Origin of the sequence: Salinivibrio sp. IB872 (assembly GCF_001995345.1) — a bacterium.
Taxonomy (GTDB): domain Bacteria; phylum Pseudomonadota; class Gammaproteobacteria; order Enterobacterales; family Vibrionaceae; genus Salinivibrio; species Salinivibrio proteolyticus.
Genome location: NZ_MUFO01000009.1, coordinates 1 through 57,671, shown reverse-complemented (window position 1 = coordinate 57,671; position 57,671 = coordinate 1). Strand labels below are relative to the sequence as shown.

The following is a 57,671-nucleotide window of genomic DNA, read 5'->3' as shown; positions in this document are numbered from 1 at the left end:
GCGACGACATTGAAGTAGTAGCAATCAACGACCTGATTGACGTTGAGTATATGGCTTACATGCTGAAGTACGACTCAACTCACGGCCGCTTCAACGGCACTGTTGAAGTGAAAGACGGCAACCTGATCGTTAACGGTAAGAAAGTACGTGTAACGGCAGAGCGCAACCCAGCAGATCTTAAGTGGGATGAGGCTGGTGTTGACGTTGTTGCTGAAGCAACTGGTATCTTCCTGACTGACGAAACAGCGCGTCAGCACATCCAAGCGGGTGCGAAGAAAGTTGTTCTGACTGGTCCATCTAAAGACGCAACACCAATGTTCGTTATGGGTGTTAACCACAGCGAGTATGCGGGTCAAGATATCGTGTCTAACGCGTCTTGTACCACTAACTGCCTAGCGCCAATCGCGAAAGTACTGAACGACAAGTTCGGTATCGAGTCTGGCCTGATGACCACTGTTCACGCAACCACTGCAACTCAGAAAACTGTTGACGGTCCTTCTGCGAAAGACTGGCGCGGTGGCCGTGGTGCGTCTCAGAACATCATCCCATCTTCAACTGGTGCAGCAAAAGCAGTAGGTAAAGTACTTCCTGAGCTGAACGGTAAACTGACTGGTATGGCGTTCCGCGTTCCAACTGCCAACGTTTCTGTTGTTGACCTGACTGTCAACCTAGAGAAAGCAGCATCTTACGAGCAAATCTGTGCCGCGATGAAAGAAGCGTCTGAAGGTGAGCTGAAAGGTGTTCTTGGTTACACTGAAGATGCGGTTGTTTCTCAAGACTTCATCGGTGAAGTACAAACATCAGTATTCGATGCTAAAGCAGGTATCGCACTGACTGACAAATTCGTTAAAGTTGTATCTTGGTACGACAACGAAATCGGCTACTCAAACAAAGTACTTGACCTAGTTGCACACATCTCTAAGTAAGTTGCAATTAGCCTAGTATTGATTAAAGGCGGCCGTTGGCCGCCTTTTGTTTATGGGCTCTATGCCGTTTCTGCGCAATAAAGGACGCGATTATGACTTCTCATACTCTGCACTTCGAGCGCCGGCTGTCGGCGTCAGTTGATTTATGTTATCGCCAAGCCGTCCCCGTTCTTCGGATTCAACATCCAGCCTGTGATGCGATTATCAGTCAATTTGGGGCACACTTACTGTCATTTTCTCCACGCGATGCGAAACCGCTGATTTGGATGAGTGGCAATGCAGTCTACGATGCAAAAACGCCTCTACGAGGTGGCATTCCTGTTTGCTTTCCTTGGTTCGGCCAAACGGGTTCTCCCTCTCATGGCTTTGCACGCCGCGTGATGTGGGACATTCAACACATTGAAGAAGATGCACAAGGTGTGACGATTCAATTATCGCTGCTCCCCTCTGCGAAAACCCGTGCACTGTGGCCACACGATTTTGAAGCCGTTATGACATTTAGGCTCACCCACACACTCGATGTCGCTTTAACAGTAAAAAACACCGACTCACTGCCATTTAAGATCGGAGGCGCCCTGCACAGTTACCTTTCCGTTGCTGATAGTGAACAAGCAACCGTAGCGGGTGTGGGAAGCCATTATCTCGACAATTTCAGCCACGGACAGAGAAAGCCCGCCTCTGGCACCGTGACTTTTGAAGAGCCCGTCGACCGCATTTATACCGACTCAGCCTCGTCATTAACCCTGACTGATACGGCAGGATATCGACGTATTGTCGTCAATAATCAAGGCGAGACGAGCGCAGTCGTCTGGAATCCAGGCCAAGCGGCTTCGGTACAAATGTCTGATATGGACGATGACGGCTATCTACATTTTGTCTGTATTGAAGCCGCCATTGAGCAACCCAGTATTCTGCTGGCACCGGGAGAAAGCCACACACTGACTACCTGTATTCATGACGAAAAACATGGTGAGTTACTGCTCTAGATAATCCGTAAGCACGAAAAAGGCAGCCTACGCTGCCTGTTTGCATGTTGGTCGCGGCCAAGCGAACAGGCTGACCGCTCGTTGTGGGCTTGCATCAGTAAAAAATATAATTCACGCCAAGGTAGCCTGATGCGGCCGTTGATTGGTCTACCATCGGGCTATCTGCAATGCTGTCATTTAAATTGGTGTAACGCACTCCACCCAGCAGCTGGATTCGCTCTGTCAGCATCACATAACCACTCGCACCGATAAAATAGTGTCCCGCAGAGCCGGGCTCGTAGGCGGATAGTCCAGAGCGTGAGGCCTCCGCGGCGCTGATCCCATAAAGGTGTTGATTAAGGTCACTACTGTTGTAGGAATACCCCACCTCGGGTGAAATCCCCCATCGCTGGCGGTTCATCCCATATTTCCAGCTGACTTCCCCGTACAAACCATCTCTATCATGGGTCACACCCTCACCGACTAACGCTTGAAATCGGCCGATTGGCGAGTGGTATTGATACGCTAGAGCCAAAACAACCGACGTATCGCGCTTATCAAGTAAACTTAGCTGTGGGTCATCGGTATCTGCAGGATCAAAACGACGTGGATCATAGGTCGTCGATAGGACGAGGTTATGCGTAGCATCCTTGGGAGCCAAACGCGCGCCTGCGGTAAGTCCTCGGAAATAGAAATGGTCAGTATCGACATTAATGGTCGGTACAATCAGCGGGTCGGTATCAGTGTCCTTATAAGGTTGGGGAGAAAAGGCGGCGAGGACACCGGCAGACACACGTGTTTCTGCCGAAACACTTCCCGCGGCGAGTAGTAGGCATGATGCCACCGCCGCTTTAACAAGCTTTTCAGTCATTCTTCTTCCTTAATTTGCTGGTCAACGCACAATTTAGAATTAGGCCAGTAGCTGTCCATACACCACACTTATCGTGGACACCATCACTGATATTACCCTCTCAACGTGACAGCCTACTACAACAACTTGAATCTAAGCTGTCTTGCAAGTGGCTATTTGATTTACCTATCAATGGTAGGGGAAAAAATATCGAAAAAACAATCAATTCTTTCACGCAAAAACGTGGATTGGGGTCTAACATTATTATGAGGAAAAGGGAAATTCAGCCAAAGGACCACCTTTTCTTTATGAGTTATCAGACGATTTAGGGGGCAGGACCATGACTATTTTCGATCATTATCGTCAGCGTTACGAAGATGCAAAAGACGAAGAATTGAGCCTTCAGGAGTTCTTGGATCTGTGCCGAGACGATCGCAGCGCTTATGCCAATGCCGCCGAGCGCCTGTTGATGGCCATCGGTGAACCAGAGAAGATTGACACCTCCCTCGACCCACGGCTCAGTCGTATTTTCTCCAACCGTGTTATTTCACGCTATAAGACCTTTGAAGACTTTTATGGCATGGAAGAGTCGATTGAGCAAATCGTCTCCTACCTCAAACACGCCGCGCAAGGGCTGGAAGAACGAAAACAGATCCTTTATTTACTCGGCCCTGTCGGCGGCGGTAAATCCTCGCTTGCAGAAAAACTGAAAAGCTTGATGCAGCAAGTACCTATTTATGTGCTGACAGCAAACGGTGAACGCAGTCCGGTGAATGATCATCCTTTCTGTCTCTTTGATGTCGTAGAAGATGGCCACCTATTAGAAAAAGAGTACGGGATTCCACAACGTTATATTCGCAGCATTATGTCGCCTTGGGCAGCCAAACGACTCAAAGAATTTGGTGGCGATATCAGCCAATTCAAAGTCGTAAAAGTTCGCCCCTCAGTGCTCAACCAAGTGGCCGTGGCGAAAACCGAGCCCGGCGATGAAAACAACCAAGATATTTCCTCCTTGGTGGGTAAGGTCGATATCCGTCAGCTTGAGCACTTTTCGCAAGATGATCCCGACGCTTACTCATACTCTGGCGCACTATGTAAGGCCAACCAGGGGTTAATGGAGTTTGTCGAAATGTTTAAAGCGCCTATCAAGGTGCTACACCCCTTATTGACTGCGACGCAAGAGGGCAACTACAACGGGACCGAAGGTCTGTCTGCCCTGCCGTTTGATGGTATTATTCTCGCTCACTCCAACGAATCGGAATGGCAGTCATTCCGCAACAACAAAAACAATGAAGCATTCCTCGACCGTGTTTACATCGTCAAGGTGCCTTATTGCTTACGCGTCTCCGAAGAGATCCGTATTTACGACAAACTCTTGTCGCACAGTGAGCTAAAACAAGCGCCTTGTTCACCAAGTACGCTAGATATTCTCGCTCGCTTTACGGTGCTTTCTCGCTTGAAAGATCCTGAGAACTCGTCCATTTATTCGAAAATGCGCGTCTACGACGGTGAAACCCTCAAAGACACCGATCCCAAAGCGAAGTCGTACCAAGAGTACCGCGATTACGCAGGGGTCGATGAAGGCATGGATGGGCTCTCAACCCGCTTTGCGTTCAAGATCCTGTCTCGTGTGTTTAACTTTGACCACGCAGAAGTCGCCGCAAACCCGGTCCACCTCTTTTACGTCCTTGAGCAACAAATTGAACGTGAGCAATTCCCACAAGAAATTGCAGAGCGTTACCTCGAGCACCTAAAAGGCTATCTAATCCCGAAATATATCGAGTTTATCGGCAAAGAAATTCAAACGGCGTATCTCGAGTCTTACTCGGAGTATGGTCAGAATATCTTTGACCGCTACGTAACTTATGCAGACTTTTGGATTCAAGACCAAGAGTTCCGCGACCCAGACACCGGCCAACTGTTCGATCGCTCGGCACTCAATAGCGAGCTGGAGAAAATTGAGAAGCCTGCCGGGATCAGCAACCCGAAAGACTTCCGTAACGAGATCGTCAATTTCGTCCTACGTGCACGTGCCAATAATGAGGGAAAAAACCCTGCTTGGACCAGCTACGAGAAGCTGAAAACGGTCATCGAGAAGAAAATGTTCTCCAATACCGAAGACTTGCTACCGGTGATTTCATTCAACACCAAAACGTCTAGCGACGAGCAGAAAAAACACGACGACTTTGTCGCTCGTATGATGGAAAAAGGATATACCCGCAAGCAGGTTCGCTTGCTATCTGAATGGTATTTGCGCGTACGTAAATCGTCGTAGCACATCCCTTTCAGGGCGGACACACGTGACGGGAGAGAGTTATGGCGCATTTTATTGATCGTCGGCTCAATGGCAAAAATAAAAGCACCGTCAATCGACAGCGCTTTTTACGCCGCCACAAAAGGCAGATAAAAGAGTCAATCGCCGACGCCGTCAACAACCGGTCAATCACTGATGTCGAAAGTGGCGAGGATATTTCGATTCCATCACGCGACATCCGTGAACCGACCTTTCACCAAGGCAAAGGAGGACAGCGTGATGCTGTCCATCCTGGCAACGACCAATTTAGCCCCGGCGATCGTATTGCACGTCCCCCCGGTGGCGAAGGCGGTGGTGGCGCAGGTGACGGACAAGCGAGTCCAGACGGTGAAGGCCAAGACGATTTTGTCTTCCAAATTTCGAAAGATGAGTATCTCGATTTGTTGTTTGAAGATCTCGAGCTACCCAATCTGAAGAAAAATCAAATGCAAAAAATGGTGGAGTATAAGACCCACCGAGCGGGCTATACCTCTAATGGTGTGCCCTCGAATATCGCCATTGTGCGCTCATTGCAAAACTCGTTGGCGCGTCGCACCGCGATGTCTGCGAGCAAGCGCCGAGAGCTGGCAGAGCTAGAGGAAGCGCTGGAAAGCTTGCGTCACTCTGAGCCAGCACAGCCTTTGGAAATGAAGCGACTTGAAGAGGAAATTGCAGCACTGAAAAGCAAGATCGCCGCGGTACCTTTTATTGATACCTTCGATCTTCGCTATAAAAACTACGAAAAACGGCCACAGCCCAGTAGCCAAGCGGTGATGTTTTGTCTGATGGACGTGTCAGGGTCAATGGATCAGGCGACTAAAGATATCGCAAAACGCTTTTATATCTTGTTGTATCTGTTCCTAACCCGTACCTACAAAAATGTAGAGGTGGTCTTTATTCGCCATCATACCCAAGCAAAAGAAGTCGATGAGCACGAATTCTTTTACTCGCAAGAAACCGGCGGCACCATTGTCTCCAGTGCATTGCGTTTGATGGATGAGATCATCAAAGACAGGTACAACCCCACAGAGTGGAACGTGTATGCCGCCCAAGCGTCTGACGGCGACAACTGGGCAGACGATTCACCGGGTTGTCGTGAGCTACTGCAGAAAAGCTTACTGCCGGTCAGCCGCTATTACGCCTATATCGAGATTACGCGCCGCGCGCATCAAACGTTATGGCGTGAATATGAGGCACTAGCGGAAAGCCATGACAACTTTGCGATGCAGAATATTCGCTCGGCGGAAGATATTTTCCCCGTGTTCCGCGAATTGTTTAAGCGTCAGGTCGAAGCCTGACGCCATCTCTGCATCGGTATGTTTTTTCAGGGAGATTAGGTATGGCTGTCACTAAAGGCAAACGTAAGACGCCGCTCCATGATGGGCCGGATTGGACCTTTGACTTGCTTGAGCAGTATCACAAGGAAATTAAACGCGTTGCCGAGCACTACAGGCTCGATACCTACGCCAACCAGATTGAAATTATCGCTGCCGAGCAAATGATGGATGCTTACTCAAGCGTCGGCATGCCGATTAATTATAATCACTGGTCATTTGGCAAAAAGTTTATCGAGACCGAACGTCACTATAAGCACGGTTATATGGGGCTTGCCTATGAGATAGTGATCAACTCAGACCCCTGTATTGCCTATTTAATGGAAGAAAACACCATCACCATGCAAGCCTTGGTGATGGCACATGCTTGTTATGGCCACAACTCTTTTTTTAAGGGCAACTATCTATTCCAAACTTGGACCGACGCCGGTTCGATCATCGACTACCTGCTGTTTGCGAAAAATTACATCAGTGAATGCGAAGAGAAGTATGGCCTCGCCGAAGTCGAAAACTTGCTCGACTCTTGCCATGCGCTGATGAATTACGGGGTAGACAGATACAAACGTCCGCAGAAAATCTCTCTCGCTGAAGAAAAAGCGCGACAAAAAGCCCGCGAAGACTACTTACAAACCCAAGTGAATGAACTGTGGCGTACCATTCCGGGCGGCAAGAAAGAACAGGAGCAAGAGACACGACGCTTCCCCGCCGAGCCGCAGGAAAACCTGTTGTATTTCTTTGAGAAACACTCGCCATTGCTAGAGCCGTGGCAGCGTGAAATCGTGCGTATCGTGCGCAAGATTAGCCAGTATTTTTATCCACAAAAGCAAACTCAGGTGATGAATGAAGGCTGGGCAACCTTCTGGCACTACACCATTTTGAATCATCTCTACGATGAGGGCTTGGTGACGGATAGCTTTATCATGGAGTTTTTACACAGCCATACCAACGTGGTCGCACAGCCGCCTTACAACAGCCAGTATTACTCAGGGATCAATCCCTATGCCCTCGGGTTTGCCATGTTCCAAGACATTCGCCGAATGTGTGAAAACCCAACCGAAGAAGATAAGTACTGGTTCCCAGAGATTGCAGGCAATGATTGGCTCGATACGGTGCATTTTGCGATGGCGAACTTTAAAGACGAGAGCTTTATCAGCCAGTTTTTATCGCCCAAGGTCATGCGCGATATGAAGCTTTTCGCCGTCAATGATGACGATAAGCAAAGTTACATCGAAGTCACCAGTATTCACAATGAACAAGGTTACCGCCAGCTGAGAGAAAAACTCTCTGCTCAATATAACCTCAGTAATCGTGAACCCAACATCCAAGTCTATGATGTAGACTTACGCGGTAATCGGTCACTCACCCTGCGCTATGTGCCTCATAACCGCATCCCATTAGCCAATTCCTATGAGGAAGTGCTGAAACATGTCCATCGACTCTGGGGATTTGAAGTGATCCTCGAAGAGGAAACCAGTGAAGGGCGAGGGAAAATACTGAGTAGCTGTCCGAAACGGCCGCAGTTTGACCCAGACATGTTAGTCGGGAGCTAGTCTTGCCACCTGTCCCATCCTAAGATAGATAAAAAAGCCAGAGGCACAAGGCCTCTGGCTTTTCACTGTTTAAACCGATGAGGCGCAAAACAGTATTACACCTCGGTTGAAGCTATGCGTCGGTTAGGCCTCTTCTTCGGCCATATTGGCCGCAATCGTTTCACGATTGCCAAACCACAATGCACCACTTTCACGACCGTACTGCTTCACTCGATCGCTGATGGCATTATGTTGATTGTTTTCAATCAAACCGCGCAAGTCGCTGTAGAAGCGTAATGCAATCTCACACGCACGGCGATCCATAAAGTAGTAGCCACCCACTCGCGAATAAATCTGACGCATACCATTAATGGTCAATACATACACTTTATTGCCAGAATAATGTGCCATGCCTTGGAACAGCATGTAGTCGAAGTGGTTAAAGGCACGTCCCATTGAAATCCGCTCACACAGTGCGGGATCTTGTTTGCCGTATTTATCTTGAATCTTCTTGACGTCTTTAAGCACCTCGGCTTGCTCATCAATCAAGGCAATAAACTGCTCAAAGCTCTCACTTTCAAGCACTTGCTCACAGCGTTTAATCACATGATCGATAAGATTAATACACTCTTGCGGGCGATTTTTTGCCGCATAGCGCATGTAAACACCGCTAATATCGGTGCGTGCAGCCAGCAGGTCTTCCAGCACTCCGTGGACGTCTTGGCCTTCCAGCGTCACTAACGTATCGAGAATGCTCAGCCCAGAGGTGCGCATATAATCGTTTACACGGGTCGGTTTGCCATGTTGGATAGTTAACCAACCATCGCGCGCTAAGCGCTGCAAGACTTCACGTAATGTGGTTCGGGTCACACCGATAAGCTCTGATAATTCACGCTCAGCCGGTAGAATCGACCCTTTCGGGAAGTGATTATTCCAAATACTTTCAATTATATATTTTTCAGCAAACGTTGCTGGGCTATCCGCCTTTATAACCATTGAATCTTAATTCCAATTTGCTTCTTGCTCTGATTAATAACTCATCATACCACTAGTCTTTTCAGGCAGAAACCGCTACGTGTTTTCAGGGCCAATGAAGTGACATCCTGCATATTTTTGTACCAGATCAATGAAAATCTGGGCATGATTCGCAAAATTATGTCATACAAGATGTAACAAAGTATGTCTAAGGCAAAATAGCGCACATCCGTCATGCAGTTGCGACCAACCGCCTACGCTGCTCGCCATTGCCGAACACCGAATTTGTACAGTGACCCGCTCCTCGTACTGGATCCATCGCTCTCTCAAACGGGCTGCTATGGTTTCTGTGTACGTGTGTTTTCTCGCCATGCGCCGCCTGTACGATGCATACATAACCATGAGACTTTCACTATGGCTAAGACCATGACACTCAGAACCGCGTTTTTGAAGAACTTTCTCGGTAAAGCGCCAGATTGGTACAAACTGGCCATTGTCGCCTTTTTAATTATCAACCCGATTGTATTCTCGATTGACCCCTTCATTGCCGGCTGGCTACTGGTGGTCGAATTCATTTTCACCTTAGCCATGGCGCTAAAATGCTATCCTCTGCAACCGGGCGGTCTGCTTGCGATTGAGGCCGTCGCTATCGGTATGACAAGCCCCGCGCAAGTAAAGCATGAATTGGTTGCCAACGTTGAAGTCTTGCTGCTACTGGTCTTTATGGTGGCAGGGATTTACTTTATGAAGCAGCTGTTGCTGTATATTTTCACAAAAATCTTATTGGGGATCCGTTCCAAAATTGCACTCTCTCTCGCGTTTTGTGTCGCGGCGGCGACGCTATCCGCCTTCCTAGATGCACTAACCGTGATTGCCGTGGTGATTAGTGTCGCCGTGGGCTTTTACTCGATTTATCACCGCGTTGCCTCAGGGAAAGAGTTTGGCGCCGCGCATGACCACACCTCAGATGAAAGCCTGAGTGATGATCTCAGTCGCAACGATTTGGAAAACTATCGCGCCTTCTTGCGCAGCCTACTGATGCATGCGGGCGTGGGTACCGCGCTCGGTGGCGTGATGACCATGGTAGGTGAACCTCAGAACCTGATTATTGCCGATCAAGCTGGCTGGCATTTTGGTGAGTTTATTCTGCGGATGGCACCAGTGACTCTGCCGGTCTTTGTCGCAGGCCTCCTCACCTGTGTGTTGGTGGAAAAGTTACGTCTATTCGGATACGGCGCACAGCTTCCAGATAACGTTCTTAAAATTCTGGTGGAATACGATAAAGCACAACGCGCCAAACGCACGCCACAAGATGTGGCTAAACTGGTGGTTCAAGCGTTGATCGCCGTTTGGTTGATTGCCGCCCTTGCCCTTCACTTAGCCGCAGTCGGCTTGATTGGTCTCAGTATTATCATCTTGGCAACCGCATTTACCGGGGTAATCGATGAACACCACATCGGCAAAGCATTTGAAGAGGCGCTGCCCTTTACCGCGCTGTTGGCGGTGTTCTTCTCGGTAGTCGCCGTGATTATCGACCAACACTTATTTGCGCCTGTGATCGATCTCGTCCTGTCGCTGGAGGGCCATATGCAGCTCACCATGTTCTATATCGCGAACGGGTTGCTGTCCATGGTGTCTGATAATGTCTTCGTCGGCACTGTGTACATTAATGAAGTGAAATCCGCGCTTATCAACGGCGTTATCGACCGTGAACAATTCGACATGCTGGCCGTCGCCATTAATACTGGGACAAACCTGCCTTCGGTCGCCACTCCGAATGGTCAAGCCGCCTTCTTGTTTTTGCTCACCTCCACATTGGCACCGTTACTTCGCCTCTCCTACGGACGCATGGTCTATATGGCATTGCCTTACACCATCGTAATGGGCCTACTCGGCGTGGTGGGGATCGAGTTTTTCTTGGTGCCGGCCACTGAATGGATGCTACATCAAGGATGGATTTCTGAAACCATTCATATGACCCAACAAGCCTTACCGAGTGCGCACTAACGCACTTCTACCATTGACCTTAGGCTCAACAAACGATTGAATAGCAAGGCCCTGTTTAGGGCCTTCTTTTGTATCAGGAGTAATTTGAGTTATGTGGCGCGCCTTAAACCAGTTTTCTCGCAGTCGTTTTTCTTGGCTGCTGTTGCTCGTGAGTGTTGTCGGTCTTGAGGCTACAGCGCTGTATTTCCAATACCACCAGTCACTCGCGCCTTGTGTGATGTGTATTTATGAACGGGTTGCACTGTTTGGCGTGGGAGCAGCCGCACTGGTTGGCGTGATTGCGCCGCAAAATGCTGCATTACGCACCTTGGGGTTACTCGGCTATGGGGTGACCGCTGCCTGGGGGCTAAAACTGGCACTTGAGCATGTCAGTTACCAATTTCCGGATCCGAATCAACTGTTCGGCCCGACGTGTGATGTCGCGGTGAACTTCCCGACTTGGGCCCCACTCAATCAATGGCTTCCACAGGTATTTGAAGCTTATGGTGATTGCAGCAAGGTGGTATGGCAATGGCTTGGCTTTTCGATGCCACAATGGTTGGTAGGTATTTTCTCGGCCATGCTGGTGGTGTGGGGGTTGGTCGTCGTCGCCCAATTTATTGGCCGACCACCGCGCCGTATCTTTTCTTAGTAACCTTGACGCGCCGCCTCCAAATCGAGGGCGGCGCATCTGCAGCCACTTAGGCTTCGCAGACGATTTGCGTATCGGCTTGTAGCTTAGCTAGCAAAGGTCTATCCGCTGCACTAAATACCGCGGGATCGAGTCGGTTTGGTTCGCTCCAGTGAATGGCCTGATGACTCAGGGCTTCAGGCTCTCCCTTGGCGAGGGTGCACCAATAGCTACACAACAAAATGCGCTTATCTCCGTAGTCATATTCTGTTTCGACAATCGGCGCGCCGACGGCTACCGTCACTCCCAGCTCTTCTTTTAGCTCACGCGCGAGAGCTTGTTGATCGCTTTCATCCGCTTCTACTTTACCCCCCGGAAATTCCCACCAGCTAATGTAGGCCTTGTCTGGGTGGCGCTGAGCAACAAGCACTTGGTTTGCTTGCCCAATCACACCGGCGACCACACGAATCGCCGCTTGCGTGTTTACTTGCGTCATCGTTCTCTCCTGCAATCGCTTATCGCCCACAACACTTTTTAAACTTGGTGCCACTGCCACACGGACAAGGGTCGTTACGCCCTATCGACTTAAACGGGTTAATTTGATGGGCGCCATGGCTGCCTTGCTGCACTTCATCTGCTGCTTTGGCGACTTCTTGGATCATTAAGTCCAATTGGTCGATGTAGCGACCGGGCTCAATATCTAAGCCAACTTCTTTCATTTGCGCCAGCGTCCCCGCCTCGTCATGCAGCAACAGCATCGAGGTCACCAGTGCGGATAACATGCGGCGACTTCCATCGCCGACGGTCGCTTCTTGCCAATGCGGCTCAACATAAGGCCATACCGCAAGAAAACCTTCGGCAAACGCTTGAGCCGGTTCGCTACGTAACGACAGCATCAACGCGTCTGGCAACTCATAGTCGTTGCGCATGAGAGCGTGATACTGCGCGTCAAGATGCGCGAGGATCGTCTTTTTATCGGCGTCAGGTAAATGGACATCGTCTTCATCAAGGCCTGCCGTCATCAATACCGATAACCATGTGTCCGGTGATAGCGGTGCGGGACAGATATTGGCGGCCAGCAGGGCGCCTTCTACAAAGCTGGCTGGCATGCCTTCCCATTCAGAAGAAAGCGTGATTAGTGTTGACATTCTGTCTCCCGTATCTGTTGAGTCGCGTCAGCGAGGCGAGCGTTATCCAGCTCACGCACTATCTCATCGGCGCGATTGAGCACGCGAATCGCTTTAAAACAAGCGTCTGCTTGCGGATAGTACTGACGTAAATATTTGAACCACTGTTTTATTCGGTTCGGGAAATACTGGCCCTTATCACCTTGTAGCTCGAGTTCGGTATAGCGTACCAATAACGTAAGCACGTCTGTCCACGCCATTGGTGCAACATTGTCTCGAATGTGAGCGCCAAGGTTGGGCATGTTCAGGGCACCACGACAAACCATTAAGGTGTCGCACCCCGTGATGGCTTGGCAGCGTAGCGCATCCTCTCGGTGCCAAATATCGCCATTCGCGGTGACAGGAATAGGCAGTTGTTGATTTATCTCTGCGATCAAATCCCAACGAATGGTACCCGCTTTGTAGCCATCACGCTTAGTTCGCCCGTGGACAACAAGCTCAGAGGCACCGGCTTGGTATACCGCATCAGCAATCTCCGGGTAGTCATCCAAATCGTTGTAGCCAAGACGGATTTTGGCACTCACCACATGGGCTGAGTCCACCGCATCGCGCACCGCTTTCACCACATCAAACATATGCTCTGGGGTCTTGAGCAAGGCCGCACCACCTCGGTTGCCATTCACCGTTTTTGACGGACAGCCAAAATTAATATCTATCCCGTGGGAGCCAAGCTCAATGGCTCGGATGGCATTGCGCGCCATCGCCACCGGATCTTGCCCCAACAGCTGCACACGCACCGGCGTGCCGGCGGCGGTGACGCCTCCTTGATGCAATTCAGGGCACAAGCGATAAAAGACCTTCTCGGGTAAACGCTGATCGACCACACGCACAAATTCCGTCACACAGAGACTGTAATGATTAATCTCCGTGAGCAGGTTTCTCATTAAGGGATCGAGTACCCCTTCCATTGGGCCTAAAACCACGCGAGGGGCAGATGGATATGTTTGACTCATGCCATGACCTTTACCAGTAAGGCGCGCTATTTTGCCAGCTTTTGCCGCAAAGCGCAGCTAACAAAAAAAACCAGTCAAAATATGACTGGCTTTCATACTGTTAGCATTAGTGGTACAGACCTAGCCCTCTGCCTTCGCTGCCTCAACCATGGCCTCTAGCTGCGGATAAGGTAAATAGCCCGGCGCGACTTGATCGCCAATGATCATCGCTGGCGTGCCACGCAGCCCCAGCTCAACAAAGGCTCGGTAGTTATCCGCCACCGCTTTTCCTGTTTCTTCTGGCGTTTTTAGCCATTGCTCGGTCTTGGTTTTCTTGGCGATTTTCTCTAGCGAGCGCGCATCATGCATACCACGCTTTTTCATCAGCAACTCATGAACTTGTGCAAAAGCCTCTGGCTGTTCTAGCCATACATTCATGGCATATACCGCAGAGTTGGTGCCCAGCTCATCAATGGTTTGTTGTTTAAGTGGCACGGCAATATTGATGACTTTGACATCATCATGCGCAGCCACCAGCTTTTGCAGTTCATCTTCCAACTTTTTACAGTACGGGCAGTTGTAGTCCATAAAGTTCACCACAGTGACGGCTGGGTTTTCGGCACCAATCCAACTATGGGTCTTAGACTCAAACCAGTCGCGACGTTTGGCAAGGTTCTGCTTAAACGTCTGCTGCTGCTCAACAAACGTCTGCAAACTCTGATTAAGGTTGGCAATTAGCTTGGGGTTATCTTCCAACAAGCTAACAATTTCATCCAGTTGCGCTTGCTGTGTATCGCTTAAATTCTTGGCGCTAGCAGGCATGGCTAGCATCATGAGCGCAACACATGGCGCGATATAACGAGTGAAGGACATTGGGTTTCCTTTTTATTGATATAAATGCATTACAACAGTCTCAACCATAGGCCAAGGGGCGTGGTGAATCCGGTTGTAATTGAAGTAATTTTTCCTTGTTCGATCACCATCACGGTGGGCGTTACTTTCACTGAAAAGGCATTAGAAAGCGCCCCGCTTTGATCGTTCACCACAGGAAAATCATAACCATGATGAGCAAGGTATCCGGCCACATGTTTATCCGAGCCCGAGCGTAACGCGATCGAGACCACTTGCGCATGACCACTTAGCCAATCTACCGAGGGGGTCACAAAACGGCATACCCCACACCAACTTGCCCACACATAGACCAGCACCGGCTCTTGTTGCGACATGGCAACCAAATCTTGTTGGCGACCATCTAGTAAACGCATCGATGTCACCGGCACCTGACTGGTATCGATATCACGGCTTCGCCACCAATCGACGGCAGTGCTCGATATCAGTACAAATACGATCAGCCAGCACAGATCACGCGCACCACGTTTGACCCGTTGACGCCATGACAGTTTCGTTTGAGTGGCCGTCATGGTGTTTTCGCCCGCTCAATCGCGGCCATCACCGCGTTATCGGTCAAAATCACCGGCAACGCGATCCCATCAGGTGCACCCGGACCATAAACAATATTGAACGGCACGCCATAGCGCTGGTGCTTTTGCAAATACTGCGTCACTGTATCACTCGGACGGGTCCAATCACCTTGCATCGTCACTACATTCGGCGCGGTAATCGCATCATAGACGGGCGACTGTAACATCACCCCTACTTTGTTGGCGTGGCAGGTAATACACCAATCGGCGGTCACATCGACAAACACCACTTGTCCCTGTTCGACGGCGCGCGTGATTGCCGCTTCATCAAGGCTTACCCAATCTGGTTCAGGATTGAGGGGCGTTGCCCACTGCTGCGCGGTCAAGGACGCTCCTATCAGCCCAAGCACAATAATAACCAGCAACCCAGCCGAGCCTTTAATTGCTGCCAGCTTGCCAAGGGTCCGATATGTCAGCCACACAGTAGCAACTAGCAACAGTGTTCCCACTGCTATTGCACCTAAGACGCCAAGATAAGGCATCCATAACCAGAATAGCCACACTGTGGTGCCAGCCAGCAACAGCGCAAAGACCCGTTTGACATGGTTCATCCACGGGCCGGGTTTTGGCAATGCGCGAGTCAGCCCTGGGAAAGCGGCGACCAACAGCCACGGCAGCGCCATACCAATCGCCAGCGCGGTAAAAATCAGCCATAGTGCCGTCAAAGAGCCACCCAGTGCGTACGCCACAGCCGTGCCAAGGAAAGGGGCCGAACACGGTGTGGCCAGTAAGGTCGCAAACACACCTTGCACAAAATGACCACTGTGGGTGTGACCCCCGCGTGTTGCTAGCCACGTCTGCCAACTTGAGGGCAAATCAATACGCAGCACGTCGAATAAGCTCAGGGCAAAGAGCCAAATCACCAGCGTCATGACCCCGATAAAGATCGGACTTTGGAACTGGATGCCCCAACCGACGGCTTGCCCTGTCAGTTTGAGCGCCATCAGTAATCCAGCAATCGCCCAGAAGGAAACGAGTATCCCAGCTGCTGAGGCCAAAAACTGGCCACGAATGACACCACGAGTGGCGTTAGGGTTCGCAACAATACTGTTGAGTTTGAGTCCCAGAACGGGGAGTACACAAGGCATCACATTCAAGATCAAACCGCCCAAGAGCGCAATCCCGCCAATCACCCAAATAGAAAGTCCCGCGTGTGCAACCACATGGCCTGCTCGTACCGTGATGCTATGCTCGGCGAGTAGCTGTTTATCCATGACGGTAACCTGAATCGGCTTGTTGGTAAGATTGGGGGTTTCAATCCAATTGGTTACATCAAAGGTCGCGGTCAGCGTATTGCCATCACGGTGGATACTCGGCAACCCAAAGGTGTCATCAATCACCGCCTCACCATCCACTAGGAGGTCAGGTTGCTGCCAAGCTTGGTTGCCCGTCACGGTGACGGCGAGCTGCTGTTTACTGGCATCCCAAACCGCAGAATCAAGCGTCACATTTGGGAGTGGTTTGGGCACCTGACTCATCGCTTGGTTAAACTGATACATCCGCTCGCCATCGGCCTCTAGTGCACTAGGCGTAAAGTCGAGCGAAATAGGATAGTCAGTGATCACACACACACTGGTACACGATGACAAGCGCAGCGTCGCATCCAGTGAAACCGGCTGTTGCCAGTGTTCAACATCCAATGTCAGAGGGAAAGCAACCTGCCCTTTATAGCCGAGCATGGTCAACCCGAGCTGCTCATAGCGCTTCGGCGCCGGCCAGTGCCAAGTAATCTGGTTCAGGTTTTGGCTGTCATTGATAATCAATTCGGGAGCCACGCCCCCTTCGCCGGGCGAGCGCCAGTATGTTTTCCAATCACCTTGCAAGCGGATAGAAAGTAACCCATCGAGGCGCAGCGTGTCTGGACTCCCTTGCCCAGTTAACGCTAAACGTGCCGTCACCGGCGGATGATCAGAATTTCTGAGCCAGCCGGTATCCGGAGCATTGGCTCGTGCCGTTGGAGTGAGTAGCAGTAAGCACAAAGACAATAGCGGCAGCAAGACCCAAGCTTGCCAAGCGCGACCTTGTTTAACAGTGTGCCAATAGTCATTGATTCGATTCATAAGTCTGTTCCTTGTTAAGAATAAATACGCCATTTGAAAAGCAGGCGCTTTATTCTCGGAACACACAAAAACAAAGGTGCCGTCGCCGATAGGTGGGTGGGTCGTGAGTGGGTAAGGTAATCGATACGCTCACCGTCGCCATGACCGCAAGTAATACAATCAGCCACCAAAGTGGCGCGGGAAGCCAATCGAGCGTCAACGCGGTAGGCTGAACCAGCTGCTCAGACAGGGCACATTTTTTCCCGACCGCACTCGCATCATCACTTTGGTCTTGCATACTCAATGCTTGGCAAGCGGCTTGCACACCTGATTGCCAACTCAGTTGGTTTTGCAAGGCGCACACTGCCAGAACCCATATCGCTACCGCGAGGGCCCAGCCAGCTTTAGAACGACGTGCATACTCTTGCATTCCACCTCCTGTCGAGTTGGCGATCATTATGCCCAACAACAGAAAATAAACAATGGGTTATCCGCGAAGAACCATCGCCTTACGCCGTGGCTTGCATGTCGATACAGTGCCGTCTTAACAAAAAAGGCACCGCAAGTGTCGGTGCCTAGCTAAACAACGTCATAATATGTCTGCCGCCACTAACGCCCGGCAGGATGATTCAAAATATGATCTTCCCAATCAATCACATCGATTTCGTATACCACGCTGTCTTTGACCGAGATCCCAGCTTGGTGCATTGCCGCTTTTGAGCCAGTGATCAGAGGATGCCACTCAGGCAGAGGTTTATTCTCGGCCAACAAGCGGTATGCGCAAGTCTCTGGCAACCAATAGAATTCATCTATTTTATCGCGGGTAAGCTTGAGGCATGACTCTTCATAAGAAAAGCGATTGGGATAGTCTTTGCATGAGCACGTTTTATCATCGAGCAGACTACACGCCACGTTGGTGTAGTAGAGCTCGTCGGTCTCTTCGTCGATCAGCTTATGTAAACAGCAACGGCCACAACCGTCACATAAAGCTTCCCACTCCTCGTCGCTCATTTGCGCCAAGGTTTTTTGTTGCCAAAAAGGCGTGCTCATGATGTGTACTCTCTTATATTTTTCCGCTTTGTGGCGGTAACGACATTGCGCCGCTGTTATAACCATCATAGCGGTAAAGTGCAAGCGACCTTCCCTTCCCGACTTGGCGACAACCAACGTCAATGGTAGAGTGCCTGCCCGTTTTGCTCTGATACCGAGGTTTTATGCCCACTACGCCGACATTCTCGTGCCGTTTAGGCTGCGGCGCGTGTTGTATTGCCCCGAGTATTTCCTCTCCAATACCCGGTATGCCTGACGGTAAACCCGCAGGAACACGATGTGTCCAACTCGACGAGCATAATTTATGTAAACTGTTTGGTCGTCCTGAGCGACCTGCGGTGTGTAGTGCCTTTAGCGCTGACAAAGACGTGTGCGGTGAGAGTACCCAGCAAGCGTTAGATAATTTAATTTACCTCGAGGCGGCAACATAAAAAACGCCAGCCCAGTGATGAGCTAGCGTTATTGTAGCGAAACGCGAGTTCTCGCTTTAGCTTTGAATACCTACGATCAACCAAGGTGCATTGGACTGGGTCAAATCACGCTCCAAATGCCAAATATCCGAGATATCTTCTTCTACACCCTCGACACGATCACAGTAACGACCGGTGAATTTCAAACTCAGTTGGGCAGTGCGACTGTCGTAATCGGCACGCACAATCTCAGCATCCACATACATCACTTCGGTGTGTTGCTCCCCGCCTAATCGCGCACGTTCGGCGGCTAAGTCGTTATACAGCGCTGGCGTCACGTACTCTTGGATTTTCTCCAGCTCGTTATGGTTCCAAGCGCCTTGCAAAATACGGTAATGTTCGCGCGCACCACTCAAAAAGCTTTGCATGTCGAATTGTGGCGGGAAGTTAAAGGGGACATCGGTTTGTGTTTCCCCGAAACCACCCGACGTCGCGTTGGTATCTGTGGCATTGTTACGAAACGCTGAGGGCTGTTCGTGATAATAGCCTTTGTTTTGTCCCGCGTAAGCGGGCCCTTGCGCCTGAGCACTGGCTTTGGCCTGTGTCATGCCCCGCAAGAACTTCATAATCAGGTAGGCAATTAAACCAAGGATTAAGATATCCATAAATTGGATACCCTCAAAGGCACCACCAAAAAAGGCCGCCAACAAACCTCCGGCGAGTAAGCCGCCGAGTAAACCACCCATCAAGCCTTTTTTACTGCTGCTTTTGGTCGGGCTTTGTTTGATGGTGTTGGTATCGGTTGTTTTTTGCTTAGGGGCGGGGGCAGTTTTAAAGCTTTTGCCAAATGACTTACCGCCACCAAAGCGCTTGGCTTCTGCGTAAGGCGCTGAAACAACGAAGACAAACATCAACGCTGCGACAGAGAGTAATTTTTTCATGATTGCTTCATCTGTGGTTTATGACTGATGTCATGCTAGAGTGTCTGGAAGTGAAGTCAATCCTATGACTGACATTAATTGTTACCAAACGTCACCACCGGATTCGGGAACCATCGCGAAGTTTGGCGCACTCAAGGAACCATTTACGCTGTCACGACTCCAAGCTCACAACGCATTTATTTACATTGATAGGACTGGACCATGAATGATACCCACAGCAAGTTTATCGGTTATCTGCTTTGGATCTTTGGCTTTCTTGGCGCACACCGTTTTTACTATGGTAAACCTGTCACTGGGACGATTTGGTTTTTTACCCTCGGCCTGCTCGGGATTGGCTGGATTATCGATCTCTTCTTGATCCCGCTAATGGATAAGGAAGCGGATCTACGTTTTCGTAGCGGACAAACCAATTTCACCGTCGCTTGGCTGCTGCTGACATTTTTAGGTATCTTTGGGGTCCACCGTATGTACATGGGGAAATGGATCACTGGGGTCATTTACCTGTTTACGGGCGGTTTCTTCTTACTCGGCGTGCTATATGACTTTTGGACGTTGAATGATCAAGTCTCGATAAAAAACAGCCAAAAATTTGCCTAACGCCACTATCGACTGGCAGTAATCAATAACCGTTATTTGTCGCTGACACAGCCAATATCGGGTGTGCACACTGATTGCCAATCGCATAACCTAATGATGCGCAACCCGTTTAAAGGTTGCGCACTCGCCTCGCCTTGCTAGTATAAGTCGCTTATTGCACCGCTAAACGGACCGATGTACTCATGAGCCAACAGTTTCAGCTTCTACGCGAGCGACGCTTTCTGCCCTATTTCATCACACAGGCGTTAGGGGCCTTTAACGATAACGTTTATAAAAACGTGTTGGTGATCATGGTCGCATTTGCTTCCGCCGAGCAATTGCCAATGGATGCAACTCTGTTTATTAATGCCGCGGCGGGGCTATTTATTCTGCCTTTTTTCCTGTTTTCTGCCTTTGCCGGTGAACTTGCCGACAAATACGACAAAGCCCTTATCATGCAGCGCGTGAAATGGCTGGAAGTCGTAATTATGTCGAGCGCCGCGATTGCCTTGTATTACGAATCATGGACAGTGCTGCTAGGGTTATTGTTTATGATGGGCACCCAGTCCGCCTTTTTTGGCCCGGTAAAATACGCTCTGCTACCACAAACCTTGAGCGATAAAGAACTGGTCTCGGGCAATGCGCTCGTCGAAACCGGCACGTTTTTATCTATTCTACTCGGGACCTTACTCGCCGGATTTATCGCTCATCACCCACATGCCAATCTGGTTGCCGGCGCCGCGGTATTAGCCTTTGCACTGCTGGGCGTGCTATCGGCACATGCGATCCCCCCCGCGCCTGCCGGTAATCCAACCCTCAATCTGCGCTATAAACCCATCGCACTGATGAAACAAACCTTGCGTTTTGCACGCCAAGACAAAGTGACCTTACAGGCCATTTTAGGTATCAGCTGGTTTTGGTTTCTTGGTGCAAGCTACCTGACCCAGTTTCCTAAATACACCGCCTTGCTGGGCGGGAATGAAACCGGCGTTTCCTTCTTACTGACCCTATTTTCAATCGGTATCGCGGTGGGCGCGCTGCTGTGTGACAAGCTGTCCGGCCACCGTATCGAGCCCGGTATCGTGCCCTTGGGAAGCCTTGGGCTTACCGGCTTTGGGTTGCATTTATTTTTTGCCACGCCCGCCAGCACAACTGTGCACAGCGATTTAATCGCCTTTGTGACCGATCCGGCACTGACGTGGGTGTTTATCGATTTATTGATGATTGGCGTGTTCGGTGGGATCTTTATTGTTCCCTTGTATAGCTTGATGCAACAGCGCGCCGATAAAGCCGCGCGTGCACGCGTTATTGCCGCCAACAATATCTTCAATGCGTTGTTTATGGTGGCAAGTGCCATTCTTGGCATCACCCTCTTGGTGGTGATCAAAATCTCCATTGCCGAGTTTTTCCTGTTACTGACAGTGCTCAATTTATTGGTGGCTATCTATGTCAGTCAGTTGGTGCCGATTTTTGCACTGCGCTTTTTTACGTGGATGATCACGCACACCTTGTATCGGGTGAAGCATAAAGATTTACACCATATTCCCGAACAAGGGGGAGCCTTACTGATTTGTAATCATGTCAGCTACATGGACGCGCTTTTGCTGGCGGGTGCTTGTCATCGTCCGATTCGCTTTGTGATGTTTGAAGACTTGTACAAATTACCCGTGCTGCATTGGTTTTTCCGCACCTCAAAAGTGATCCCCATCAGTCACCGAGGACGCACCATTCGCGCCGCGATGAATGAGATCCAACGCGCGTTAGATAATGGCGAAGTGGTGTTGATTTTCCCAGAAGGTCACCTGACCTTTGATGGTGAAATAGACCAGTTCCGCCGTGGCATGGATATGATTCTGCAGCGTTCACCGGTCCCTGTCGTACCCATGGCACTGCAAGGCTTATGGGGCAGTTATTTTAGCCGACATGGCGGCAAGGCCATGTTAAAACTGCCAAAACGCTTTTGGTCAAAGGTAACTGTGGTGGCCGGCCCCGCCGTGGAGCCGGAAAAAGCCACCTCCGCGTATATGCGCGACGAGGTGATTCGCTTACGTGCCGACCGGCCTTAGTGTTCGATTTGCTGGCTTGCCCATTGGGCAAGCTGCAAACGTGACGGCTTGATACTGGCACCCTGCTCTAATATCGGCCACGGCAAAAAAGCAATGGGACGTTGATAAGGCGCTAGCGAATGACAATGCGCCGTTAATTGCGCCTGATCCAGTTGCGCTGTGCTTTGCACTATCGCCACTGGACGCGCGCCAAATTCATGGTCAATAACCGGGACAACCACGACTTGGTTGATCTCGTCTCGTTGGAGTAAGTGGCTTTCAATACGCTCAGGCTGAACATTTTCTCCACCGCAGATAAACTGATTATCCTTACGCCCGATAATACGCAACACAGGCCGCTGGCGGCGCGTCTCCCATCTCGCCAGATCCCGGGAGCCTAAGCCTTGCTCTGCCGAAAGCGCCTTTAACCGTCCCGCTTGCCAATATCCTAACGCGAGCGTGTCGCCACGATGAATCACTTCACCATCGCTCGCCAGCGCAACGGTACGATACGGCAAAGGCTCACCGACATCGTCATGGCCATCGGCGCGCTTTAACGTGACGGTCGATGCGGTTTCTGTCATGCCATAGCCACACCAACAAGCAATGCCCTGTTGCTCAGCTAGTTGTGTCAATCGTGCGGGAATCACTGCACCGCCCAGTAATACATGCTTAAGTCGAGAAGGCGCTTGCCGCGCGGCCAACCAAGGTAAGGCGCGATAGAGTTGTGTGGGCACCAATGAGGCGTGTGTCACCCGAGTCAGTGATTCGGGTAAAGCTTCTCCCTGACAAGGGAAAATGGTGAGGGTGGCACCTTTGAATAACCAGCGCCACACAATAGCCAGCCCCGACACATGAAAAAGCGGCAACGATAACAACCAACTATCGGTGCTACTGCTCGGCCTCTCCTCGTGCTCAGACAGCCCTTGATACGGCAGCATCTGGGTTAAACCTGCCGCACTGGCAAGGTGTTGATGCGCGGCATGTACCACGGCTTTGGGCTTTCCTGTTGATCCCGATGTAAGCGTCATGGTGAGCGGTTGCTGTGGTTGCCAAGGCGCTATCGATATCGCGTCGGCTCCCCTTGCCTCATTTTGAGCGCAGTCCAGCCATTGAAATTCGCCAAGTTCAGCCAACACGGCGGCTTTCACGTCGTCACTTAAAGCATGATTGAGCACTAAGGTGATCTTGCCCGCTTGCCATGCAGCAAGCAGGCCCACCACTAAGCGCTGGGGAGCAAGACGACTGTCGAACACCACCACTGGCGCGGCATTAAACTGCGTTTGCTGACGGTCCACATCCGCCACCAGCGCCTGCCATGTCAGTGAGGTGTCACTCTCGATGGCAAGCGAGTCTGGCGCACAGCCAGCCCAGTGCCGCCACGGCCACACCTTAAATCCGAACGCCGAGGCTGTCACAATGTATTCACCCAGATAAGGGGCTGGTCATGTAGAGGCGCTAATGGCTGCGGCGCACCCGGCCACGTACGGTCAAGTTGATGAGCAAAGATACTCAGGGTATCAAGCCCAGGAACCACATCAGGCGTTAACCAGGTGGCAAAGCGTGATAGCTGCGTGAGTCCAAGGCTTGATTCTAGCGCAGCACTGATCACAGCCTGCTTGCCAAGCGTTTTCGCGCTATCAATCCAGCTTGTCAGTGACGCAAGATCGCCCATCAAGGTGGGCTTGAGTACCCACACTGAAGCGTATTCACTTTCAATCAATTCACTGTCATCGTGATCGCGCAATGTCTCATCCCAAGCGAGAGGAAAGCCCAGCTGTTGCGCACAGCGCAGTGATTGCAAGGGGTCGGCACAGGGCTCTTCAATCCAGCTAATCCGCTGTTGATGTGCCTCACTCAAACCTTGCCAAAACTGGCTTAGCTGCTCTGGCCGCCAACGCCGATTGGCATCCAGTCGCAAGGTTAATGTCGGAATCGCCTCCAGTAAGGTCGTGACCATCAACCGATCGCGCGCCACCTCATATTCGCCTACTTTTACCTTGGCTTGCGGTGATGGCGTTTGACTTGGTCCACTCAAGGCTTGTAAGAGCGCATCAGGATCGCCCGTACAGACAGGCACAGTCGCAAACGTCGCCTCCGTCGGTAGCTTTTGGTCCAACTCCGCTTGCGCCACACTCACTCCCCATGCGACTGAGGGCAGTAATTGCGTCATCGCCACATGGCGGTGATCACACCATGCCGCGGTAGCGGCAATCAACGCATGGCGTGCTTGTGCAAAGCTCTCTTGGCTAAACCCCGGCAGAGGCGCCACTTCGCCCCAGCCGCGACGTGCGCCTTCGCTCAGCTCAACCACTAACCCTTCCCGCTCAGCCAGTCGCTGGTCGCGCACAAATACGCCCGACTGGATCGGTAACCTATAGTGGTAGATCCGTGCCTGCCTCATACTCACCTCATGGATTGCGTGGGAAACGATTGAACGCCGGACGGCGCTTCTCGTTGAACGCATTGCGCCCTTCTTGCCCTTCTTCAGTCATATAGAACATCATGGTTGCGTTCCCTGCCAACTCCTGCAACCCAGCTTGTCCGTCACAGTCAGCATTCAACGCGGCTTTTAAGCAACGCAGTGCCATCGGGCTGTGCTGCAGCACTTCACGACACCAGCGCACGGTTTCGCGCTCCAAGTCGGCAAGTGGCACCACAGTGTTTACTAGTCCCATATCCAACGCTTCTTGCGCGTTATAGAACCGACATAGGAACCAAATTTCACGCGCTTTCTTTTGACCCACAATGCGAGCCATGTACGAGGCGCCCCAGCCACCATCAAAGCTGCCCACTTTGGGCCCGGTTTGGCCGAATTGGGCGTTATCGGCCGCGATGGTCAGATCGCACATCATATGTAGCACGTGACCTCCACCTACAGCATAACCGGCCACGGCAGCAATCACAGGCTTTGGACAGGTACGGATCTGACGCTGAAAGTCCAGCACATTAAGATGATGGGTGCCTTCGTCGTCTTGATAGCCGCCGTAGTCACCACGGATGGATTGATCGCCTCCTGAACAAAAGGCTTTTTCGCCTAAACCGGTCAAGATGATCACTCCTACATCACTGTCGTAACGGGCATCAGCAAGCGCTTGCATCATCTCTTTGACAGTTTGGGGGCGAAAGGCATTGCGAACTTGGGGGCGATTAATCGTAATACGCGCAATACCGTCTGCCGATTTATGGTAAAGAATGTCGCTGAATGTCTGATCAGCCTCTACCCATTCAATGGGTGCATACAGTTCTTGTTCGGTTATACCCGGCGTAATAGCCATAGGATCTCCCCTTTATAGGTTGGTTGGGGCAACGCCCTGAAAAGCTGCACTTGCGAGTAATGCGTGTACAAAGCCTTGTGGATTTGATTGGTGACAGTTGTGACCCGCTTCAGGGATCACCGTGACACCAATCCCAGTGGTTTGATGCAAGTGTTTGGCAAGTGCATGGAATTTTTTATCGTGCTCACCACAAAGGTAGTCAATGACGAGCCCGTGTTGAAAACAGTGTTTAAGCGCACTGCGTAAGTCGGCTTGACGGCCTAACGACGTAGCCAATAAGGTATCCGCTACGGCCGAACCGTGATTCGATAAGCGCCGTTGGACCATCGCGCAACGGGCAGATTCATCAAGAGATTGAAAGACAGGCTGGCGATACCAATCGTCTAGCACCGCGTCTAACGGCTGATGACGAAAGCGTGTGGCCCATTGCTTATCATGTGCGAGTCGCTGCTGACGGGCCTCGTTATCAGCAAGTCCCGGATGACCGCCTTCTAACAACACGCCAGACCAGCGAGTGGGTGCATAAGTAGCGCAATGCATCGCTAAACGCGCACCGAGGGAGTAACCGACCAATAGCGCTGGCTGCCGCTCCCATACCTGCTCACAAGTTGTCAAAATGGCGTCACACGCATCGTCAAAATGCTGACATTGCTGTGTCCAGCTCTCGCCGTGTCCGGGTAAATCAAGGCATAACCAGTGACAATGGGAGAGTGCAGTAGTTACGGCTTGCCAATCGTCGCCGCAACCCAGTAACCCATGTAAGAATACCACCCGCGGCCCATTGGGATCTCCACCTTGACGATAGGTGAGTCGACTAGCCATGCGCAACCTCCGCCAATAAACGGTTCAGTACACTTCCTGCCTCGCCTGCAGGTGTATTGACTTCGATGACCTCTGCGCCGGGTGACTGTAACGCCCCTCGCAAGGTTTCGCTCAAACTCACTAAATCTTTGGGCTGGTGGTAAGGCAAGCCAAACATGGTTGCTGCCGGTTCAAAGCCCAAGCCATGCGGCATGCGGTAGTAAGCATCTCGCAGGGATGGCTCAACCGGTAACATATCGAAAATCCCACCGCCGTCGTTATTAAGGATCAAAATAACCGCTGGGGCAGGTGCATGACGCCACAGCGCCAAGCTGTTTAAATCATACAAGGCGCTGGTATCTCCCAACACCACCAGCATCGGGTGCTGATTCACTCGCTGCACGCCCGCGGCACTTGCGAGTAAGCCATCAATACCCGACGCCCCCCGATTGGCGTATACGCGATAATCACTCAGCTCACTCCAAATATCGGCTAAGCGAATCGTCAAACTATTGCCTAAAAACACATCACACTCTGAGGGCAGCCACTTAGGCAGAGACTGAAAAAGACGATGTTCGGATAGGCTGTCTTCCACCTTTGCGTACGCGTGTTGCCGTTGTATCTGTGCCGCTGTGGTCACCGCCTGCGCCCAGCCGCTTACTGGTCGTTGCAGCTGAGTGAGCGCATCCGATAACGCGTCTAGACCTTCCTCCCATTGCTGGGGCATAAACCGTATGTATTCACTGGGCCGATGAGCAGGATCGAGCGCTTGTTCCCGATCGGTGATCAGCCAGTACGGCACTTCTATGTTGGCCAGCCACTGCGTTAAGCGTTTGGACACCAAACGGCCACCGAGTTGAATAACCCACTCCGCCTCATCCAATAGCGCGCGAGTGCTAGGCGCGTTGAGCCACAAATCATGCCCCGGCGCCGTGCTTTTGACGCCGGATTGTGGGTCGGCCAGCACCACCGCATCGAGGACGTTTGCCAACCGCGCCACCTGAGCGCCTACGTTGGCCGGCAGCGCACCAGCAATCAATACCACCTTGCTGCTTTGCGACGCGAGATGTTGCCAAGAGGCAGGCATCTGCCACTGCGTTCTGGTTGGCATCATGCTCACATACGGCTTGTCATCAGTAAGCCATTGTCCCAATCCTGCCCGCAATGATTGCTCACTCGTTCGGTCACGCTCGCCATAGAAAGGTTCTCGAAACGGGCAGTTGATATGCACACTGCCACCATGCTGGGCCTGCTGAGCCATCAGATGATCAATCTTGCTCAGGAGTGCTGACAAGGGCATCGCGGTCTCAGGGGCTGGGAGCGAGAGCGTTTGCGTGACATGGGAAGAAAACAAGCGGGGTTGCTCAATGGCTTGATTGGCACCACAGTCAACCAATTCAAACGGTCGGTCGGCCGATAAGATCACCAAAGGTTCGCCGGTTAAGCGGCTTTCCGCCACCGCAGGGAGAAGATTCGCCACCGCGGTGCCAGAGGTGACAACCACCGCAACCGGACACGCATGCGCTTTTGCCAGCCCTAGCGCTAAGTAGCCTAACCCGCGCTCGTCAAAGTGACTGTGCAAAGTGACACCGCGTCGCGGATGCTGGCTTTGCTTTACAGCAGCGAGCGTGAGCGGTGTAGAGCGAGAACCCGGCGCAATACATATATGCTGCACGCCCAGTCGCGTAAGCTCGTCAATAATCACTTCAGCCCATGTGTGGGTGAGCGCCAGCGTCATCCGCACACTCCTGTCATTCTTTCGGCTGAGAGGGGCACTGGAGCATCCGGTAAACATTGGCGCAAGGTCGTGAGTTTATTATCCAGCTCCTGCCATTCGGTATCCGGATCTGAGCCTGGCACAATGCCTGCCCCTGCATAGAGATCAATGGTATGGCCTGAAAGCTGCGCACTGCGAATAGCAACGCAAAACTGGCTTTCACGCTGTGAGATATACCCCACCGCTCCACTGTAGCGTCCGCGAACAATGCCATGTTGAGAAAGAAATGCGCGCGCCAAATCACGCGGCAACCCCGCGACAGCGGCGGTAGGCTGAAGGGCGCTTAACAATACCGTATCGTCCACACCGGGGCCGACAATCGCACTGATGCGGCGGCGCAAATGTTGTAAATGACGCAATACCATTAAGTGCGGAGCAGGATCGGCAGTTACCGTGAGTGCATGACGGCGTATTCCCGCCAAGATATCGTCAACCACTAATTGGTTTTCGTGAATATTTTTATTGTCGTGTAGTAACCACTCACCTAATTGGTGATCATCGCTGAAGGTCGCGCCACGCTTGACGGTCCCCGCGACCGCTTCGGTACTGACACGACAATCGCGGCGCCGATACAAGCGTTCGGGCGTCGAGCCAAGAAATGCATCTTGCTCGCTAGTCGCAAATAAAAAGTGGAAGCTTTCTGCATTATGCTGCTGGCTGTGACTGAGTAACTGGCCGGCGCTAATGGGAGCATCCAACGTCAACCGTGTTTGTCGCGCTAACACCACTTTTTTAAGCGATGTCGATGCCATCTTCTCCAACGCCGTGGTCACCGATTGACACCACCCCTGATACATCGGGGTATGGTTTTCGTGTTTGACTTGACTCTGCATGGGGGCCAATGGCCGCCCCAACCAGATCACTTGGCTTAATATCGCTTGGCTATCCACACCCGCCTGCACATTAACAGAGAGCTGCCAATGCGCATCGCGGCGGATCAACTCGACGACCGGCAGGAAAAAATCACCATCCCCAACGCCATCATCAAACGCCACACATCCCCAAATTCGTTGCTGTGGCGTGAGTGAAGCTTGCGCTTCATGTAGCTGAGAAAAACGGTGGCACGCCCCTAACACCAATGCCTCTTCGCGGCCATCGCGCGACTGCCAATACATTTTCGGGAAGACAGGCTGGGCATCCAGCCAAGCAATCGGGGAAAGGTTACTCGGCCAGTCAAAATCTGCTTGTAACAGAGCGGAGGCTTGGCATATTGCCAACTGGCTCTGTAACTGATTGGCCGCTTGAATCAGGGTAGTCACGACATCCTCCAACCGCATCGGGCGGCAGTCCTATTCGCAAATCGTGTACGGCTTCATGTAGCACGTAATTAATGCTTGTCAGTCTACCTGTCCCCTGCGGGGATAAACATGCGCTAGATCAGTCTTCTGTCGAACTTGGTCGATTTTTTTGCCCGACAGCCACCGGTAAAACTTTATTCGTTTATCTCTTTCGAATCAGACCACGAATAGTGTAAGTTACCAAAAAAGCCTAATAACAATATTCACCTTTTACTAAACAGGAAAGTCAATGCAACACATCGGGATGTCCGCCAAGCTGGATGACGTCTGTTACGACATCCGTGGCCCAGTGATGAAAGAAGCCAAACGGCTTGAAGAAGAAGGCCACCGCATTTTAAAACTCAATATCGGCAACCCTGCGCCTTTTGGCTTTGATGCGCCAGATGAGATTTTGGTCGATGTGATCCGTAACCTTCCCACCTCACAAGGTTACTGCGATTCAAAAGGCCTTTATTCCGCGCGTAAGGCGGTGGTTCAGCACTATCAAAAACGCGGTTTGATGGACTTAGATGTTGAAGACGTGTATCTGGGTAACGGTGCCTCAGAGCTTATCGTGATGGCGATGCAAGCCTTGCTCAATAATGGCGATGAGTTATTGGTGCCGTCACCGGACTATCCGCTGTGGACCGCGGCGGTGTCACTGTCGGGTGGCAAGCCGGTGCACTACTTGTGTGATGAAGAATCGGACTGGTATCCAGATCTTGATGATATCAAGGCGAAGATCTCGGCTAAAACACGCGGCATCGTGCTCATTAACCCAAACAATCCAACGGGTGCGGTATACAGTCGCGACTTTTTGCTGCAGGTGGTTGAGATAGCCCGCCAGCACAATCTGATTATTTTTGCCGACGAAATCTACGACAAGATCCTTTATGACGGCGCGCAGCATCATTCTATCGCCACCTTGGCCCCTGATGTGTTGTGTTTAACTTTTAACGGCTTGTCAAAAGCCTATCGAGTTTGCGGCTTTCGCTCTGGCTGGATGCTGGTCACTGGCCCCAAACAGCACGCTCGGGGCTACATTGAAGGCTTGGAAATGCTGGCTTCGATGCGCCTTTGCGCCAATGTGCCGATGCAGCATGCCATCCAAACGGCATTGGGCGGTTATCAAAGTATTAACGAGTTAATTCTTCCCGGTGGCCGTTTATTAGAACAGCGCGATAAAGCGTACGAGCTGATTAATCAAATCCCTGGTGTGAGCTGCAAAAAGCCTAAAGGAGCGCTCTATCTGTTCCCGAAGATCGATACTAAGCGCTACAACATTCACAATGACGAAAAGATGATGCTCGACTTTTTATTGCAAGAAAAAGTCTTGATGGTACAAGGCACCGGCTTTAACTGGCCCAAACCGGATCATTTTCGGATTGTCACCTTGCCTCGCGTGGATGACTTAGAAATGGCTATTAGCCGCTTTGAACGCTTCCTCTCGGGCTACAGCCAGGTCACGACCGTGGCTACGTGATACTTGCGTTTTTCATCAAGCAGCGGTAAAACGCTGCTTGATTCCGTTCTCAACCAGCGATCATCATGTCTCGATACTGCGCGTCTTGTCATAAAGCGAAAGCGATTTGTGTGTGCGATGCCGTCACACCGCTGACCAATACCATTCCCGTGATTATTCTGCAGCATCCCGATGAGGTCTCACACCCTAAGAACAGCGCTTGTTTGCTCGCGCTTGCGCTAGATAATTGCCAGTGTTGGGTAGGCGAGGATTTCAGCCAACATGCCGCGCTTAACGATGCACTCGCGCAATCGGAGCGACGCTATGCCGTCTTGTATCCGGGCGAGCACGCTTGCTCACTTTCATCACTGACCGAGTCATTGGATGAGGACGACAAGCAGCTGCCATGGGGGATCATCTTACTCGACGGGACATGGAAAAAAGCCTACAAGATGTATCAGCTTTCAACCAACCTGCATGATTTACCCACCGCTACCATCAACACCATGCCATCAAGCCAATACAGGATACGTAAAAGCCGCAAGCCGGGCGCCTTGTCTACCCTAGAGGCAGGATTTGCCGCACTTAGCGAACTCAGTGGTGACAGTGAGTATTATCAGCCATTGCTCGCAAGCTTTGAGTCCATGATCGCGCGCCAACTGGCATTTATGCCGGCATCGCGCACGCCATCCGGCGGGCAGGACGACTAGCGAATCGCATAAAGCGGACCATTGCTGGCGGCGGTAAACATGGTGCTATGCAGCTTCTGGGCAAAACTGTCGGTCATCGACGACAAATAATCCGCAATGACACGCATTCCTGACTCACCCGCCTGTTGCGCTATCAGCCAATCTTGCCGGTAATCTTTGGGCAGGAGACGTTCCGGGTCGGAGGCAAACGCATCAAAAAGCTCCATCACCAATTGTTGCCCTTTGTACTCCACTACTTGAAGCTCTGGCTGTTTAACCACAAACTCACTGACAAAGCGTTTCAGTGTCTCCAGTACACCTGCCATCACATCCGGCAAGAACGCATTCCACGCCAGTAACGGTGATTGAAAGCACTGTGCACCATCTTGCACGGTGGGCGCAATCTCAACCGACGTGAGCAAGGTATTCACCAGCGCGCCAATCGCATCTTTGCGCTCATAAGGAGGGCCAAACATCTGCTCACTCAGCTCCCCAATATGGCTTTCTAACCATGGATCGCCACACTCGGCGAGCACACTGGCAACCGCTTCTTGCCACTGTTCTCGGTTCACTAAGCCCATCACTATCGCATCTTCAAGATCATGCACCCCGTAAGCGATGTCGTCCGCCAACTCCATAATGGAGCAATCTAAAGATTTAAAGCGGGTTTTGCGGTGTTCGCCATCAGGTTGGTTATCACGAAAGGTTAAAAAGAGGGCTTTATCCGCGTCACATAATGGTTCGAGGACCCAATCGCGCCGCGCACTATCATGATCATAAATGCCCTTAGCAGGTTGCCAATCGCGCGCCTTCAAGTGCCGAAAGTCCGTCACCGGCGTGGGCGATTGTCCGTTATGGGCAGCACTGATTAAGGCAGGGTACTTCATCACTCCCAATAAGGTTCGTCGCGCTAAGTTCATACCATGATGCTGAGTATAAGGCTCTAGCAAGGTGACAATACGGAACGTTTGGGCATTGCCTTCAAACCCACCCTCTTCACGCATCATGTAATTCAGTGCGATCTCGCCACCGTGGCCATAGGGCGGATGACCAATATCATGCGCTAGACACAAACTTTCCATCAGTCCAGTTGAAGGCAACAGCGCTCGAAAGGTCGGCTGCTTTTCTTTCAGTTGCGCGACAATCCCAGTACCAATTTGGGACACTTCCAATGAATGCGTGAGTCGAGTGCGATAAAAATCACTGTGTTCAGCCCCCAACACCTGCGTTTTCGCTTGTAGGCGGCGAAAGGCCGCCGAGTGTAAAATGCGCGCTCTATCGCGCTGATAGACGGAGCGTTTATCATTGCGTCGCTTTTTATTTTCATTGCGCATGCGACGCGCTTGCCACGCGTCAGGAAGATTAAAGTCCATCGTCACTAATCTCATCGAGCGATAAGGTAAAACTATGAACAAACGTCGCCATAAAGTAATCGGTCGCCGGCGAACGGCGCTTTTCCATCGCCGTCTCTAAGCGCTTTTTAGCCTGCTCAAACTCATGATTGCCAGCCGCAATCTCTTCCAAACACTTGAGGTAAGCACATAGCGTGTCGGCTTGCTTGACTAGCAAATAATCATCTGCATCGATCGTGTCTGAATCAATCAGGCTACGGTAATCGTCTTGCAGCTCCGGCGGTAACATCGCAATCAGTTTTTGCTCCGCCATTTTCTCGATCTTTTTATATTCGGTCGCAATGGAAGGATTGAAGTACTTCACCGGCGTCGGCAAATCACCAGTAATCACTTCACTGCAGTCATGAAACATGGCTAACACCGCGATCCGATCAGGCTGATAATGGCCGCCAAACCGCTTGTTATTGATAAGCGCGAGTGCATGTGCCACAAAGGCAACTTGTAAACTGTGCTCTGAGATGTTTTCTGCGGAAACATTGCGCATTAATGGCCAACGATAAATCAGCTTCATCCGCGCGAGGTGGGCAAAAAAGTGGCTTTGTTTTTGAGTCATCGCATCCTGCTACATTGACGGTTATGGAGTCATTGTGTGTCTTGGCAGGCAAAGACTCAAGCCTTATTCGCGCAAAGGTTGTGCAAAACCTTTGCGCGTGGGGGTCACTTAGACTTTGATACGATCCCGGTTTTTCTTTAGCGTCGCTCTCCCAATCCCTTTAACCTTAATCAAATCATCCGGTGCGCGAAAAGCGCCGTGGTTATCGCGATACTCGATGATCGCGGCGGCTTTTGATGGCCCCACGCCCTCTAACTTTTCGGCGAGGGTCTTAGCATCTGCGGTATTGATGTTGACCTGTATGGTCTGCGCTTGAGCCGCCTCAGAGGTCGCGCTGTCATCCGCGCTCCACGCCGTGGGTGCCAAGAGCAAAGAGAGAGCAAACATTAGGCAAGTGAGTAGCTGTTTCATCAGATATCCTCTGTTGATTAATTTTCGCTCTCAACCTACGCCACTCCTACAAGCCTTGCATGTGCTCAAAAAAAGAAAAACGACGCAGGACAAAAGTCCTACGCCGTTTTTGTTGTTTCGCACACTTTGCTGCGAGAGACATCTAACTCTCGCGGTGAGCCATTACCTGCTTATTGGCTGTCTGAGTCCGCGTAACTGACATCCACTTGGTTACGTAGCTCTTCCAAGGTTGCTGATAAAGACATATTGCTCATCGCACGGGCAACACGGGCTGCCATTTGGCTTTGCGGGCTAATTTCAGGCACCTCTGGCTCAATCACTTTATCCAGTGCCACAACCACCACATTACCTTGCTCGTCTGTAGTCACCCCATAACTCGAGGTATCCGCTTCCGGCTTAGGTAAGGTAAAGGCCAATTCAGAAATCGCACGTTGTTGAGCAACGCGGTTTAAGGTTTGTGGTTCGCTGAATGTGTATTCACTGTCAGTCAGAGCACCATTGGCTTCAAGCTGTGTCAGCAAAGCATCTGCTTGCTCTTGGGCTTGCTGCTGGCCTTTTTGTGCGGCCAAGGTCTGTACCACCTGATCCTTCACTTCATCAAAGCTCAGCTGTTTCTCTGGTTTGACGTCATCCAAGCGGACCACAATGGCATGTTCACCCGAAAGCTCTATCAGTTCCGAGTTCAGGCCATTTTCACGTACGTCATAGCTATCCAGCGCTTGTTGCACTTCTGGACGTGCCATTACCCCTTGCGCTTGCTCTGGGGCAAAGAAGTCAGTGATTTGTACCTTACCATTGATTGCAGCAGCAGCTGGCTCAAGACCATTGGCATCTTCAAACGCGACTTCGGCAAGCTTTGTTGATTGAGCATAGAAACGATCCGCCGCGCGCTCTTGCTGCAGCGCAACGCGAATATCGTCTTTCACCTCGCTCAGTGGCGTGATATCCGCAGCATCAATGTCATCCAGACGAATGATGTGATAGCCAAAGTCTGATTTTACTACTTGGCTATAGTCACCCTTGTTGGCTAGCGCATACGCCGCTTTTTCAAATGCAGGATCCATCACACCGGGCTCAATCCAATCCAGTGATCCACCTTGTTCGGCACTGTAAGTATCATCAGAGACTTGCTGTGCCAGTTCACTAAAGTCTTCACCTTGGTTCAAGCGCTCAAGTGCTGCCTCAGCACGAGCTTTGGCGTCGTCACCAGTCCCTTCAATCAGAATATGACTGACTTTGCGACGCTCTTGAGAACCATACTGCGATTGGTTTTCTTGATAGTAAGCGGCAATGTCTTCGTCAGTGACTTGAATATCGTCAGCCAGCCCTTCACCGGTTAACTCCACATACGCCACTTTTACCATGCGAGGTTGCACATAGTCGTCTTGATTAGCTTGATAGTAAGCTTCAAGCTCCTCGTCTGACAAAGAAACCTTGGCAGCAAATGCATCCACCGGCAGCGTGATAGTACGCACTTCACGGCTTTGCGCTTCTAGACGGTAAAGACTTTCCAGTTCACTTGGCAGCACAAATTCAGAGGCTTGCAACGCCGTAAGCAGCTGCTGACGGACTAAGTCAGTCCGTACATAGTTGGCAAACTCATCCGCGCTTAACCCAGTCTGGCGCAATGCGGCTTGATAACGCTCATTGTTGAATTGTCCGCCTTGACGGAATTGTGGCATCGCACGAATGGCATCTTTGACTTGCGCGTCACTGACACGTAACCCGAGTTCACTGGCTTCATGTTCAAGCAAGAGATCGTCAACCATCCGGTCGAGAATGTTTTGGCGAAAACGCTTCACATACTCAGGATCACCCAGAAGTTGATTGAACAGCTCACCGGCTTGCTGCTGCATGCGCGCGCGTTCGTTTTGGTATGCACGCTCAAGCTGTGCACGACTAATTTCTTTATCGCCTACCGTTGCCGCGGGCGGGTTGGAACCCCCTGCCAGATAGCTGCCGACCCCGGCAAAAGCAAAGGAAAAGATAATAAGGCTTAAAATGATCTTCACCGCAAGGCTGTTGGTGCCTTCGCGTATACGTTCCATCATAACTGGCCGGTACTCCAACTGATTTGGGCTGGTGGTTTATCAACTAAAAAGGCGCATCGAATGATGCGCCTTTACGCTCTTCTTGCCGGATTATACGCGGTTGTTATTGGCTTTGCAGCTCTAACACCCAGTCAAACTTGAATAATTCGGCAATGGCTCACGCTGTGATTAGTTCACGGCGTCTTTCAGTGCTTTACCTGCTTTGAAGCCAGGTACTTTGGCGGCAGCAATTTGAATCTCTGCACCGGTTTGCGGGTTACGGCCAGTACGCGCTGCACGCTCGCGTACAGAGAAGGTACCAAAGCCAACCAGAGCAACTTGGTCACCCGACTTCAGCGTATCAGAAACCGCTTCTACGAAGGCATCCAGTGCACGGCCCGCCGACGCTTTAGAAATATCGGCACCCTCTGCGATTTGATCAATCAGTTGCGACTTATTCACTTTTTCATCCCCTTACAATACTTCTCCGCAAATCCCATTCTTTTGCGGTATTAATAAAAGACGCTTTATCGACGAAAGACGTTGAAAGCTTCCTTGCCCACCCCATGCAGGCCAAGGCTTCGAGTTAACGTTAGCTAGCAAAAAAAACGCTGACAAGCCTTTTGCGGTCTGTCAGCGTTTTACGTTGCTTAATTTTGCTGCATGTCACTCTTTTCGGGCTTAACTAGCTCAATACCGAGTGGATTATTTTCCAACGCAATGGTCAAAACCTCATCAATCCAACGCACGGGATGAATGTCGATTTCTTCTTTCACATTGTCAGGAATGTCCTCAAGATCCCGTTCATTCTCTTTTGGGATCACCACAGTTTTGATGCCACCACGACGTGCCGCCAGCAGTTTCTCTTTTAAGCCGCCGATGGGTAGCACTTCGCCGCGTAGAGTAATCTCACCCGTCATTGCTACGTCAGAACGAACTGGGTTGCCGGTCAAGCTCGACACCAGCGCCGTACACATAGCGATACCTGCGCTCGGGCCGTCTTTAGGCGTTGCCCCTTCAGGAACGTGCACGTGAATGTCACGTTTTTCGTAAAAGTCGCTATTAATACCCAGCTTATCTGCACGGCTACGCACCACTGTCATGGCTGCCTGCACAGATTCTTGCATCACATCACCCAACGAACCTGTGTGGGTGAGTTTGCCTTTGCCCGGCATCGATTCAGTCTCGATGGTCAGTAGGTCGCCGCCCACTTCGGTCCACGCAAGTCCTGTCACCTGACCAATTCGGTTTTGCTCATCGGCTTTACCGTAGTCAAAGCGGCGCACACCCAAGTAATCTTTCAGGTTATCCGAGGTGACCGTGACCGCTTTAAGATCTTTATCCAACAAGATCTCTTTCACGGTTTTACGACACAGCTTCGAGATTTCACGCTCGAGGTTACGCACGCCCGCTTCGCGCGTGTAGTAACGAATAATGCCGATAATGGCAGAATCTTCGATGGTGATCTCGTGAGGCTTCAAGCCATTGCGCTTCACTTGCTTGTCAATCAAGTGACGTTTAGCGATATTCAGTTTTTCGTCTTCGGTGTAGCCAGATAAACGAATAACTTCCATCCGATCCAATAACGGGCCAGGAATATTCATGGAGTTCGACGTTGCCACAAACATGGTGTCTGACAGGTCGTAATCCACTTCCAGATAGTGGTCGTTAAAGGCGTTGTTTTGCTCAGGATCGAGAACTTCAAGCAATGCTGAAGACGGATCACCACGCATATCCGATGACATCTTGTCGATTTCATCGAGCAAGAACAGCGGGTTGCGAACACCCACTTTCGCCATTTTCTGGATCAATTTACCCGGTAGCGACCCTATGTAGGTACGGCGGTGACCACGGATTTCCGCTTCATCACGCACTCCACCCAACGCCATACGGGTATATTTACGCCCAGTGGCGCGTGCAATCGACTGTCCCAGAGAGGTTTTACCTACCCCCGGAGGACCAACCAAGCACAAGATGGGGCCCTTGAGCTTGTTCATTCGGTTTTGCACTGCGAGGTACTCAAGGATGCGGTCTTTAACGCGCTCCAAGCCATAATGATCGGCATTGAGTACTTCTTCAGCTTTGGCGAGATCCTTTTTCACCTTAGAACGCTTGGTCCAAGGCACACTGATCATCCAATCGATATAGCTGCGCACAACGGTCGCTTCTGCCGACATTGGCGACATCATCTTCAGCTTCTGCAATTCTTGCTCGGTTTTTTCTCGAGCTTCTTGCGGCATTTTAGATTCTTCGATTTTCTGCTTCAGCGCCTCAAACTCATCGGGAGCATCATCCAGCTCACCCAACTCTTTTTGGATGGCTTTCATCTGCTCATTGAGGTAGTACTCGCGCTGGCTTTTCTCCATCTGCTTTTTCACGCGGCCACGAATACGCTTCTCGACCTGCAGCAAGTCAATTTCTGACTCCATCATGGTCATCAAGTATTCAAGGCGCTCAGCGATGTCGATAATTTCGAGAACTTTTTGCTTATCTTGCAGTTTTAACGGCATGTGAGCCGCGATGGTATCAGCTAAGCGAGCAGCTTCTTCAATCCCATTCAGTGACGTTAACACTTCCGGTGGGATCTTCTTATTCAGCTTGATAAAGCCTTCAAATTGGCTGATCGCAGTGCGAACCAATACCTCTTGCTCACGTTCGTCCATGGCTGGCGTGGTGAGATACTCGGCTTCCGCCGTAAAGAAGTCGTCTTCGCTAAACTGGTCGATACGTGCACGTTGCATCCCCTCAACCAGCACCTTAACCGTACCATCCGGAAGTTTAAGAAGCTGAAGGATCGTCGCTACCGTACCAACGGTGTACAAGTCAGAGATGCTCGGGTCATCGGTGGCGGCATCTTTTTGCGCCACCAACAGAATTTGTTTGTCATTGTCCATCGCCGCTTCTAAACAGCGGATCGATTTCTCCCTTCCCACAAAGAGTGGTATCACCATGTGAGGATAAACCACCACATCCCGAAGTGGCAGCACCGGAATTTCAATGCGCTCGGAACGCTCCAAGTTCATATGCTTCTCTCTTCCGTTCAATCTGATTAAGAGTATATGGGGACTGTTGGACAGGTTTCAACGGCTCCACCGCCAGAAAATAAAAAAGGGAGCAATCACTCCCTTTTCTTTTACCACTGATAAGGTTACACGCAATACTCGCGGTTATTCACCACCAGCTGCTTGGCTATCAGCGTGTTCATATATCAATAGCGGCGCTGACTCACCACGGATCACTGATTCGTCAATCACCACCTTGCTTACCTCTTTACTCGATGGCAAGTCGTACATGGTATCCAACAACACAGCTTCTACGATTGAGCGTAGACCGCGAGCACCTGTCTTGCGTTCCATGGCTTTCTTAGCGATCGCACGAAGCGCGTCATCACGGAACTCAAGTTCAACCCCGTCTAACTCTAGCAATGCACTGTATTGCTTGGTTAGCGCGTTTTTCGGCTCTCGCAAAATCTGTACAAGCGCATGCTCGTCCAGTTCTTTAAGTACCGCTGTGACCGGTAAACGGCCGATAAACTCAGGGATCAAGCCGTATTTGACCAGATCTTCTGGTTCAACTTTACCGAAAAACTCGTCTGCTGACTTGTCGCTCGCACCTCGGACTTCTGCACCAAAACCGATGCCAGATCCCTTATCGACACGCTGCTCAACCACTTTATCCAACCCAGCGAATGCACCGCCACAGATAAAGAGGATTTTCGAGGTATCAACTTGCAAGAACTCTTGTTGTGGATGCTTGCGGCCACCTTGAGGTGGAACCGATGCGACTGTCCCTTCTACCAATTTCAGCAGGGCTTGCTGCACACCCTCACCCGATACATCTCGCGTGATCGATGGGTTATCGGATTTGCGTGAGATTTTGTCAATCTCATCAATATATACAATACCGCGCTCTGCTTTGGCGACATCATAGTCACACTTTTGCAGCAGCTTTTGGATAATGTTTTCGACGTCTTCACCGACATAACCCGCTTCGGTCAATGTGGTGGCATCCGCCATAGTAAATGGTACATCAAGGAAACGCGCAAGCGTCTCAGCCAGTAGGGTTTTACCACTACCCGTCGGGCCTATCAGCAAGATATTACTTTTGCCAAGTTCAACGCCGTCGGCGCTTTTATCGCCATTGCGCAAGCGTTTGTAGTGGTTGTACACGGCAACCGACAGTACCTTTTTGGCTTGCTCTTGGCCGATAACATAATCATCCAGATGCTCACGGATTTCACGCGGCGTAGGAAGAGCATCTCCCTCACGCTTTGGCATCACTTCTTTGATTTCTTCACGGATGATGTCGTTACATAGGTCGACACACTCGTCGCAAATGTAGACCGATGGCCCAGCAATTAACTTGCGAACTTCATGTTGGCTCTTACCACAGAACGAGCAGTAAAGCAGCTTGCCGCTTCCACCGTCTTTTCGCTTGTCTGTCATTCGCTAACCTCTTTGGGGCGTTTGCCCATCGTTGCCTTTTGTTGAGTTTACAACAAATCGGCCACTTTTTCCGACCCGACACCCGCTCACATGTGTGGGAATGAGAAGTTATCCTCTCATTTCAATGCATAGCGGTATACCTTTTCTACTTGGCGCAACAATCCCGGATTCCGTGCGCTCTAGCATTACATCCATGTTTGGATGTAATCCGGCGAGCCATGGTCTTTTCCGCTGTCACGCCAAGCATGTAGGGTATTCGTCTGGTTTAATCTCTTTGATTGAGTACGGCGTCAACCAAGCCATAGTCCACCGCTTCTTGAGCAGACATGAAATTATCGCGGTCCGTATCACGTTCGATAATCTCCATCGGCTGACCCGTATGCTCTGCCAGCAAGGTATTCAGGCGATGCTTGGTTTTGATCATTTCTTTGGCATGGATTTCAATATCTGACGCCTGCCCTTGGAAACCGCCAAGTGGTTGGTGAATCATCACGCGTGAGTTTGGTAGGCAATAACGCTTACCCTTTGCACCACCCGCAAGCAGGAAAGAGCCCATTGAACAGGCTTGGCCTGTACACAGTGTGCTCACATCCGGTTTGATGAACTGCATGGTGTCATAAATTGCCATACCGGCGGTCACCACACCACCTGGGGAGTTGATATACAGATAAATATCTTTTTCTGGATTCTCTGACTCCAAGAACAACATCTGGGCCACAATCAGGTTGGCCATTTGATCTTCTACCTGACCAGTGAGAAAAATGATGCGTTCTTTCAACAGGCGGGAGTAGATATCGTAGGAACGCTCTCCTCGCGATGTTTGTTCAACCACCATGGGAACCAAAGCATCCATGATGGGGGGCATTGCGTGTTTATCTTGATTGCTCATAGCGTAATATCCCTAATCGAATTCGTTAACTCTCGCCTTAACCAAGGTTTAGCATAAAACGCTGTAACAGGTCACTAAAATGTTATGTCGTTGATCGCAGCTGGATGATTCATCGACAATTTTCTAAGCAAAAGTTACCTTCGCTATCGCATGATTGGCGGACAGTCGAATAGAACCTTAGACGGAAAAAATGGCCCAAATGACAAGTCATTAGGGCCATTTTATGCAGATACATGAACGGGGTGTCAATGACAACACCCACGTTTTTTATTGCGTTTTTACGCTTGTGGTGCTGCGTTCATCAGATCGCTAAAGCCAACGTTGGCTTCAGAAACCTTCGCTTTACCCAACAGCGCGTCGATCGCTTGCTCTTCAAGCGCGACATTACGCATGTTTTCCATCAGCTTCTGATCTTTTTCGTAGTAAGCAACCACTTCTGCTGGATCTTCGTATGCAGAAGCCATTTCTTCGATCAGAGCTTTAACTCGCTCGTCGTCTGCTTCTAGCTCTTCTGCTTTGATCACTTCACCCAGCAGCAGGCCAACGCTAACACGACGTTTGGCTTGTTCTTCAAACAGCTCACGTGGCAGTTGCGATGCGCTGTCCATGTTGCCACCAAAACGTTGAGCCGCTTGCTGGCGCAGAACATTGATTTCTTGATCGATCAAGGCAGACGGTACGTCGATTTGGTTTTGCTCAACCAAGCCGTCAAGGACTTGCTCTTTGATCTTGTTTTTGATCGCTTGCTTCAGCTCGCGTTCCATGTTCTTACGGACTTCGGCTTTCAGGCCTTCAACGCTGCCATCCGCAATGCCGAAGCGCTGAACGAACTCTTCCGTTAGCTCTGGCAATTCTTGCGCTTCAACAGTGTGAAGTTTGATCGCGAACTGCGCCGCTTTACCTTTTAGGTTCTCAGCGTGGTAGTCTTCTGGGAAGTTGACGTCGATAGTGAATTCTTCACCCGCTTTTTTGCCAACCAAGCCGTCTTCGAAACCAGGGATCATGCGGCCTTGGCCCATGACTAGCTGGAAGCCTTCCGCTTTACCGCCTTCGAATTCTTCGCCGTCAATGGTACCTGTGAAGTCTAGCGTTACACGGCTATCTTCTTTTACTTCACCGTCAGCTTCAACCCAGTTCGCTTGCTGCTTACGCAGGGTAGTCAGCATTTCTTCAACGTCGCTGTCTTGTACTTCTGCGTGCGGTTTTTCAACTTCGATCGCTTCCAAACCTTGCAGTTCAACTTCTGGGTACACTTCAAATTCAGCGTTGAATACCAGATCTTTACCCGCTTCATTCTCTACCGGTGTAAAGGTTGGCGCGCCTGCTGGATTAGTTTTCTCTTGGATGATGGCTTCGATGAAATGACGCTGCATTACCTCGCCCAGCACGTCTTGGCGTACTGCATCGCCATACATGCGAGAAACCATTTTCAAAGGTACTTTACCTTTACGGAAACCATCAAAACGACGATTTTTAGCAATGTTGCGTAGCTCTTTCGTGACTGCGTCTTCAATGTTTGCAGCAGGCACAGTGATGGTCATTTGGCGCTTTAGGCCTTCGGTGGTTTCAACGGTAACTTGCATTATAAAATTAACCTCAAATTTACTCAGGGGTACTGAGTGATGTTGACCAGTTTTTACTGGTGTCATCATCCGAGCTATGAATCCGTCATAGCCCCTGCGAATCCGGATACACGCAATTGGCGTATCGAGCTATCTCATCCGAGACTGAAAATTAAGACGCGCTATTATAGCGGCACCCGTCAACTGAGTCGAGACAAGGGGCGACCGATGGCGTTTCAATATCGAAATTGGGGTGATATCTCACAATTCAACCGGGCAAGATCACATCTTTTTGTGTTTTTGCACTGTTTGGTTAGCTTTTGAGCAGAAACGGGAGATTATCTTCGCTAGCGAGAACGAAAGAAATGGCACGCCCTACAGGATTCGAACCTGTGACCCACGGCTTAGAAGGCCGTTGCTCTATCCAACTGAGCTAAGGGCGCAAAATAGATATGCAGCGGGGATTATAAAGCGAGGTCAGGCGTCGTCAACGGTTTTCACCGAAATGTCTAATCAGTTGCTCAAAAGCACGCCAGTTCGCGCGGCATAGAAGCCCTTTTGTGTGGTGTTCTCCAATCATTATAAGGCGATATCTAGCACAACACCTTTGATTCACAATGACTTTGACGGTTTCTCTGCCACCAAACCACCAAAAGCAAACGTTTGCGCAATAGCTTTTACGCCCGAAGTTTGTCACAATATCGACCCGTTTTTTGCTCTCTTAGCCAAAGGATACTTATGGCCGCACAAATCATTGATGGAAAACTGATCGCGCAAACGGTGCGTCGAGAAGTCGCAGCACGTGTTGCTGCCCGTAGAGAAGCGGGACGCCGTGCGCCCGGGCTTGCCGTGATTTTAGTGGGTGACGATCCAGCGTCACAGGTTTATGTGGGCAGTAAGCGTCGCGTCTGTGATGAAGTGGGCTTTGTCTCTCGCTCTTACGATTTGCCGTCAACCTGCTCTCAGCATGAATTACTGACGCTGATCGATACACTCAATGATGACGACACCATCGATGGTATCTTGGTGCAACTGCCTTTACCTGCGGGCATTGATGCTACCTCTGTCCTTGAACGTATCCGTCCCGACAAAGACGTCGACGGCTTCCATCCTTACAATGTGGGCCGTTTGTGCCAACGTATGCCAACGCTGCGTTCCTGTACCCCAAAAGGGATCATCACCTTACTTGACCGCTACAACGTACCTTTGCGTGGCAAACATGCCGTTGTCGTCGGTGCCTCAAACATTGTCGGCCGTCCGATGACACTAGAGTTGCTACTCGCCGGATGTACCACGACCACTTGCCATCGTTTTACCCAAGATCTCGAAGCGCATGTTCGTCAAGCCGATGTGTTAGTGGTCGCTGTCGGTAAACCTAAATTTATTCCTGGCGAGTGGATTAAGCCCGGTGCGATTGTGATTGATGTAGGAATTAATCGCATGGATAGCGGCCAGCTAATCGGTGATATTGACTATGACGTGGCATACGAAAAGGCAAGTCATATCACGCCTGTTCCCGGCGGTGTTGGCCCAATGACGGTGGCAACATTGATTGAGAATACCTTGATGGCCTGCGAGCAATACCACGACGCCTAATCGTGTGATGATAAGAAGCCGGCTGACCGCCGGCTTTTTTACACCAACAGCGCAGGTTGCGGCTCTGACGCTTTAACGAGTTGATTACGCCCTTTCGCTTTGGCTTGATATAAACAATGGTCAGCACGCTGGATCAACTGATGGACAGACGCATCCCCGTGCACCATGCCAATGCTCACCGTAAATTGAAATGCCTGATCGTAAGGTGTCCACGTTGTCGCCGCTAGCTCTTCTCGCATCGCGTTTAGGCGGGCCTCAAAGCCTTGGTCATTGTTACCGTACAGTACACAGAACTCTTCACCACCAAATCGTGCAACCAACGCATCTGGGAAATAACGATTCAACACTTTGGCCAACTCAATCAGCGCAATATCGCCAATGTGATGACCCAAGCTATCATTCACTTTTTTAAAGTGGTCAATGTCAATCAAGGCTAGCCCTCGTGGGCCATTGTTTTTCCGCGTTTGAGGATGCTCGAAAAAGTAACGACGGTTCCAGGTTTGGGTCAAATAGTCGGTATTTGCCAAATGAAACAAACGCCTTTCTGTATCCAGCGCATTTAATGTGCTGTGCAAACGGCAGTAAAATTCTTCTTGGTTAAATGGCTTTGCCAGAAAGTCGTTCGCACCTGCTTTTAGAAAACGGGCCGTCAAACTCGGATCGTCATCGCCGGATAAACCAATAATGGCAAGCTGGCCATCGACTTTATGCTGACGGAGTGCCTTGACCAGTTGTACCCCATCCATTTCTGGCATGGTGTAGTCGGTGATCACTAATGAAATACGCGGGTCAGCACGCACCATCGCGAGTGCTTCCTGCCCATCTTGCGCATCCATCACATTTAGATACTGGCGCTCCAGTAAGCTGCGCACATAACGACGCGAGGTCAGCGAGTCATCCACCACCAATACATGATGTTGCTGGTTTTTCTCAAGACGATGCAGCAACGGTGCAATTGATGAGACACAAGCTGGGCTGTCTTTGGGGATGTAATCAATCACAGTCTTCGCCAGCACACGCTCCCGTGTACGTGCATCCATCATGGCCGTTAATACAATGACTTTGATATCAAGTGACAAGCACACATCAATGATTTCACCGTCCTGACCGTCGGGCAAACAATAATCCAGTATCGCGCAAAGAAAATCTGTTTCTTGATTTAAAATCGTTTCTGCTTGTGCGATCGAACTTGCAATACAGGGAATATAACCGGCTTTACGGATTTCAGTTTCAAGTAACCGCCTGAAAGGTCGGCTATCTTCCACAACCAACACTTTGTATTCCATAAGCAAAGCACCATATCTGGCATAAGTTGTGCGCGAGAAATGCGCAATTTGGGCAAGAAGCGGCCAAGCTTACGCTTAATCAAGAGGTTGAATGTTAAATATGATGGCAAATCTCAACATTGAGACATTTTTGTACCTAGTGAAGGGACAGAGACGATTGTTTGTGCCGAAAAAACGCCCAGTTTGTCTACTTTAAAAGTCAGGCTGTCAACTTTATTACGATAGTGCGATCAGGCAATTACGCCCCATTTCTTTGGCTTGATACAAACCTCGGTCCGCATCATGCAACATGGCTTCAATCCCACCTTGCGCAGAGACAACACCAATACTGACAGTGACCGTTATTTCAAATCCAGAAACAGGAATGATGATGTCCGCTTGCTCTTGTCGATAGCGCTCTAACGCCTGTTGAAAGGTAGACTGCTCTCGGGTCGATAAGACACAAAATTCTTCACCACCTAGCCGAGCAACCAAATCATTCTCGAAGTGTGCACTTAGCGTTGCAGCCACGTGAGTCAACACCTCATCGCCAATGTGATGTCCATACTGGTCGTTGATGCGCTTGAAATGGTCAATATCGATAATGGCTAGATGTTTAATCTCCTCATCTGGCAGCTTCTCGCTCTGGGAAAAAAAGTAACGTCGATTCCAAAGTGCCGTTAAAAAGTCGGTATTGGCTAGTGTAAATAAACGCCGCTCGCTATCGATCGCGTTTAGGCAAGAGTGCACGCGGCAATAGAACTCTTCTTGATTAAATGGCTTTTGTAAATAATCATTCGCGCCCGCCTTAAGAAAACGGGTCGTCAGAGTATCATCATGGTGGCCAGATAGCCCGATGACAGCGAGCATGGCGCCTTCATGGTGCTTTCTGATCTGATGGACCAAGGCAATCCCATCCATGTTTGGCATCGCATAATCAGTAATGACCAAGGTAATCCCAGTTGTCATCGATAACATAGATAGCGCTTGCTCACCGTCATTGGCTTCATGGACTTTGAGATATTGGCGTTCAAGCGTGGCCGCAACATGTTTTCGTACTGAGGGAGAGTCGTCGACAATGAGCACTTGGTGATCTCTATTGCGCGATAATCGCAACAACAGTTGACAGACTGCCTGCACACAATGGCTGCTGTCTTTCGGTATATAGTCAATCACCGGCTTAGCAAGCACTTGCTTGCGAATGGTCTCCGTTTGAGAAGCCGTCAAGACAATGACTTTTAAATGGTTGGCAAGACAAAGATCAATTACCTCACCGTGTTGCGCATCAGGCAGGTTATAGTCTAAAACCGCGCACAAAAAGTCGGCGTCTTGATTCAGAACCGCTTCTGCATCGGCCATACAGGCCACCGCCACGGTCGAAAAGCCATGCTGACGAGCTTCATACTCGACCAACATCCGAAAAGCGCGGCTGTCTTCAACGATCAGCACCTTTTCCACACACTCCCCCGCTATCTCGTGTCCTTAGATAGAAAGTGTAGCAGTCATGTGCGGCGTGGATTAGACAGCTCTGACGTGACGATTGTCGACGCGCAACTCCGTTTGCTTGTTGAGAATTTTGATCAGCAGAATGGAACGCATCTCACCGTCTTTTTCCTTAAAAATCGCTTCCGCCCCTTCAAATTGCCCCGCTTGGATCGTGACCGCTTGGCCGGCTTTAAAGCCATCATTAAGCTTGTCACGCTGCTCGTCGCTATCTTCCATGATCATAAGCTGCTGGATAAGCGATTGGTCAACTCGAATAGGATGCGCGCCTTGGCGAACAAAGTCGACTACGCCTCGCGTTGAGCGGACGGACGTGTATTGCACCTCTTCAGGATCGAAGTGAGCAAACACATAATTAGGAAAAAGGGGCTCTTCAACTTGCTGGCACTTACCACGGCGAAGCTTCTCAACCGTGACGATGGGATAATAACAGTCTACGCCTTGGCGCTTTAAGTTTTGCTCAGCGCGTTGTTGTTCCGCGCGTTTACAGTAGAGCAGATACCAATGCTTCATGTCGTTCTGTCCTTGAAATCGGCTTTCGCATTACGCCATTTAATCATAGCAGCACAGCGACATGAGTATACGGATGTTAACACAACGCAGCAAGGCGCAAGCCCCACTATACCGAGGCTCCCGCACTATTTTTATGCAATTCTTTGGATATCAACACTAAAGCTGTTAAGTCCAACTTCGCTTAGTGACACACGTGCATCGCCCGCTCCCATATCAACATATTGGAACTGACTGTGAATGGCATCTTTCCCTAACCAGTGCGCGCTATGCAATAAACTGGTTGTGCCGCAACTATCAACCGTCGCGGTGAGTCCCGCCGGAAAGATCTCCAGCTGATTGTCGGCGGTGTTCAATACCCCAAACATGGCACGGATGGGGGATGCATACGAAGAAGCCCGAATTGCGTCTTCGATTCGTTTTACCAGGGTGAGAAAACCACGCTCATTGACATCTTGGGTACGTACAAACTCATTAAAGAATGCCCGGATCATTAATGTTGTTGCCGTTCCATCCTCTCCGGCCGAGGCAGAATCGACAACATAAAAAGCCATTTTTCCGCCCATCAGCCAAGTGTAATCGAGCACGATCGGATTCGCGTCGGCCGATTGTAGCGAATGATAGGATAAGCGCCATGCACCTTGTTGTGAGTCTGGTTCAGGCATCAGTCCCATTAAAAGCTCTCGCGCGCTGCCAGGATTATGCTTCAGCGCATCCAAGTGCCACTTAAGTTCATTCTCTGAGGCACCGCGGTCGGCATCTTCACACACTTTAAACCATTGCTGACTGAAATCGTCATTGGCATGTACATCATCGTCGGCGTCATCAATCACCGTCTCAATGGCTTTTTTGACCACATTGATGTCTTCTATCGGCTTAATCAGAAAATCTTTCACACCAAACCTTAGTGCTTGGGCAACATCCGCCATACCTCCCGTGCCTGAAATGACGATCATCGGCAACATTGGGTATTCCACACTTACTTCTTCAACAAATTCAAGACCAGTCATCACCGGCATGGATAAATCGCTAATCAGTAAGTCTGGAATGGATTGACGAAGCGCTTGCAACCCCTCTAATCCGTTTTCAACCTCACGCACTGTTGCCCCTTCACGCTCGAGAAATGACGCAATCATACGGCTAAACACGGGATCGTCTTCGACGATCAAAATTTCTTTATTATGCAACACGATGCTCTCTCCTCCAGGACTGCAAAGCAGCGGCTGTCTCCCATTCGACACTACCCGATAAGAATAGTTGAACTCAAACTCTCAGGACGATAATAATGATAATTAAATCGATATTGGGATATAAACAGCTGTTTAAAATGGAGTTTTTATTACTACTTTGCTAGACATCTCACTCAAGCCAACGGTCGGCAGCATAAAAAAGGCTTGTAAATCAATTACTCTATAACAGTACGCTACTCGGTATTAACACGATAAAAAGTCTTTCTGAAACATGAAAGCCATCACACAACGTACGTTGATTGTCTGCGTTTAGAGGCAGCACCCACACTTTTTTCCTGTCTCGTGCATACAGGTGTAGCGCACTTTATCTGCTCTACAGTGCGAATACTTGCATATTCAACCCTTTCCGACTAGATGTTAACTATATGTAAAGTAAATTGGCGTCGGTTAATCACAGTGCATGGACAGTCTCAAACAGGGCAACCTTTTTTGTGGTGGCGCTTGCACGGATTCAGGAAGGATATGTGGGGGTAGCTATGATTTTGAGTCATCTTATCGGGTTGTATACGCACCCGAAAAAAGAATGGAAGACCATTGGTGAGCGCCATGAAGGCGCGTCACACAGCATCGGTCATGCGCTGTTATTGGCGCTGATTCCGCCAGTTTGTGCTTATTACTCCAGTGTAAATATCGGCTGGAAAATCGGGGTAGGAGAACCGATCTTTCTCACTGCACAAAGCGCACTGTTTATCGCCAGTGCGATGTATCTAGCACTTATTGGTGGTGTGTGTGCGCTTGCCTACCTCACGTTGTGGATGAGTCGAACCTTTGGCTCCGCTCCCACTTACACCCAATGCTTGGAGCTGGCAGCGTACACCGCCACGCCAATCTTTATGGTTGGACTGGCAACCCTATATCCCGTGGTATGGTTTGTGATGATCGTCGGGCTGATTGGTATCGCCTACTCGGTATATTTACTCTACACCGGTGTGCCCATTCTTATGGAGATCCCCGAAGAGCGCGGCTTTATCTACGCAAGTTCAGTCGTCACTTGTGGTTTAGTATTACTGGTCGCCATATTGGCATCGTCGGTGATTCTGTGGAACGTTGGAATTGGGCCTGTATTTACGCACTAGCGTACCACTGTGTTCTGGACCACCCGCGCCCAAAGCGTTGGCGCGGGCCAACAAAGATAAGAAAGCCGCATCGATGCGGCTTTTTTCGTTATCATCACGCTATCCACGGGCTTTTAGCTTTCATTATGGATCTCTAAATTGGCGAGCTCTTGTTGTTGTTCACGAACTGTTTTCGCACTGTCACTACGCAAGCTTTGTATGTATTCCAAATACGCTTGGTCGACATCGTTGGTCACGTACTCACCACTAAACACAGAGGTTTCAAAACGTTCGATGGCGGGGTTTGCCTCACCGACAGCGGCAACAAGATCGCTTAAGTTTTGATATATCAAACCGTCGGCACCAATCAATTTGGTAATTTCATCCACTTCTCGTCCATGAGCAATCAGCTCATTGGCACTGGGCATATCAATACCATATACGTTGGGGAAGCGCACTTCTGGTGCTGCGGAAGCGATATACACTTCTTTCGCACCGGCTTCACGCGCCATTTCAATGATCTGCTCCGACGTCGTGCCACGCACAATCGAGTCATCCACCAACAAAACGCGCTTATCTTTAAATTCTGAGCGGATTGCATTGAGCTTGCGGCGCACTGATTTACGGCGCATTTGTTGACCGGGCATGATAAACGTGCGGCCTACATAGCGGTTTTTTACAAACCCTTGTCGATAGGGCTTGCCGAGCACCTGCGCAATTTCGAGCGCAATATCACAGGACGTTTCAGGAATCGGGATGACCACATCAATGTCCATTTCTTCCCATTCACGCTGTATTTTCGCACCCAACTTTTGTCCCATACGAACGCGCGCGCCATACACCGAAATTTTATCGATAAATGAATCAGGGCGAGAGAAATAAACGAACTCAAAAATACACGGGTGCAAACTTGGTGAGGCTGCACATTGGCATGTGTGAAGTTGACCATCGAAAGTAATGTAGACGGCTTCACCCGGGGCCACATCACGAACAAAGTCAAAACCAACCGCATCAAGTGCAACCGACTCTGAAGCAACCATGTATTCAACTTGGCCTTGCTCTTCACGCTTGCCCAAACACAAGGGACGAATACCATGCGGGTCACGGAAGGCAATCATGCCATGACCAATAATCATGGATACCACCGCGTAGGCACCCGATACCTGCTCATGCACCGAGCGGACGGCAGCAAACATATCATCGGCGGTAAGCGGATGTGACACAGCGTTAGAAAGCTGGTGCGCAAGAACGTTGAGGAGGATTTCAGAATCTGAGGTGGTATTTAGGTGGCGGCGGTCTTTTTCAAACAAGGAATGACGGAGTGCTTCTGCATTGGTCAAATTCCCATTATGCGCCAAGGTTATTCCATAGGGAGAGTTGACATAAAATGGCTGCGCTTCTGAGGCACTAGAACTGCCGGCGGTTGGATAACGCACATGGCCAATACCGACATGACCTTGTAAACGTTGCATATGTTTGAGTTGAAAAACATCCTTCACCAAGCCGTTTGCTTTGCGAAGGCGGAAACGATTGTCGTCGATGGTGACAATCCCGGCTGCATCTTGGCCGCGGTGCTGTAGCACCGTTAACGCATCATAGATGGACTGGTTGACCGGATTGGCCCCTACGATTCCAACAATACCACACATGTCAGCTATTCCTTGTTACGCGTAAACCAGCCTAAGACCCCGCGATCTTAGGTAAGAAACTGGAACTGTTCTCGAGGTAGTTAAAGAACCATTCAATAACTACAGCAAAATTAGGAATCAGTTCAGATTGTCCCCATGCTTGGGTTTTAGAGACTGACGTAAACGCATCCAAGAAAAACAAGACGGCGGCGACAATCAATACTCCACGAACACTTCCGAACACAATCCCCAACACTCTATCTGTCCCTGATAGTCCTGTTTTTTGCACTAACTGGGCAATCACATAATTGACCACTGCACCCACAATGAGGGTAGCAATAAACAGTAAGGCAATAGCGGTTCCGTTACGGATCACCGCATCCTGTATGTTGGTGAGATACACCGCAAGTTGCGGATAAAATTGGCTGGCGACAAAAAAAGCACCAAACCAAATCACCAAAGACAATGCCTCTTTGACAAAGCCTCGGATAACACTAACCAGCGCCGAAAAACCAATGACGCCAAGTATCAGGTAATCAATCCAAATCATGTTATTCACTTGCTCGAGACGCGCGCATTCTAACAGAAAAAATGCTCACGCAAACGTTTTCTTATTGGGTAAGTGGGTCAAACTTGCGCAATTGCCCTTTCAACCCGGTGAGAGATTCTAAGTCTGCCAATTGAGATTCCAGCGTGTTTTTAGACACATTTGGGCCTACAACCACTTTGGCAAGGTCATCAGGTTTCAGATCCCGTGGCAAAATATGGGCTTGGTAACCTTTCTCACGTAATTGGCTAACCAAACGGCGCGCATTGTCCTGATTGCGGAAGGTACCAAGACGAATCATCCACGCGCCATCTGCTGTGGCGATCGACTCAGATGCCGTTGAGTCAGGGGTCGTTTCACGCTGGTTTGATGCGCCCCCTTCTTCGTCGGTTGTTTTTACCGAGGTGTCAGGCACAGCAACATCAGCCACCTGTGGTTCAGCAATCGGGGTTTCTGTCACAGAAGCATCAAAATCATCGCGCAGAGGAATACTTTGATAGCTCTCTTGATAGTGCTCTTTTTTGCCATCCAGAACATCTGGCAAAAAAATCACCCCCATTGACACCAATACCAGCGTACCGACTAATCGTTTTTGCAACTTACTGGCCACATCGACTCCGTTTTAATTAATCTGTTCACTCACTTGCCCCACGGTATGGAACGACCCGAATACGACCACACAATCACGCTCGGGTTCCGCCGCTTGGTAGGCCGCTTGATAGGCGTGGTTAGGGGTGTCAAACCGCTCCTCTGCGTTGACGGGCAAAGCACTCGCCGACGCACCCCGCGTGACACTCAAAGAGGCGGGATACCAATGGTCAACAATTCCCTCAAAGCACGCTAACGTGCCGGCAATGTCTTTATCTGCCAGCATAGCAACCACAGCATGGATGTTTCCGCCTTTATCCTGTTTAATAGTCACTAATCTATCCGCCAAATATTGCGCGGCGTGCGGGTTATGGGCAACATCAAACACGGTGTAAGGCTGGCTTGAAATAACTTGCATCCGGCCAGGCACAGTGAGGGTTCGCAATGCCTCGGTGATGTGCGTGTCAGCGATATTCAGCTCTGCGACCCCGAGCGCCATTAATGCCGTTGCGGCATTTTGCATAGGAATATGAGGAACTGGCAGCGCATCCATATCAAAGGCTCCGGCATGCCAACACCAAGTATCACCTTGCTGTACATAGTGATACTGATAACCGATTTGATACAAGTCTGCACCAACCGCGTCCGCATGCGCAGCAACACTCGCAGGAGGCGCAGGCTGGCCACAAATTGCCGGTTTACCCGCACGGAAAATCCCCGCTTTTTCATAACCGATTTGGTCGATGTCATCGCCGAGCCAATCACAATGGTCCAGCGCTAGACTGGTGATCACTGATACGTCATGCTCGACCACATTTGTTGCGTCTAAGCGTCCCCCAAGGCCGACCTCTAAGATCACCACATCAAGCTCATGCTGCTTAAATAGCTGCAACGCCGCCAAGGTACCAAACTCAAAAAAGCTCAGGCTGGTTTCTCCGCGCGCTTGCTCAATGGCGGCGAATGCTTGGCAATGCGCCGCATCGTCTAATGGTTTGCCATTAATACGCACGCGTTCGTTGTAATGAACAAGGTGAGGAGAGCTATATACGCCAGTGCGATAGCCCGCATTCTGCAAGATCGCCTCGAGCAGCGCACAAGTCGTTCCCTTACCGTTGGTACCCGCCACCGTTATGATCTTTGGGGCAGGTTTGGTCAATTGCGCATGCTCGGCAACGTGGGCAACGCGTTCTAAACCTAAGTCAATCGCGCTGGTATGGATGGATTCAAGATAAGACAGCCACGTCGATAGCGGGGACGTGGCTGTAGGAATGCATTGTTCAGACATTAACTTGGTCAGTTGCTACATGATGGGTAGATAATACCAAGGATAACGCTGAGGAACACGGTCAAATCTTACTCTTGAGAGGCAGATTGCTCGTCTTCTTGTGGCTTGTCCTGTTCAACGTCAACCACCAATGGTGATTTCACATTGCTCAGTTTCGCAAGCAGCCCTGCCAAGCGCTGACGCATTTCGCGACGATCAACAATCATGTCGATGGCACCATGCTCGAGCAAGAATTCACTGGTCTGAAAGCCTTCAGGTAACTTTTCACGTACCGTTTGCTCAATCACGCGACGGCCCGCAAAACCAATGATGGCTTTAGGTTCCGCGACATTGACGTCGCCAAGCATTGCGAAACTGGCGGTGACGCCACCATAAGTTGGATCGGTCATCACCGAGATAAACGGCAGCTTATGGCGAGAAAGACGCTCCAGCGCAGCGCTAGTTTTCGCCATCTGCATCAGCGACATCAAGGCTTCTTGCATACGCGCGCCACCGCTGGCAGAAAAACATACCAGACCACAGTTATTCTCAATCGCAGTGTCTACTGCTTTCACGAAACGTGCACCTACAACGGCACCCATTGAGCCACCCATGAACTTAAATTCAAAGGCACAGGCAACCACGGGAACCTCTAACACGGTTCCTTTCATGACGATCAGTGCGTCCTTCTCACCACTCGACTTTTGTGCCGCAGAAAGGCGGTCTTTATATTTTTTCGAGTCACGAAACTTCAGCACATCTTTCGGCTCAAGCTCAGCGGCAATCTCTTCGCGACCGTCTTTGTCGAGAAACACATCAAGGCGGCGACGAGCAGGAATGCGCATGTGATGATCACACTTAGGGCATACCTCTAGGTTACGCTCTACATCTGCGTGATAAAGCACTTGGTCACAGGACGTACACTTGGTCCACACCCCTTCAGGAATGGATGCTTTGCGCGATGAACCAATGTTGCTTTTCGTTAGGATTTTTTCAAGCCAGCTCATGGACAACCTTTACTTAATCATGGGCGTCCGCATAGGACGTCCATCTTGGATTCGTAACAAATTAGACCGAATTAAATCACAAGTCAGTCAGACTTGGGATAAAAAACTGGTACTACCTATTCTTCGCTCTACCCTTTGACGCGCTACTATTTAGGCCCGTTCAATGACTTCATCGGGTAAAAAAAGGGGGCCAATCGGCGCATCGGGCAGCGCAAACTCTTGCGGATAATCAACCTCAACCAAATACAAGCCTTCCGCTTTGGCGGTGGCGGCCGCTAAGGTGCGATCTTTTTGGGCCAGCAGCCATTCAATCCATTCGGGAGGATGTTCTTTTCGGCCCACAGCCATCAAGCTACCTGCAATATTCCGCACCATATGATGAACAAATGCATTCGCTTTAATATCGATGATAATGTAACGCTCGCGACGACTCACCGACAAATGCATCACATTTCGCCACGGTGATTTTGACTGACATTGCGCAGCGCGGAACGAGGAAAAATCGTTTTCCCCCAATAAGTACTGACCGGCCTGATGCATTAAGGTTTCATCCAACTCACCATAATAATGGCTGACCCCCTTGGCTAAAATGCCCGGACGCAGAGGATGATTGTAGATGATATAACGGTAACGACGAGCGGTCGCGCTAAACCGAGCGTGAAAGCTGTCAGGCACCTCTTTTGCCCAACGAACAGCAATCGCATCCGGTAAATTAGCATTCACACCCAGTGTCCATGCTTTTAACGGCCGCTGGCTATCCACATCAAAGTGCACCACTTGACCAGTCCCATGCACACCCGCGTCGGTTCGTCCAGCACATTGAACATCGACAGTTTGGTTAGCCACGATGGATAAAGCACGCTCCAAGTGCGCTTGTACGCTGGTAACTTCTCGTTGGCGCTGCCAACCGTAAAACTGCGCTCCATCATATTCAATGCCTAACGCGACTCTCATGCTTGTGCCTTTTCGTTTACTCACTATCAAGGCGCCGCATTATATACGTAATGCATGCGATGTGCAGGTCCGATACCGGGCCCCTTTAATCATCGATGTCGCCAACGCAAAGATAAAAAACGGCAGCCGAAGCTGCCTGTTTTTTATCGTAGCTGCTCAAGCAGCTGTCTTGCCTCTTGTTGAAGCGCTTTATTCCCTGATTGCATGACTTTTTCTAGCAATGAAATCGCACCATCGACATCGTTCATCTCTAGATAGGCTTTGGCCAGATCGAGATTCGTGGCCGCTTCTGTACTGGCCGTATCACCATCAACATCGATGGCGCTGATATCTTCCAGCACATCAGGAAATTCATCCAGCCCCACGTCTAAGTTCATTTCCGCTTTATCCGGGTCAATATCCGGTGCGCTACCATCATCACGCATCAACTCCTCGATGCTGATGTAATCACGCTCCTCTTCCCCTTCATCAATGAATTCGCTCTCTGCTTCATTCAGCAAATCGTCATCAAGCGCTTGCTCTAATTCGAATTTCTCAAGCGACTCTGGGTCCATGGCAGGCTGCTGACTCCAGTCCTCGCTTTCAGCTTCGGGCTCTGGTTCATTATCCGCTTGCCACACGGCCGCTTCTTCATCAGAGAGCCCGGACAGATCAAGAGGCTCATCGCCATCCGGTTCAGACAACAGAGCATCCATATTGAGACCACCCACTTGATGGTCGTCATCATCCAGCTCACTAATATCGCGACTATCGCCTTGACCCGCATCACGGCCTTGTTCATCGAAGTAAGACTCGAGCTCACGTTGCTCATCCAGAGCGGCACTCAATGCATCGTCTTCGTCAAACTCGCCAAGTTCATCTAGAGAGAGTGAGTCAAACTCATAGTCTCGGTTGCTGGTTTCTGGCTCTGGCTCTGGCTCTGGCTCTGGCTCTGGCTCTGGCTCTGGCTCTGGCTCTGGCTCTGGCTCTGGCTCTGGCTCTGGCTCTGGCTCTGGCTCTGGCTCTGGCTCTGGCTCTGGCATGCTATCGAACGCGGCCTGCTCTTCAGGATCAAGCGGTTCAGCATCTGCTAATGCAGCTTCTTCGTCATACTCTGGCAAACTGGTTAGGTCGAGAAGGTCCTCCTCACTGAGATCGTCAAGAGTTTCGCCTTCATCATCGTCTGGCTCGGCATCTAGATCMTCGTCGCCRTCTTCTGTTGGCGCATCGTATTCGCTGGCATCTTCTACGGCTTTATCTACATCCGCAGTTTCATCATCYGCTGGCTCAGCGTCTAGATCATCGTCGCCATCTTCTGCTGGCGCCTCTTCTTCGCTGGSATCYTCTGCGGCTTCATCCGCATCCGCAGTKTYATCATCTGCTGRCTCAGCRTCTAGATCATCGTCGCCRTCTTCTGYYRGCGCMTCRTCTTCGCTGGCATCCTCTGCGGCTTTATTTGCATCCGCAGTGTCATCATCTGCTGGCTCATCGTCTAGATCATGGTCGCCATCTTCTGCTGGCGCCTCTTCTTCGCTGGCATCTTCTGCGGCTTCATCCGCATCCGCAGTGTCATCATCTGCTGRCTCARCGTCTAGATCATSGTCGCCRYCTTCTGCTGGCGCSTCKTCTTCGCTRGCATCYTCTGCGGCTTCATCCGCATCCGCAGTTTCATTATCCGCTAGCTCGGTATCTAGAACATCGTCGCCGCCTTCTGCTGGCGCCTCGTCTTCGCTAGCATCCTCTGCGGCTTCATCTGCATCCGCAGTTTTATCATCTGCTGACTGCTGAC

At 50.5% G+C, this 57,671-nt stretch carries 51 protein-coding genes and 1 tRNA gene (1 of these 52 running past the window's edge); 14 read left to right on the top strand and 38 right to left on the bottom strand.

From position 1 onward, the window contains the following. Together gapA and BZJ18_RS05985 are read left to right on the top strand one after the other, a co-directional pair. Positions 1–926: the 3' portion of a glyceraldehyde-3-phosphate dehydrogenase gene (gene gapA / locus BZJ18_RS05990; protein ID WP_069590018.1), read on the top strand. It extends 70 nt beyond the left edge of the window; only the last 926 of its 996 coding nucleotides appear in the window; its start codon lies beyond the left edge, outside the window; it ends in the stop codon at positions 924–926. A 92-nt stretch (positions 927–1,018) separates the two neighbouring features. Beyond that, positions 1,019–1,912, top strand: coding sequence for a D-hexose-6-phosphate mutarotase (locus tag BZJ18_RS05985; protein WP_077455719.1), 894 nt, complete (start codon positions 1,019–1,021; stop codon positions 1,910–1,912). A 94-nt stretch (positions 1,913–2,006) separates the two neighbouring features. On the opposite strand, the gene BZJ18_RS05980 is transcribed toward BZJ18_RS05985, so the two are convergent. Beyond that, entirely contained in the window at positions 2,007–2,762 is a 756-nt protein-coding gene (locus BZJ18_RS05980; protein WP_077455718.1) for a MipA/OmpV family protein, read from the bottom strand. Between the two features lie 319 nt (positions 2,763–3,081). On the opposite strand from BZJ18_RS05980, the gene BZJ18_RS05975 reads away from it, so the two are divergent. Genes BZJ18_RS05975 through BZJ18_RS05965 form a run of 3 tightly spaced genes read left to right on the top strand, consistent with a single transcriptional unit; the run spans position 3,082 to position 7,918 of the window. Continuing rightward, on the top strand, positions 3,082–5,016 hold the full coding sequence (locus tag BZJ18_RS05975) for a PrkA family serine protein kinase (protein ID WP_077455717.1): 1,935 nt from the start codon (positions 3,082–3,084) through the stop codon (positions 5,014–5,016). A 41-nt stretch (positions 5,017–5,057) separates the two neighbouring features. Continuing rightward, positions 5,058–6,332 carry a YeaH/YhbH family protein gene (locus BZJ18_RS05970; protein WP_069590011.1) on the top strand — a complete coding sequence of 425 codons (1,275 nt, stop codon included), beginning with the start codon at positions 5,058–5,060 and terminating at the stop codon, positions 6,330–6,332. A 41-nt stretch (positions 6,333–6,373) separates the two neighbouring features. Continuing rightward, positions 6,374–7,918, top strand: a complete 1,545-nt coding sequence (locus tag BZJ18_RS05965; RefSeq protein ID WP_077455716.1) for a SpoVR family protein — start codon at positions 6,374–6,376, stop codon at positions 7,916–7,918. A 123-nt stretch (positions 7,919–8,041) separates the two neighbouring features. On the opposite strand, the gene fadR is transcribed toward BZJ18_RS05965, so the two are convergent. Continuing rightward, a complete protein-coding gene (fadR, locus tag BZJ18_RS05960; protein ID WP_069590007.1) occupies positions 8,042–8,893 on the bottom strand; it encodes a fatty acid metabolism transcriptional regulator FadR in 852 nt (283 codons plus the stop codon). Positions 8,894–9,298: 405 nt separating this feature from the next. Here fadR and nhaB point away from each other — a divergent pair, with 405 nt between their 5' ends. Beyond that, positions 9,299–10,879: a Na(+)/H(+) antiporter NhaB gene (nhaB, locus tag BZJ18_RS05955; RefSeq protein WP_077455735.1), complete on the top strand. Its 1,581-nt coding sequence runs from the start codon at positions 9,299–9,301 to the stop codon at positions 10,877–10,879. Positions 10,880–10,970: 91 nt separating this feature from the next. Then, positions 10,971–11,510, top strand: coding sequence for a disulfide bond formation protein DsbB (gene dsbB, locus BZJ18_RS05950; RefSeq protein WP_077455715.1), 540 nt, complete (start codon positions 10,971–10,973; stop codon positions 11,508–11,510). 49 nt (positions 11,511–11,559) lie between these two features. On the opposite strand, the gene BZJ18_RS05945 is transcribed toward dsbB, so the two are convergent. From BZJ18_RS05945 to BZJ18_RS05910, 8 genes are all read right to left on the bottom strand, one after another. Then, a complete protein-coding gene (locus BZJ18_RS05945; protein WP_077455714.1) occupies positions 11,560–11,985 on the bottom strand; it encodes a (deoxy)nucleoside triphosphate pyrophosphohydrolase in 426 nt (141 codons plus the stop codon). Positions 11,986–12,004: 19 nt separating this feature from the next. Next, positions 12,005–12,637 carry an SEC-C metal-binding domain-containing protein gene (locus BZJ18_RS05940; RefSeq protein WP_077455713.1) on the bottom strand — a complete coding sequence of 211 codons (633 nt, stop codon included), beginning with the start codon at positions 12,635–12,637 and terminating at the stop codon, positions 12,005–12,007. Then, on the bottom strand, positions 12,625–13,629 hold the full coding sequence (gene dusC, locus BZJ18_RS05935) for a tRNA dihydrouridine(16) synthase DusC (RefSeq protein WP_077455712.1): 1,005 nt from the start codon (positions 13,627–13,629) through the stop codon (positions 12,625–12,627). Before dusC ends, BZJ18_RS05940 begins: the two co-directional genes overlap by 13 nt. A gap of 120 nt (positions 13,630–13,749) precedes the next feature. Then, positions 13,750–14,481: a DsbA family protein gene (locus BZJ18_RS05930; protein WP_077455711.1), complete on the bottom strand. Its 732-nt coding sequence runs from the start codon at positions 14,479–14,481 to the stop codon at positions 13,750–13,752. A 29-nt stretch (positions 14,482–14,510) separates the two neighbouring features. Continuing rightward, positions 14,511–15,029 carry a protein disulfide oxidoreductase gene (locus BZJ18_RS05925; RefSeq protein WP_069590516.1) on the bottom strand — a complete coding sequence of 173 codons (519 nt, stop codon included), beginning with the start codon at positions 15,027–15,029 and terminating at the stop codon, positions 14,511–14,513. Continuing rightward, the gene (locus BZJ18_RS05920; protein ID WP_077455710.1) at positions 15,026–17,149 is read right to left on the bottom strand and encodes a protein-disulfide reductase DsbD family protein; all 2,124 of its coding nucleotides are present in this window, start codon (positions 17,147–17,149) and stop codon (positions 15,026–15,028) included. The genes BZJ18_RS05925 and BZJ18_RS05920 overlap by 4 nt, the downstream gene beginning before the upstream one ends. Positions 17,150–17,198: 49 nt before the next feature. Further along, entirely contained in the window at positions 17,199–17,558 is a 360-nt protein-coding gene (locus BZJ18_RS05915) for a hypothetical protein (RefSeq protein ID WP_077455709.1), read from the bottom strand. A gap of 179 nt (positions 17,559–17,737) precedes the next feature. Further along, a complete protein-coding gene (locus BZJ18_RS05910; protein WP_077455708.1) occupies positions 17,738–18,178 on the bottom strand; it encodes a YcgN family cysteine cluster protein in 441 nt (146 codons plus the stop codon). 164 nt (positions 18,179–18,342) lie between these two features. Here BZJ18_RS05910 and BZJ18_RS05905 point away from each other — a divergent pair, with 164 nt between their 5' ends. Next, positions 18,343–18,609 (top strand): YkgJ family cysteine cluster protein, encoded by a 267-nt coding sequence (locus BZJ18_RS05905; RefSeq protein WP_077455707.1) that lies wholly within the window; start codon positions 18,343–18,345, stop codon positions 18,607–18,609. Between the two features lie 56 nt (positions 18,610–18,665). Here BZJ18_RS05905 and BZJ18_RS05900 read toward each other — a convergent pair whose 3' ends face one another. After that, the gene (locus tag BZJ18_RS05900) at positions 18,666–19,529 is read right to left on the bottom strand and encodes a Tim44 domain-containing protein (RefSeq protein WP_077455706.1); all 864 of its coding nucleotides are present in this window, start codon (positions 19,527–19,529) and stop codon (positions 18,666–18,668) included. 201 nt (positions 19,530–19,730) lie between these two features. Between BZJ18_RS05900 and BZJ18_RS05895 the strand changes: the two genes are divergently transcribed. After that, positions 19,731–20,126, top strand: a complete 396-nt coding sequence (locus BZJ18_RS05895) for an NINE protein (protein WP_077455705.1) — start codon at positions 19,731–19,733, stop codon at positions 20,124–20,126. Positions 20,127–20,308: 182 nt separating this feature from the next. After that, the gene (locus BZJ18_RS05890; protein WP_077455704.1) at positions 20,309–22,171 is read left to right on the top strand and encodes an MFS transporter; all 1,863 of its coding nucleotides are present in this window, start codon (positions 20,309–20,311) and stop codon (positions 22,169–22,171) included. On the opposite strand, the gene BZJ18_RS05885 is transcribed toward BZJ18_RS05890, so the two are convergent. From BZJ18_RS05885 to BZJ18_RS05860, 6 genes are read right to left on the bottom strand one after another with little or no spacing between them, the layout of a single operon-like run. Beyond that, complete coding sequence (locus tag BZJ18_RS05885) at positions 22,168–23,568, bottom strand: AMP-binding protein (protein ID WP_158011256.1); 1,401 nt, start codon at positions 23,566–23,568, stop codon at positions 22,168–22,170. The two genes, BZJ18_RS05890 and BZJ18_RS05885, sit on opposite strands and share 4 nt — an antisense overlap. Beyond that, entirely contained in the window at positions 23,565–24,554 is a 990-nt protein-coding gene (gene menC / locus BZJ18_RS05880) for an o-succinylbenzoate synthase (RefSeq protein ID WP_077455702.1), read from the bottom strand. The genes BZJ18_RS05885 and menC overlap by 4 nt, the downstream gene beginning before the upstream one ends. A 7-nt stretch (positions 24,555–24,561) precedes the next feature. Further along, positions 24,562–25,428: a 1,4-dihydroxy-2-naphthoyl-CoA synthase gene (gene menB, locus BZJ18_RS05875; protein ID WP_069590537.1), complete on the bottom strand. Its 867-nt coding sequence runs from the start codon at positions 25,426–25,428 to the stop codon at positions 24,562–24,564. Between the two features lie 12 nt (positions 25,429–25,440). Then, on the bottom strand, positions 25,441–26,250 hold the full coding sequence (menH, locus tag BZJ18_RS05870; RefSeq protein WP_077455701.1) for a 2-succinyl-6-hydroxy-2,4-cyclohexadiene-1-carboxylate synthase: 810 nt from the start codon (positions 26,248–26,250) through the stop codon (positions 25,441–25,443). Further along, on the bottom strand, positions 26,243–27,967 hold the full coding sequence (gene menD, locus BZJ18_RS05865; RefSeq protein ID WP_077455700.1) for a 2-succinyl-5-enolpyruvyl-6-hydroxy-3-cyclohexene-1-carboxylic-acid synthase: 1,725 nt from the start codon (positions 27,965–27,967) through the stop codon (positions 26,243–26,245). The genes menH and menD overlap by 8 nt, the downstream gene beginning before the upstream one ends. Continuing rightward, positions 27,964–29,265 carry an isochorismate synthase gene (locus tag BZJ18_RS05860; RefSeq protein ID WP_158011255.1) on the bottom strand — a complete coding sequence of 434 codons (1,302 nt, stop codon included), beginning with the start codon at positions 29,263–29,265 and terminating at the stop codon, positions 27,964–27,966. Before BZJ18_RS05860 ends, menD begins: the two co-directional genes overlap by 4 nt. A 268-nt stretch (positions 29,266–29,533) precedes the next feature. Here BZJ18_RS05860 and BZJ18_RS05855 point away from each other — a divergent pair, with 268 nt between their 5' ends. After that, positions 29,534–30,766 carry a pyridoxal phosphate-dependent aminotransferase gene (locus tag BZJ18_RS05855; protein ID WP_069590543.1) on the top strand — a complete coding sequence of 411 codons (1,233 nt, stop codon included), beginning with the start codon at positions 29,534–29,536 and terminating at the stop codon, positions 30,764–30,766. Positions 30,767–30,831: 65 nt separating this feature from the next. After that, on the top strand, positions 30,832–31,455 hold the full coding sequence (locus BZJ18_RS05850) for a tRNA-uridine aminocarboxypropyltransferase (RefSeq protein ID WP_077455698.1): 624 nt from the start codon (positions 30,832–30,834) through the stop codon (positions 31,453–31,455). On the opposite strand, the gene BZJ18_RS05845 is transcribed toward BZJ18_RS05850, so the two are convergent. The 10 genes from BZJ18_RS05845 to BZJ18_RS05800 all read right to left on the bottom strand — a co-directional run bounded on the left by BZJ18_RS05845 (position 31,452) and on the right by BZJ18_RS05800 (position 43,179). After that, positions 31,452–32,807 carry an anti-phage deoxyguanosine triphosphatase gene (locus tag BZJ18_RS05845; protein WP_077455697.1) on the bottom strand — a complete coding sequence of 452 codons (1,356 nt, stop codon included), beginning with the start codon at positions 32,805–32,807 and terminating at the stop codon, positions 31,452–31,454. The genes BZJ18_RS05850 and BZJ18_RS05845 overlap by 4 nt on opposite strands. Continuing rightward, complete coding sequence (yfbR, locus tag BZJ18_RS05840) at positions 32,797–33,399, bottom strand: 5'-deoxynucleotidase (protein ID WP_069590549.1); 603 nt, start codon at positions 33,397–33,399, stop codon at positions 32,797–32,799. Before yfbR ends, BZJ18_RS05845 begins: the two co-directional genes overlap by 11 nt. Positions 33,400–33,507: 108 nt before the next feature. Next, entirely contained in the window at positions 33,508–33,810 is a 303-nt protein-coding gene (locus tag BZJ18_RS05835; RefSeq protein ID WP_198532191.1) for a ComEA family DNA-binding protein, read from the bottom strand. Between the two features lie 170 nt (positions 33,811–33,980). Next, the gene (ppiD, locus tag BZJ18_RS05830; protein ID WP_077455695.1) at positions 33,981–35,861 is read right to left on the bottom strand and encodes a peptidylprolyl isomerase; all 1,881 of its coding nucleotides are present in this window, start codon (positions 35,859–35,861) and stop codon (positions 33,981–33,983) included. 168 nt (positions 35,862–36,029) lie between these two features. Continuing rightward, complete coding sequence (gene hupB, locus BZJ18_RS05825) at positions 36,030–36,302, bottom strand: nucleoid-associated protein HU-beta (protein ID WP_069590554.1); 273 nt, start codon at positions 36,300–36,302, stop codon at positions 36,030–36,032. A 188-nt stretch (positions 36,303–36,490) separates the two neighbouring features. Next, positions 36,491–38,863 carry an endopeptidase La gene (gene lon / locus BZJ18_RS05820; protein WP_077455694.1) on the bottom strand — a complete coding sequence of 791 codons (2,373 nt, stop codon included), beginning with the start codon at positions 38,861–38,863 and terminating at the stop codon, positions 36,491–36,493. A 144-nt stretch (positions 38,864–39,007) separates the two neighbouring features. Continuing rightward, complete coding sequence (clpX, locus tag BZJ18_RS05815; RefSeq protein ID WP_069590558.1) at positions 39,008–40,285, bottom strand: ATP-dependent protease ATP-binding subunit ClpX; 1,278 nt, start codon at positions 40,283–40,285, stop codon at positions 39,008–39,010. 265 nt (positions 40,286–40,550) lie between these two features. Continuing rightward, entirely contained in the window at positions 40,551–41,174 is a 624-nt protein-coding gene (gene clpP, locus BZJ18_RS05810) for an ATP-dependent Clp endopeptidase proteolytic subunit ClpP (protein ID WP_069590560.1), read from the bottom strand. A gap of 278 nt (positions 41,175–41,452) precedes the next feature. Then, positions 41,453–42,757: a trigger factor gene (tig, locus tag BZJ18_RS05805; RefSeq protein WP_077455693.1), complete on the bottom strand. Its 1,305-nt coding sequence runs from the start codon at positions 42,755–42,757 to the stop codon at positions 41,453–41,455. Between the two features lie 345 nt (positions 42,758–43,102). Then, positions 43,103–43,179: transfer RNA gene (locus BZJ18_RS05800), tRNA-Arg, on the bottom strand. A 295-nt stretch (positions 43,180–43,474) separates the two neighbouring features. On the opposite strand from BZJ18_RS05800, the gene folD reads away from it, so the two are divergent. Then, the gene (gene folD / locus BZJ18_RS05795; protein ID WP_077455692.1) at positions 43,475–44,332 is read left to right on the top strand and encodes a bifunctional methylenetetrahydrofolate dehydrogenase/methenyltetrahydrofolate cyclohydrolase FolD; all 858 of its coding nucleotides are present in this window, start codon (positions 43,475–43,477) and stop codon (positions 44,330–44,332) included. 38 nt (positions 44,333–44,370) lie between these two features. Here folD and BZJ18_RS05790 read toward each other — a convergent pair whose 3' ends face one another. The 4 genes from BZJ18_RS05790 to BZJ18_RS05775 all read right to left on the bottom strand — a co-directional run bounded on the left by BZJ18_RS05790 (position 44,371) and on the right by BZJ18_RS05775 (position 48,800). After that, the gene (locus BZJ18_RS05790; protein WP_077455691.1) at positions 44,371–45,618 is read right to left on the bottom strand and encodes a response regulator; all 1,248 of its coding nucleotides are present in this window, start codon (positions 45,616–45,618) and stop codon (positions 44,371–44,373) included. A 216-nt stretch (positions 45,619–45,834) separates the two neighbouring features. Continuing rightward, the gene (locus tag BZJ18_RS05785; protein ID WP_241824923.1) at positions 45,835–47,055 is read right to left on the bottom strand and encodes a response regulator; all 1,221 of its coding nucleotides are present in this window, start codon (positions 47,053–47,055) and stop codon (positions 45,835–45,837) included. Positions 47,056–47,115: 60 nt separating this feature from the next. Next, positions 47,116–47,613, bottom strand: a complete 498-nt coding sequence (gene rfaH / locus BZJ18_RS05780; RefSeq protein ID WP_077455690.1) for a transcription/translation regulatory transformer protein RfaH — start codon at positions 47,611–47,613, stop codon at positions 47,116–47,118. A gap of 131 nt (positions 47,614–47,744) precedes the next feature. After that, complete coding sequence (locus tag BZJ18_RS05775) at positions 47,745–48,800, bottom strand: response regulator (protein WP_077455689.1); 1,056 nt, start codon at positions 48,798–48,800, stop codon at positions 47,745–47,747. 536 nt (positions 48,801–49,336) lie between these two features. Between BZJ18_RS05775 and BZJ18_RS05770 the strand changes: the two genes are divergently transcribed. Continuing rightward, entirely contained in the window at positions 49,337–49,936 is a 600-nt protein-coding gene (locus BZJ18_RS05770; RefSeq protein ID WP_069590572.1) for a Yip1 family protein, read from the top strand. 113 nt (positions 49,937–50,049) lie between these two features. Here the strand turns inward: BZJ18_RS05770 and purF are convergent, their stop codons facing one another. From purF to BZJ18_RS17260, 7 genes are all read right to left on the bottom strand, one after another. Further along, entirely contained in the window at positions 50,050–51,564 is a 1,515-nt protein-coding gene (purF, locus tag BZJ18_RS05765; protein WP_077455688.1) for an amidophosphoribosyltransferase, read from the bottom strand. Positions 51,565–51,595: 31 nt separating this feature from the next. Beyond that, positions 51,596–52,093: a CvpA family protein gene (locus tag BZJ18_RS05760; RefSeq protein ID WP_077455687.1), complete on the bottom strand. Its 498-nt coding sequence runs from the start codon at positions 52,091–52,093 to the stop codon at positions 51,596–51,598. Positions 52,094–52,154: 61 nt separating this feature from the next. Next, positions 52,155–52,700 carry an SPOR domain-containing protein gene (locus BZJ18_RS05755; protein ID WP_077455686.1) on the bottom strand — a complete coding sequence of 182 codons (546 nt, stop codon included), beginning with the start codon at positions 52,698–52,700 and terminating at the stop codon, positions 52,155–52,157. Positions 52,701–52,712: 12 nt separating this feature from the next. Continuing rightward, positions 52,713–53,963 carry a bifunctional tetrahydrofolate synthase/dihydrofolate synthase gene (gene folC, locus BZJ18_RS05750; protein WP_077455685.1) on the bottom strand — a complete coding sequence of 417 codons (1,251 nt, stop codon included), beginning with the start codon at positions 53,961–53,963 and terminating at the stop codon, positions 52,713–52,715. Positions 53,964–54,031: 68 nt separating this feature from the next. Beyond that, positions 54,032–54,949, bottom strand: a complete 918-nt coding sequence (gene accD, locus BZJ18_RS05745; RefSeq protein WP_077455684.1) for an acetyl-CoA carboxylase, carboxyltransferase subunit beta — start codon at positions 54,947–54,949, stop codon at positions 54,032–54,034. Positions 54,950–55,099: 150 nt separating this feature from the next. After that, positions 55,100–55,903, bottom strand: a complete 804-nt coding sequence (gene truA / locus BZJ18_RS05740) for a tRNA pseudouridine(38-40) synthase TruA (protein ID WP_077455683.1) — start codon at positions 55,901–55,903, stop codon at positions 55,100–55,102. A 143-nt stretch (positions 55,904–56,046) separates the two neighbouring features. Continuing rightward, positions 56,047–57,671 (bottom strand): FimV/HubP family polar landmark protein (locus BZJ18_RS17260; RefSeq protein ID WP_338013065.1); only part of this gene is annotated, 1,625 nt, incomplete at its 5' end.

Excerpts from the sequence above, each read along its gene's own strand:
- dusC (WP_077455712.1), bottom strand. The coding sequence starts at position 13,629 with ATGAGTCAAACATATCCATCTGCCCCTCGCGTGGTTTTAGGCCCAATG.
- nhaB (WP_077455735.1), top strand. The coding sequence starts at position 9,299 with ATGACACTCAGAACCGCGTTTTTGAAGAACTTTCTCGGTAAAGCGCCA.
- BZJ18_RS05985 (WP_077455719.1), top strand. The coding sequence starts at position 1,019 with ATGACTTCTCATACTCTGCACTTCGAGCGCCGGCTGTCGGCGTCAGTT.
- menD (WP_077455700.1), bottom strand. The coding sequence starts at position 27,967 with ATGACGCTGGCGCTCACCCACACATGGGCTGAAGTGATTATTGACGAG.
- BZJ18_RS05910 (WP_077455708.1), bottom strand. The coding sequence starts at position 18,178 with ATGAGCACGCCTTTTTGGCAACAAAAAACCTTGGCGCAAATGAGCGAC.
- rfaH (WP_077455690.1), bottom strand. The coding sequence starts at position 47,613 with ATGAAGCATTGGTATCTGCTCTACTGTAAACGCGCGGAACAACAACGC.
- BZJ18_RS05905 (WP_077455707.1), top strand. The coding sequence starts at position 18,343 with ATGCCCACTACGCCGACATTCTCGTGCCGTTTAGGCTGCGGCGCGTGT.
- purF (WP_077455688.1), bottom strand. The coding sequence starts at position 51,564 with ATGTGTGGTATTGTTGGAATCGTAGGGGCCAATCCGGTCAACCAGTCC.
- folC (WP_077455685.1), bottom strand. The coding sequence starts at position 53,963 with ATGTCTGAACAATGCATTCCTACAGCCACGTCCCCGCTATCGACGTGG.
- accD (WP_077455684.1), bottom strand. The coding sequence starts at position 54,949 with ATGAGCTGGCTTGAAAAAATCCTAACGAAAAGCAACATTGGTTCATCG.
- BZJ18_RS05940 (WP_077455713.1), bottom strand. The coding sequence starts at position 12,637 with ATGTCAACACTAATCACGCTTTCTTCTGAATGGGAAGGCATGCCAGCC.
- BZJ18_RS05980 (WP_077455718.1), bottom strand. The coding sequence starts at position 2,762 with ATGACTGAAAAGCTTGTTAAAGCGGCGGTGGCATCATGCCTACTACTC.
- BZJ18_RS05895 (WP_077455705.1), top strand. The coding sequence starts at position 19,731 with ATGAATGATACCCACAGCAAGTTTATCGGTTATCTGCTTTGGATCTTT.
- BZJ18_RS05970 (WP_069590011.1), top strand. The coding sequence starts at position 5,058 with ATGGCGCATTTTATTGATCGTCGGCTCAATGGCAAAAATAAAAGCACC.
- clpX (WP_069590558.1), bottom strand. The coding sequence starts at position 40,285 with ATGACAGACAAGCGAAAAGACGGTGGAAGCGGCAAGCTGCTTTACTGC.
- folD (WP_077455692.1), top strand. The coding sequence starts at position 43,475 with ATGGCCGCACAAATCATTGATGGAAAACTGATCGCGCAAACGGTGCGT.
- BZJ18_RS05945 (WP_077455714.1), bottom strand. The coding sequence starts at position 11,985 with ATGACGCAAGTAAACACGCAAGCGGCGATTCGTGTGGTCGCCGGTGTG.
- BZJ18_RS05790 (WP_077455691.1), bottom strand. The coding sequence starts at position 45,618 with ATGGAATACAAAGTGTTGGTTGTGGAAGATAGCCGACCTTTCAGGCGG.
- clpP (WP_069590560.1), bottom strand. The coding sequence starts at position 41,174 with ATGAGCAATCAAGATAAACACGCAATGCCCCCCATCATGGATGCTTTG.
- BZJ18_RS05965 (WP_077455716.1), top strand. The coding sequence starts at position 6,374 with ATGGCTGTCACTAAAGGCAAACGTAAGACGCCGCTCCATGATGGGCCG.
- BZJ18_RS05930 (WP_077455711.1), bottom strand. The coding sequence starts at position 14,481 with ATGTCCTTCACTCGTTATATCGCGCCATGTGTTGCGCTCATGATGCTA.
- fadR (WP_069590007.1), bottom strand. The coding sequence starts at position 8,893 with ATGGTTATAAAGGCGGATAGCCCAGCAACGTTTGCTGAAAAATATATA.
- menH (WP_077455701.1), bottom strand. The coding sequence starts at position 26,250 with ATGGCTAGTCGACTCACCTATCGTCAAGGTGGAGATCCCAATGGGCCG.
- BZJ18_RS05760 (WP_077455687.1), bottom strand. The coding sequence starts at position 52,093 with ATGATTTGGATTGATTACCTGATACTTGGCGTCATTGGTTTTTCGGCG.
- BZJ18_RS05835 (WP_198532191.1), bottom strand. The coding sequence starts at position 33,810 with ATGAAACAGCTACTCACTTGCCTAATGTTTGCTCTCTCTTTGCTCTTG.
- BZJ18_RS05915 (WP_077455709.1), bottom strand. The coding sequence starts at position 17,558 with ATGCAAGAGTATGCACGTCGTTCTAAAGCTGGCTGGGCCCTCGCGGTA.
- BZJ18_RS05900 (WP_077455706.1), bottom strand. The coding sequence starts at position 19,529 with ATGAAAAAATTACTCTCTGTCGCAGCGTTGATGTTTGTCTTCGTTGTT.
- ppiD (WP_077455695.1), bottom strand. The coding sequence starts at position 35,861 with ATGATGGAACGTATACGCGAAGGCACCAACAGCCTTGCGGTGAAGATC.
- BZJ18_RS05850 (WP_077455698.1), top strand. The coding sequence starts at position 30,832 with ATGTCTCGATACTGCGCGTCTTGTCATAAAGCGAAAGCGATTTGTGTG.
- BZJ18_RS05770 (WP_069590572.1), top strand. The coding sequence starts at position 49,337 with ATGATTTTGAGTCATCTTATCGGGTTGTATACGCACCCGAAAAAAGAA.
- lon (WP_077455694.1), bottom strand. The coding sequence starts at position 38,863 with ATGAACTTGGAGCGTTCCGAGCGCATTGAAATTCCGGTGCTGCCACTT.
- BZJ18_RS05920 (WP_077455710.1), bottom strand. The coding sequence starts at position 17,149 with ATGAATCGAATCAATGACTATTGGCACACTGTTAAACAAGGTCGCGCT.
- truA (WP_077455683.1), bottom strand. The coding sequence starts at position 55,903 with ATGAGAGTCGCGTTAGGCATTGAATATGATGGAGCGCAGTTTTACGGT.
- menB (WP_069590537.1), bottom strand. The coding sequence starts at position 25,428 with ATGGCTATTACGCCGGGTATAACCGAACAAGAACTGTATGCACCCATT.
- BZJ18_RS05925 (WP_069590516.1), bottom strand. The coding sequence starts at position 15,029 with ATGACGGCCACTCAAACGAAACTGTCATGGCGTCAACGGGTCAAACGT.
- yfbR (WP_069590549.1), bottom strand. The coding sequence starts at position 33,399 with ATGACTCAAAAACAAAGCCACTTTTTTGCCCACCTCGCGCGGATGAAG.
- BZJ18_RS05845 (WP_077455697.1), bottom strand. The coding sequence starts at position 32,807 with ATGGACTTTAATCTTCCTGACGCGTGGCAAGCGCGTCGCATGCGCAAT.
- tig (WP_077455693.1), bottom strand. The coding sequence starts at position 42,757 with ATGCAAGTTACCGTTGAAACCACCGAAGGCCTAAAGCGCCAAATGACC.
- BZJ18_RS05890 (WP_077455704.1), top strand. The coding sequence starts at position 20,309 with ATGAGCCAACAGTTTCAGCTTCTACGCGAGCGACGCTTTCTGCCCTAT.
- dsbB (WP_077455715.1), top strand. The coding sequence starts at position 10,971 with ATGTGGCGCGCCTTAAACCAGTTTTCTCGCAGTCGTTTTTCTTGGCTG.
- menC (WP_077455702.1), bottom strand. The coding sequence starts at position 24,554 with ATGAGGCAGGCACGGATCTACCACTATAGGTTACCGATCCAGTCGGGC.
- BZJ18_RS05975 (WP_077455717.1), top strand. The coding sequence starts at position 3,082 with ATGACTATTTTCGATCATTATCGTCAGCGTTACGAAGATGCAAAAGAC.
- BZJ18_RS05855 (WP_069590543.1), top strand. The coding sequence starts at position 29,534 with ATGCAACACATCGGGATGTCCGCCAAGCTGGATGACGTCTGTTACGAC.